Origin of the sequence: Stenotrophomonas sp. GD04024 (assembly GCF_029837545.1) — a bacterium.
GTDB lineage: Bacteria > Pseudomonadota > Gammaproteobacteria > Xanthomonadales > Xanthomonadaceae > Stenotrophomonas > Stenotrophomonas forensis.
Window position 1 is genome coordinate 1 of the sequence record NZ_JAOEDV010000009.1, and the last position, 55,223, is coordinate 55,223.

Annotated in this window: 55 protein-coding genes, 1 tRNA gene and 1 pseudogene (1 of these 57 running past the window's edge); 28 read left to right on the forward strand and 29 right to left on the reverse strand. The window is 67.9% G+C overall.

Annotation, left to right across the window (positions count from 1 at the left end; translation table 11 throughout):
* From N7590_RS04550 to coaBC, 3 genes are all read right to left on the reverse strand, one after another.
* On the reverse strand, positions 1-2,335 hold a 2,335-nt coding region (locus N7590_RS04550), incomplete at its 3' end, for a phosphomannomutase/phosphoglucomutase (protein ID WP_279935199.1).
* Positions 2,336-2,347: 12 nt separating this feature from the next.
* A complete protein-coding gene (gene dut, locus N7590_RS04555; RefSeq protein WP_021204751.1) occupies positions 2,348-2,821 on the reverse strand; it encodes a dUTP diphosphatase in 474 nt (157 codons plus the stop codon).
* Complete coding sequence (gene coaBC, locus N7590_RS04560; RefSeq protein ID WP_164242823.1) at positions 2,818-4,107, reverse strand: bifunctional phosphopantothenoylcysteine decarboxylase/phosphopantothenate--cysteine ligase CoaBC; 1,290 nt, start codon at positions 4,105-4,107, stop codon at positions 2,818-2,820. The genes dut and coaBC overlap by 4 nt, the downstream gene beginning before the upstream one ends.
* Positions 4,108-4,307: 200 nt before the next feature.
* Between coaBC and N7590_RS04565 the strand changes: the two genes are divergently transcribed.
* The 4 genes from N7590_RS04565 (at position 4,308) to N7590_RS04580 (ending at position 8,439) form a co-directional block, all read left to right on the forward strand.
* A complete protein-coding gene (locus N7590_RS04565; RefSeq protein ID WP_053448560.1) occupies positions 4,308-4,934 on the forward strand; it encodes a response regulator transcription factor in 627 nt (208 codons plus the stop codon).
* Between the two features lie 70 nt (positions 4,935-5,004).
* Positions 5,005-5,709: a DNA repair protein RadC gene (gene radC / locus N7590_RS04570; RefSeq protein WP_080375962.1), complete on the forward strand. Its 705-nt coding sequence runs from the start codon at positions 5,005-5,007 to the stop codon at positions 5,707-5,709.
* Between the two features lie 114 nt (positions 5,710-5,823).
* Positions 5,824-7,512 (forward strand): arginine--tRNA ligase, encoded by a 1,689-nt coding sequence (gene argS, locus N7590_RS04575; RefSeq protein ID WP_053509554.1) that lies wholly within the window; start codon positions 5,824-5,826, stop codon positions 7,510-7,512.
* 21 nt (positions 7,513-7,533) lie between these two features.
* Positions 7,534-8,439 carry an SPOR domain-containing protein gene (locus tag N7590_RS04580; protein WP_053509552.1) on the forward strand — a complete coding sequence of 302 codons (906 nt, stop codon included), beginning with the start codon at positions 7,534-7,536 and terminating at the stop codon, positions 8,437-8,439.
* A gap of 125 nt (positions 8,440-8,564) precedes the next feature.
* On the opposite strand, the gene N7590_RS04585 is transcribed toward N7590_RS04580, so the two are convergent.
* A complete protein-coding gene (locus tag N7590_RS04585; protein WP_008265780.1) occupies positions 8,565-9,317 on the reverse strand; it encodes an SDR family NAD(P)-dependent oxidoreductase in 753 nt (250 codons plus the stop codon).
* Between the two features lie 114 nt (positions 9,318-9,431).
* On the opposite strand from N7590_RS04585, the gene N7590_RS04590 reads away from it, so the two are divergent.
* Entirely contained in the window at positions 9,432-9,899 is a 468-nt protein-coding gene (locus N7590_RS04590) for a DUF1456 family protein (protein ID WP_008265228.1), read from the forward strand.
* Here N7590_RS04590 and N7590_RS04595 read toward each other — a convergent pair.
* On the reverse strand, positions 9,868-10,755 hold the full coding sequence (locus N7590_RS04595) for a LysR family transcriptional regulator (protein ID WP_164242822.1): 888 nt from the start codon (positions 10,753-10,755) through the stop codon (positions 9,868-9,870). The two genes, N7590_RS04590 and N7590_RS04595, sit on opposite strands and share 32 nt — an antisense overlap.
* Before the next feature lie 144 nt (positions 10,756-10,899).
* Between N7590_RS04595 and N7590_RS04600 the strand changes: the two genes are divergently transcribed.
* Positions 10,900-12,048: an MFS transporter gene (locus tag N7590_RS04600; protein WP_337999991.1), complete on the forward strand. Its 1,149-nt coding sequence runs from the start codon at positions 10,900-10,902 to the stop codon at positions 12,046-12,048.
* Here N7590_RS04600 and N7590_RS04605 read toward each other — a convergent pair.
* Complete coding sequence (locus N7590_RS04605; RefSeq protein ID WP_053509549.1) at positions 12,045-12,743, reverse strand: TorF family putative porin; 699 nt, start codon at positions 12,741-12,743, stop codon at positions 12,045-12,047. The two genes, N7590_RS04600 and N7590_RS04605, sit on opposite strands and share 4 nt — an antisense overlap.
* 179 nt (positions 12,744-12,922) lie before the next feature.
* On the opposite strand from N7590_RS04605, the gene N7590_RS04610 reads away from it, so the two are divergent.
* Positions 12,923-13,312 (forward strand): DUF6165 family protein, encoded by a 390-nt coding sequence (locus tag N7590_RS04610; protein WP_053509547.1) that lies wholly within the window; start codon positions 12,923-12,925, stop codon positions 13,310-13,312.
* 6 nt (positions 13,313-13,318) lie between these two features.
* Here the strand turns inward: N7590_RS04610 and N7590_RS04615 are convergent, their stop codons facing one another.
* Both N7590_RS04615 and N7590_RS04620 read right to left on the reverse strand, forming a co-directional pair.
* Positions 13,319-13,996: a response regulator transcription factor gene (locus N7590_RS04615; RefSeq protein ID WP_053509545.1), complete on the reverse strand. Its 678-nt coding sequence runs from the start codon at positions 13,994-13,996 to the stop codon at positions 13,319-13,321.
* 201 nt (positions 13,997-14,197) lie between these two features.
* Positions 14,198-14,770 carry an Ax21 family protein gene (locus N7590_RS04620; RefSeq protein WP_004153841.1) on the reverse strand — a complete coding sequence of 191 codons (573 nt, stop codon included), beginning with the start codon at positions 14,768-14,770 and terminating at the stop codon, positions 14,198-14,200.
* Between the two features lie 210 nt (positions 14,771-14,980).
* On the opposite strand from N7590_RS04620, the gene N7590_RS04625 reads away from it, so the two are divergent.
* Together N7590_RS04625 and N7590_RS04630 are read left to right on the forward strand one after the other, a co-directional pair.
* Positions 14,981-17,383, forward strand: coding sequence for a prolyl oligopeptidase family serine peptidase (locus tag N7590_RS04625; RefSeq protein WP_164242831.1), 2,403 nt, complete (start codon positions 14,981-14,983; stop codon positions 17,381-17,383).
* A gap of 91 nt (positions 17,384-17,474) precedes the next feature.
* A complete protein-coding gene (locus N7590_RS04630; RefSeq protein WP_049457348.1) occupies positions 17,475-17,834 on the forward strand; it encodes a DUF1428 domain-containing protein in 360 nt (119 codons plus the stop codon).
* 15 nt (positions 17,835-17,849) lie between these two features.
* On the opposite strand, the gene N7590_RS04635 is transcribed toward N7590_RS04630, so the two are convergent.
* Together N7590_RS04635 and N7590_RS04640 are read right to left on the reverse strand one after the other, a co-directional pair.
* On the reverse strand, positions 17,850-18,530 hold the full coding sequence (locus tag N7590_RS04635; protein ID WP_164242830.1) for a hypothetical protein: 681 nt from the start codon (positions 18,528-18,530) through the stop codon (positions 17,850-17,852).
* A gap of 107 nt (positions 18,531-18,637) precedes the next feature.
* Positions 18,638-19,498 carry a histone gene (locus N7590_RS04640; RefSeq protein WP_164242829.1) on the reverse strand — a complete coding sequence of 287 codons (861 nt, stop codon included), beginning with the start codon at positions 19,496-19,498 and terminating at the stop codon, positions 18,638-18,640.
* Positions 19,499-19,988: 490 nt separating this feature from the next.
* Between N7590_RS04640 and N7590_RS04645 the strand changes: the two genes are divergently transcribed.
* The 9 genes from N7590_RS04645 to N7590_RS04685 all read left to right on the forward strand — a co-directional run bounded on the left by N7590_RS04645 (position 19,989) and on the right by N7590_RS04685 (position 27,892).
* Complete coding sequence (locus tag N7590_RS04645) at positions 19,989-21,422, forward strand: Do family serine endopeptidase (RefSeq protein ID WP_004153836.1); 1,434 nt, start codon at positions 19,989-19,991, stop codon at positions 21,420-21,422.
* A gap of 101 nt (positions 21,423-21,523) precedes the next feature.
* A complete protein-coding gene (locus N7590_RS04650) occupies positions 21,524-21,889 on the forward strand; it encodes a hypothetical protein (RefSeq protein WP_004153835.1) in 366 nt (121 codons plus the stop codon).
* 8 nt (positions 21,890-21,897) lie between these two features.
* Positions 21,898-22,368 carry a phage holin family protein gene (locus tag N7590_RS04655; RefSeq protein ID WP_004153834.1) on the forward strand — a complete coding sequence of 157 codons (471 nt, stop codon included), beginning with the start codon at positions 21,898-21,900 and terminating at the stop codon, positions 22,366-22,368.
* Positions 22,365-22,820: a hypothetical protein gene (locus tag N7590_RS04660; protein ID WP_008267243.1), complete on the forward strand. Its 456-nt coding sequence runs from the start codon at positions 22,365-22,367 to the stop codon at positions 22,818-22,820. The genes N7590_RS04655 and N7590_RS04660 overlap by 4 nt, the downstream gene beginning before the upstream one ends.
* Positions 22,821-22,887: 67 nt before the next feature.
* Positions 22,888-23,997 carry an AI-2E family transporter gene (locus tag N7590_RS04665; RefSeq protein WP_164242828.1) on the forward strand — a complete coding sequence of 370 codons (1,110 nt, stop codon included), beginning with the start codon at positions 22,888-22,890 and terminating at the stop codon, positions 23,995-23,997.
* Between the two features lie 31 nt (positions 23,998-24,028).
* Positions 24,029-24,748, forward strand: coding sequence for an HAD-IA family hydrolase (locus tag N7590_RS04670; protein WP_004153832.1), 720 nt, complete (start codon positions 24,029-24,031; stop codon positions 24,746-24,748).
* A gap of 3 nt (positions 24,749-24,751) precedes the next feature.
* Complete coding sequence (locus N7590_RS04675; protein ID WP_164242827.1) at positions 24,752-26,119, forward strand: M17 family metallopeptidase; 1,368 nt, start codon at positions 24,752-24,754, stop codon at positions 26,117-26,119.
* A 136-nt stretch (positions 26,120-26,255) separates the two neighbouring features.
* Entirely contained in the window at positions 26,256-27,359 is a 1,104-nt protein-coding gene (locus N7590_RS04680) for a catalase family peroxidase (RefSeq protein ID WP_053509530.1), read from the forward strand.
* Positions 27,356-27,892 carry a cytochrome b gene (locus N7590_RS04685; protein WP_164242826.1) on the forward strand — a complete coding sequence of 179 codons (537 nt, stop codon included), beginning with the start codon at positions 27,356-27,358 and terminating at the stop codon, positions 27,890-27,892. The genes N7590_RS04680 and N7590_RS04685 overlap by 4 nt, the downstream gene beginning before the upstream one ends.
* 537 nt (positions 27,893-28,429) lie before the next feature.
* Here the strand turns inward: N7590_RS04685 and N7590_RS04690 are convergent.
* The 4 genes from N7590_RS04690 to N7590_RS04705 are packed head-to-tail and all read right to left on the reverse strand — an operon-like array spanning position 28,430 to position 31,919.
* Positions 28,430-29,032 (reverse strand): response regulator, encoded by a 603-nt coding sequence (locus N7590_RS04690; protein ID WP_008268231.1) that lies wholly within the window; start codon positions 29,030-29,032, stop codon positions 28,430-28,432.
* On the reverse strand, positions 29,029-30,243 hold the full coding sequence (locus N7590_RS04695) for a sensor histidine kinase (protein WP_053448542.1): 1,215 nt from the start codon (positions 30,241-30,243) through the stop codon (positions 29,029-29,031). The genes N7590_RS04690 and N7590_RS04695 overlap by 4 nt, the downstream gene beginning before the upstream one ends.
* Positions 30,244-30,249: 6 nt before the next feature.
* Positions 30,250-31,026 carry an ABC transporter permease gene (locus N7590_RS04700; protein ID WP_053448541.1) on the reverse strand — a complete coding sequence of 259 codons (777 nt, stop codon included), beginning with the start codon at positions 31,024-31,026 and terminating at the stop codon, positions 30,250-30,252.
* Entirely contained in the window at positions 31,023-31,919 is an 897-nt protein-coding gene (locus N7590_RS04705) for an ABC transporter ATP-binding protein (RefSeq protein WP_164240748.1), read from the reverse strand. Before N7590_RS04705 ends, N7590_RS04700 begins: the two co-directional genes overlap by 4 nt.
* A 202-nt stretch (positions 31,920-32,121) precedes the next feature.
* On the opposite strand from N7590_RS04705, the gene N7590_RS04710 reads away from it, so the two are divergent.
* The 4 genes from N7590_RS04710 (at position 32,122) to N7590_RS04725 (ending at position 36,669) form a co-directional block, all read left to right on the forward strand.
* A complete protein-coding gene (locus N7590_RS04710) occupies positions 32,122-33,369 on the forward strand; it encodes an efflux RND transporter periplasmic adaptor subunit (protein ID WP_164240747.1) in 1,248 nt (415 codons plus the stop codon).
* Between the two features lie 102 nt (positions 33,370-33,471).
* Positions 33,472-34,161: an ABC transporter ATP-binding protein gene (locus N7590_RS04715; protein WP_004153799.1), complete on the forward strand. Its 690-nt coding sequence runs from the start codon at positions 33,472-33,474 to the stop codon at positions 34,159-34,161.
* Between the two features lie 14 nt (positions 34,162-34,175).
* Entirely contained in the window at positions 34,176-35,333 is a 1,158-nt protein-coding gene (locus N7590_RS04720; RefSeq protein ID WP_004153798.1) for an ABC transporter permease, read from the forward strand.
* A 13-nt stretch (positions 35,334-35,346) separates the two neighbouring features.
* Entirely contained in the window at positions 35,347-36,669 is a 1,323-nt protein-coding gene (locus N7590_RS04725) for an ABC transporter permease (RefSeq protein ID WP_164240746.1), read from the forward strand.
* A gap of 75 nt (positions 36,670-36,744) precedes the next feature.
* On the opposite strand, the gene N7590_RS04730 is transcribed toward N7590_RS04725, so the two are convergent.
* The gene (locus tag N7590_RS04730; RefSeq protein ID WP_239544131.1) at positions 36,745-37,128 is read right to left on the reverse strand and encodes a YrhB domain-containing protein; all 384 of its coding nucleotides are present in this window, start codon (positions 37,126-37,128) and stop codon (positions 36,745-36,747) included.
* 274 nt (positions 37,129-37,402) lie between these two features.
* Here N7590_RS04730 and N7590_RS04735 point away from each other — a divergent pair, with 274 nt between their 5' ends.
* The gene (locus tag N7590_RS04735) at positions 37,403-40,228 is read left to right on the forward strand and encodes a TonB-dependent receptor (RefSeq protein ID WP_164240745.1); all 2,826 of its coding nucleotides are present in this window, start codon (positions 37,403-37,405) and stop codon (positions 40,226-40,228) included.
* A 121-nt stretch (positions 40,229-40,349) separates the two neighbouring features.
* Here the strand turns inward: N7590_RS04735 and rarD are convergent, their stop codons facing one another.
* Both rarD and yedA read right to left on the reverse strand, forming a co-directional pair.
* Positions 40,350-41,249, reverse strand: coding sequence for an EamA family transporter RarD (gene rarD / locus N7590_RS04740; RefSeq protein ID WP_164240744.1), 900 nt, complete (start codon positions 41,247-41,249; stop codon positions 40,350-40,352).
* Positions 41,246-42,151, reverse strand: a complete 906-nt coding sequence (gene yedA, locus N7590_RS04745) for a drug/metabolite exporter YedA (protein WP_040006616.1) — start codon at positions 42,149-42,151, stop codon at positions 41,246-41,248. Before yedA ends, rarD begins: the two co-directional genes overlap by 4 nt.
* 223 nt (positions 42,152-42,374) lie before the next feature.
* Between yedA and N7590_RS04750 the strand changes: the two genes are divergently transcribed.
* Positions 42,375-43,709 (forward strand): MFS transporter, encoded by a 1,335-nt coding sequence (locus N7590_RS04750; RefSeq protein WP_164240742.1) that lies wholly within the window; start codon positions 42,375-42,377, stop codon positions 43,707-43,709.
* A gap of 67 nt (positions 43,710-43,776) precedes the next feature.
* Positions 43,777-44,067, forward strand: a pseudogene (locus N7590_RS04755) (hypothetical protein); the annotation flags it as partial.
* A 7-nt stretch (positions 44,068-44,074) separates the two neighbouring features.
* Here the strand turns inward: N7590_RS04755 and N7590_RS04760 are convergent.
* The 4 genes from N7590_RS04760 to N7590_RS04775 all read right to left on the reverse strand — a co-directional run bounded on the left by N7590_RS04760 (position 44,075) and on the right by N7590_RS04775 (position 48,698).
* Entirely contained in the window at positions 44,075-45,727 is a 1,653-nt protein-coding gene (locus N7590_RS04760) for a M28 family metallopeptidase (protein WP_164240752.1), read from the reverse strand.
* A 105-nt stretch (positions 45,728-45,832) separates the two neighbouring features.
* Positions 45,833-46,765: an MBL fold metallo-hydrolase gene (locus N7590_RS04765; protein WP_164240740.1), complete on the reverse strand. Its 933-nt coding sequence runs from the start codon at positions 46,763-46,765 to the stop codon at positions 45,833-45,835.
* A gap of 156 nt (positions 46,766-46,921) precedes the next feature.
* Positions 46,922-47,224 (reverse strand): hypothetical protein, encoded by a 303-nt coding sequence (locus N7590_RS04770; RefSeq protein WP_008268518.1) that lies wholly within the window; start codon positions 47,222-47,224, stop codon positions 46,922-46,924.
* A 169-nt stretch (positions 47,225-47,393) separates the two neighbouring features.
* Positions 47,394-48,698 (reverse strand): tryptophan--tRNA ligase, encoded by a 1,305-nt coding sequence (locus N7590_RS04775; RefSeq protein ID WP_164240738.1) that lies wholly within the window; start codon positions 48,696-48,698, stop codon positions 47,394-47,396.
* A 108-nt stretch (positions 48,699-48,806) separates the two neighbouring features.
* On the opposite strand from N7590_RS04775, the gene N7590_RS04780 reads away from it, so the two are divergent.
* Positions 48,807-49,601: a hypothetical protein gene (locus tag N7590_RS04780; protein ID WP_164240736.1), complete on the forward strand. Its 795-nt coding sequence runs from the start codon at positions 48,807-48,809 to the stop codon at positions 49,599-49,601.
* 87 nt (positions 49,602-49,688) lie between these two features.
* On the opposite strand, the gene N7590_RS04785 is transcribed toward N7590_RS04780, so the two are convergent.
* From N7590_RS04785 to rocF, 3 genes are all read right to left on the reverse strand, one after another.
* A complete protein-coding gene (locus N7590_RS04785) occupies positions 49,689-49,910 on the reverse strand; it encodes a CsbD family protein (RefSeq protein ID WP_004153772.1) in 222 nt (73 codons plus the stop codon).
* Positions 49,911-50,117: 207 nt separating this feature from the next.
* Complete coding sequence (locus tag N7590_RS04790; protein WP_008266021.1) at positions 50,118-50,255, reverse strand: entericidin A/B family lipoprotein; 138 nt, start codon at positions 50,253-50,255, stop codon at positions 50,118-50,120.
* A 162-nt stretch (positions 50,256-50,417) separates the two neighbouring features.
* Positions 50,418-51,338, reverse strand: coding sequence for an arginase (gene rocF / locus N7590_RS04795; protein WP_004153767.1), 921 nt, complete (start codon positions 51,336-51,338; stop codon positions 50,418-50,420).
* A gap of 244 nt (positions 51,339-51,582) precedes the next feature.
* Between rocF and N7590_RS04800 the strand changes: the two genes are divergently transcribed.
* On the forward strand, positions 51,583-51,816 hold the full coding sequence (locus N7590_RS04800) for a hypothetical protein (RefSeq protein ID WP_239544128.1): 234 nt from the start codon (positions 51,583-51,585) through the stop codon (positions 51,814-51,816).
* 24 nt (positions 51,817-51,840) lie between these two features.
* On the opposite strand, the gene N7590_RS04805 is transcribed toward N7590_RS04800, so the two are convergent.
* The gene (locus N7590_RS04805; RefSeq protein WP_164240734.1) at positions 51,841-52,611 is read right to left on the reverse strand and encodes a DUF3011 domain-containing protein; all 771 of its coding nucleotides are present in this window, start codon (positions 52,609-52,611) and stop codon (positions 51,841-51,843) included.
* A gap of 582 nt (positions 52,612-53,193) precedes the next feature.
* On the opposite strand from N7590_RS04805, the gene N7590_RS04810 reads away from it, so the two are divergent.
* The gene (locus N7590_RS04810) at positions 53,194-53,595 is read left to right on the forward strand and encodes a hypothetical protein (RefSeq protein WP_049456591.1); all 402 of its coding nucleotides are present in this window, start codon (positions 53,194-53,196) and stop codon (positions 53,593-53,595) included.
* A 169-nt stretch (positions 53,596-53,764) separates the two neighbouring features.
* Here N7590_RS04810 and N7590_RS04815 read toward each other — a convergent pair whose 3' ends face one another.
* From N7590_RS04815 to N7590_RS04830, 4 genes are all read right to left on the reverse strand, one after another.
* Complete coding sequence (locus N7590_RS04815) at positions 53,765-54,067, reverse strand: addiction module antidote protein (protein WP_053448529.1); 303 nt, start codon at positions 54,065-54,067, stop codon at positions 53,765-53,767.
* 58 nt (positions 54,068-54,125) lie between these two features.
* A complete protein-coding gene (locus N7590_RS04820; RefSeq protein WP_004136948.1) occupies positions 54,126-54,413 on the reverse strand; it encodes a type II toxin-antitoxin system RelE/ParE family toxin in 288 nt (95 codons plus the stop codon).
* Positions 54,414-54,596: 183 nt separating this feature from the next.
* Positions 54,597-54,672 (reverse strand) — tRNA-Thr (locus N7590_RS04825).
* Positions 54,673-54,713: 41 nt separating this feature from the next.
* A protein-coding gene (locus N7590_RS04830) for an SPOR domain-containing protein (protein ID WP_279935205.1) crosses the window boundary here: on the reverse strand, positions 54,714-55,223 show its 3' portion. It continues 345 nt past the right edge of the window; the window shows 510 of its 855 coding nt (coding positions 346-855); its start codon lies beyond the right edge, outside the window; its stop codon occupies positions 54,714-54,716.

Genomic DNA, 55,223 nt, shown 5'->3' on the forward strand with positions numbered 1-55,223 from the left:
GGGTATCGCCCAGCACCGGTTGCAGCTGGCTGCGGAACAGCGCCTGGATGCGTTCCAGTGCGGCCTCGTCGTTGCCCTCGAAACGCAGCACCAGCACCGGCGTGGTGTTGGAGGCACGCACCAGACCCCAGCCATCGGGGAAGTCCACGCGCAGGCCGTCGATGGTCGACAGTCGGCCGCCCACATAGGGGTTGTCCGGCGATTGCGCCGCTGCCACCAGCATCGCCACCAGCGCGTGCGGCGTGCCCTCGGCCACCGGCACCTTCAGTTCCGGCGTGGCCACCATCTGCGGCAGCTCACCCAGCACCTCGTCCGGCGATTCCTCGCGCTGGGCCAGGATTTCCAGCAGGCGCGCGGCGGCGTACAGACCATCGTCGAACCCGAACCAGCGCTCCTTGAAGAAGAAATGCCCGCTCATCTCGCCGGCCAGTTCGGCATCGGTCTCGCGCATCTTCGCCTTCATCAGCGAATGCCCGGTCTTCCACATCAGCGGGCTGCCGCCGTTGCGCAGCACGTGGTCGGACAGCTTGCCGGTGCACTTCACGTCGTAGATCACCATCGCGCCCGGGTTGCGCATCAGCACGTCGGCCGCGAAAAGCATCAGCAGGTGATCGGCATAGATGATCCTGCCTTCGCCGGTGACCACGCCCAGCCGGTCGCCATCGCCATCGAACGCCACGCCGAGATCGGCGCCGAAGCGCTTGACCGTCTGCACCAGGTCTTCCAGGTTGGCCGGTTCGCTGGGGTCGGGATGATGGTTGGGGAAGCTGCCGTCGACATCGCAGTACAGCGGAATCACTTCGGCGCCGATCGCTTCCAGCAGCTGCGGTGCGAGCGCGCCGGCGACGCCGTTGCCGGCGTCGGCCACCACCTTCAACGGGCGGTCCAGCTGCACGTCATCGGCGATGCGCTGGATGTAGTCGGCGCTGACATCGCGCTGCTGGTAATCGCCAGGTTCGGCGGCCTGCACCAGGCGGCCCTCGATGATGCGCTGGTAGAGATCGGTGATGGCATCGCCGGACAGCGTCTCGCCGCCGATGACCACCTTGAACCCGTTGTACTCGGGCGGGTTGTGGCTGCCGGTGACCGCCACGCAGGTGCCGGTACGCAGATGGAAGGCGGCGTAGTACACCAGCGGGGTCGGTGCCAGGCCGATGTCGATCACCGCGCAGCCGGCACGACGCAGGCCTTCGGCCAGGCCGGCGGCCAGCTCCGGCCCGGACAGGCGGCCGTCGCGACCGATCACCACCTCGCGCAGACCCTGCTCCAGTGCCGCGGTGCCGATGGCCTGGCCGATCAGCGCCGCGGTCTTCGGCGTCAGCTCGCTGCCGACCACGCCACGGATGTCGTAGGCGCGGAAGATACCGGCCGCCAGTTCCTCGGCCGGTACCGGTGGCGGGGGTGGGGGCGCGCCTTCCTCGCTGGCGGCGGCGGTGGCCACCGGCGGCGGTGCCATCTGCAGGCTCTCGCTCAGCGTCGGACCATGATCGGCGTCCGCCGCCGCGGCGCGGCGCGGCAGCGGCAGTGCCTTCGGCAGGCGGCCACGACCGACCACCAGCAGCGCCGCGATGAAGGCCAGCAGCAGCGCAACGATGGCACTGGCCAGCGCCCCCAGTCCCAGCGGACCCGGTTCGACATTGGGCACCGCAGCCACCAGCCGCAGCGGAGTGCCGGCCACCGGCCGCGCCAGCGCCTCGGCGCTCTCAGCCAGATGAGCATTGCCCTGGGTCACCAGATCGTGCGAGCCCTGGCGCAGGCCGAGGAAGCCGGTGGACGGCGCACTCACCTGGTCCAGCGGCGAGGTCAGGCGCAGCAACGGTTGGCGCACATAGAGCACGGCCGGGCCCAGGTTGCCCAGCTCGACCGGTGCCGCCAGGCCAAGGCGGTTGCCACCGCCGTCGCGGACCACGCGCAGGCGCGGCTTGCCGTCGGCCAGTGCGGCTTCCAGCAGTGCCAATCGGGCATAGCCGAAGGTGGCCGGGTCGGCGTAGGCGTTGGCCAGATCCGCGGCCAGCACGTCCACCTGCTCCACGCCGGTCCAGCTCTCGCGCACGGCCAGTGCTGCCGCGGCGGCATCGCCGGCCTGCAGGGCCTGCTGCACGCGTTCATTCTTCAACTGCCGCTGCAGCTGCTTCAGCTGGCCAGCGGCGGCATCCTGCAGCCCTTGCACGGCCTGGTCACGCGCGTGTTCCAGCGCCTGGCCGTTGGCCTCCTGCCGCCATTGCTGCACCGCGCTCCATCCGAACCAGCCGGCCAGCAGGACCAGCAGCACCCCCAGTAGTGGCGCGCTGCGTCCCAACGACCGTCCCCGCTGTCCTTCCCCGATGCCGCTCATCGATGTCCCCTGTCAACGCACCCCGGTATGGCCGAATCCACCCGTTCCCCGCACGCTGTCGGTGAAAGTATCCACCACCTGCAGGCTGACGCGGGCAATCGGCACCACCACCAGCTGAGCGATGCGATCGCCCGGCTCGATGGTGAAGGCCTCGCGGCCACGGTTCCAGACGCTGATCAGCAGCGGCCCCTGGTAGTCGGCGTCGATCAGGCCGGTACCGTTGCCGAGCACGATGCCGTGGCGGTGGCCCAGCCCCGAACGCGGCAGGATCACCGCGCACAGGTTCGGATCGGCGATGTGGATGGCCAGGCCGCTGGGGACCAGCGCGGTATCGCCGGGCTGCAGGGTCAGCGCGGTATCCAGCGCCGCGCGCAGGTCCATGCCGGCGCTGGCTTCGGTGGCATAGGCCGGCAGCGGCCAGCTGTCGCCGAAGCGCGGATCGAGCAGCTTGACCTGCAGCGGTTGGGAAGTGAAAGCCTGGGTCATGCCTGGAGTCTCCGCGCGATCAGCGCCAGCAGTTGTTCGGCCAGCTCGCGCTTGGAGGTGGCCGGGAATACCTGTTCACCGTCCTGCCAGAAGGCAGTGGCGGCATTGTTGTCGCTCTCGAAGCCGCCGCCGCTGATGCCGACCTGGTTGGCGATCACCAGGTCCAGGCGCTTGTCGACCAGCTTGCCGCGCGCGTATTTCTCCACGTCGTGGGTCTCGGCGGCGAAGCCGACCACCAGCTTCAGCGCCTGCGTCTGCGCGGCGACCTCGGCCAGGATGTCCGGCGTGCGCACCAGCTCGATCACCAGCGACTGGCTGTCGGCAGTCTTCTTCAGCTTCTGCGCGGCCACCTGGCGCGGCGTGTAATCGGACACCGCGGCGGCACCGATATAGATGTCGGCCGGCAGCGATCTCAGCACGGCGTCGCGCATCTGCGCAGCCGAACGCACGTCGACGCGCTGCACGCCGGGCGGCGTCGGCAGCTGCACCGGGCCGCTGACCAGCACCACCTGCGCACCCATCGCCGCCGCTGCGGCGGCCAGGGCGAAGCCCATCTTGCCGCTGCTGCGGTTGCCCACGTAGCGCACCGGATCGATGTCCTCATAGGTGGGGCCGGCACTGATCAGCAGGCGCAGGCCCTGCAGCGCACGGGTTTCCGGCGGCGCCACAGGAGTCGCTGCACCGCCGTTGGCGGCCAGCGCGGCGACGATGTCGCCCGGCTCGGCCAGCCGGCCGGGGCCGGATTCGCCTTCGGCCAGTGGACCGTCGACCGGGCCGATCACCTGCGCACCGCGCTGGCGCAGCAGGGCGATGTTGGCCTGGGTCGCCGGATGCAGCCACATGCGGTGATTCATGGCCGGGCAGATCGTCAGCGGCGCGGTGCTGGCCAGGCACAGGGTGCTGACCAGGTCATCGGCGTGGCCCTGGGCCAGCCGTGCCAGCAGATCGGCGGTACCGGGCGCGACCACGATGCGGTCGGCCCAGCGGGCCAGTTCGATGTGGCCCATGGCCTGTTCGGCGGCGCTGTCCCACAGCGTGGTGCGGGTCGGCTGCCCGGACAGCGCCTGGAAGCTGAGCGGCGTGACGAACTGCTGGGCACCGGCGGTCATTGCCACCTGCACCTGGGCCCCCGCGTCGCGCAGGCGCCGCACCAGTTCCAGGGCCTTGTAGGCTGCGATCCCGCCTCCCACGCACAACAGCAGTTTCTGACCTTCCAGCGCGCGGGCCGGCGCGGGGGAAGCGTTGGGGGAGTCAGCCACCTGGAATTCCTGTGCAAACGAGGGCATTAGCTTACCCGATGGCCGGTAATGTCCCGGTGCATGGCGCACATAGCGCACAGCTATGAGCAGATGGAGTCCTCCCGCATCGACCCGGGGTTCACCGGCAACGCTTTCGGACCTTTCCTATACCTCTGTGGCCCTGCCCTTTTGCAGAATCAGGCGTTGGCCGCTGCGCGCAGGGGTCTGTTCGATCTCCGAGGAGCCGCGTGCATCCGCGCATCATCATCGCCGACGACCATCCCGTGGTCCTGCACGGCATCCGCATCGTGCTGCAGGCCCACCTGATGCAGGTCGTCGGCAGTGCCTGCGACGGCGCCGGGCTGCTGCAGCTGCTGGCCCGCCACGACTGCGACGTGGTGCTGACCGACCTGTCGATGCCGGGGGACGGCCCGGATGGTCCGGAACTGATCGATGCGCTGCGCGCTCGCCATCCCGGCCTGCCGGTGGTGGTGCTGACCGGCGCACGCCATCCCGGGCTGCTCGACGGCCTGCTGCGCGAAGGCATCAGCGGCCTGGTCGACAAATGCGCCGATTTCACCGAACTGCCGCAGGCGCTGAACGCGGCACTGGCCGGGCAGGTGTTCGTCTCCCAGCAGCTGCGCCACCACCTGCAGGCCCGTGACCTGCTGTTCCCACGCGAGCCGGCGCCGCTGTCGGCACGCGAGCAGGAAGTGCTGGATCTGCTCGCGGCCGGCCTCAACGTGAACGCCGTCGCCGAGCGCTGCGGGCGCAGCCCGAAGACGATCAGCCGGCAGAAGGCCGAAGCCAAGCGCAAGCTGGGCCTGCAGAACAACCAGGAGCTGTTCGATTACCTGAAGACCCGGCGCGAGTGAGGCATCGACCGACCCGGGGCCGCGGCGTGTCCTGATGGGAGCCGGCGGCTGGGCCCGCGATGATGCGCGCATGCCCATCCACGACTGGCCCGAACAGGAACGTCCCCGCGAGAAGCTGATCGCCCGCGGGCCTGCGGCACTTTCCGATGCCGAACTGCTGGCACTGTTCCTCGGCTCCGGATTCGGTGGCCGCGATGCCGTGCAGACCGCGCGTGACCTGCTGCAGGCGCAGGGTCCGTTGCGGACGCTGCTCGCCCGCCCCGCCCGCGAGTTGGCCCGCCTGCCCGGGCTTGGCCCGGCGCGCAGCTGCACGCTGGCAGCCGGGCTGGAGCTGGCCCACCGCTACCTTGCCGCCGAGCTGGAGCACGGCGAGGCGGTCGGCAACAACCCCGCCGCGGTCGGCCGCTACCTGCAGCACCGCCTGCGCGGCCAGGCCCGCGAGATCTTCATGGCCCTGTTCCTGGACAATCGCCACCGCCTGATCGCCTGCGAGGAACTGTTCCACGGCACCATCAACGCCGCCCCGGTCTACCCGCGTGAAGTGGTGCGGCGTGCCCTGCTGCACAACGCGGCGGCGGTGATCCTGAGCCACAACCATCCCTCGGGCGATCCTGAGCCCTCCGGGGCCGACACCCGCATCACCGATGAACTGCAGCAGGCGCTGGCGCTGGTGGACGTGCGCCTGCTGGACCACTTCGTGGTGGGCGAGGGCCGCCCCGTTTCGTTTGCTGAACGAGGCCTGCTGTCCCCGCCCCAGCCCCGCCTGTTCGGCTGAGCGCACGCCCGCCCGGCGCCACCGGCCGGCCCCGTAGGCATGTCCTGGTCAGCGTGGTCACTGGTATCTGCGCTAAAATGGGCGATTCCGCCGCTCATTCTCACAGCAGGCCTCGTGAAAAATCTCCTCCGCGCCCTGATCAGCCAAGGCATCGAAGCCTTGCGCGCCAATGGCACCCTGCCCGCCGACTCCCTGCCGCCGGACTTCGTGGTCGAGCGCCCGAAGACCCGCGACCACGGCGACTTCGCCACCAACGCCGCCATGCTGCTGGCCAAGGCCGCGCGCAGCAATCCGCGCGCACTGGCACAGGCGCTGGTCGAGGCGCTGCCGCGCAGCGAGGACGTGAGCAAGGTCGAGATCGCCGGCCCTGGCTTCATCAACTTCCACCTGGCCCCGGCCGCGTACCAGCGCGAAGCCGCGTCGGTGATCAAGGAAGGCCATGACTACGGCCGCAACCTGTCCGGCAATGGCCGCACGGTAGGCGTGGAATACGTGTCGGCCAACCCGACCGGCCCGCTGCACGTCGGCCACGGCCGCGCCGCGGCGATCGGCGACTGCGTGGCCCGCGTGCTCGATGCCAATGGCTGGAACGCCAAGCGCGAGTTCTACTACAACGATGCCGGCGTGCAGATCGAGAACCTGGCGCTGTCCACCCAGGCCCGGATCAAGGGCATCGCACCAGACCAGGACGGCTGGCCGGAAGGCGGCTATCGCGGTGAATACATCGCCGACGTGGCCCGCGCCTACATGGCCGGCGCCAGCGTCGATCTGGAAGGCAGCACCGTGGTCGGCGCCAAGGACCCGGATGACATGCAGGCGATCCGCCGCTTTGCCGTGGCCTACCTGCGCAACGAGCAGAACCTGGACCTGGCCGCGTTCGGCGTCGACTTCGACATCTACTTCCTGGAAAGCTCGCTGTATGCCGACGGCAAGGTAGCCGAAGCGGTGGCCAAGCTGCAGGCCTCCGGCCACACCTATGAGGAAGGCGGCGCGCTGTGGCTGCGCAGCACCGACTTCGGTGACGACAAGGACCGCGTGATGCGCAAGTCCGACGGCACCTTCACCTACTTCGTGCCGGACGTGGCCTACCACCTGTCCAAGTGGCAGCGCGGCTACGAGCGTGCGATCACCGAACTGGGCGCCGACCACCACGGCTCGCTGGCGCGCGTGCGCGCCGGCCTGCAGGCGATGGAAGTGGGCATCCCGCAGGGCTGGCCGGAGTACGTGCTGCACCAGATGGTCACCGTGATGCGCGGCGGCGAGGAAGTGAAGCTGTCCAAGCGTGCCGGCAGCTACTTCACCCTGCGCGACCTGATCGAAGAAGCCGGCCGCGACGCGACCCGCTGGTTCCTGATTGCGCGCAAGCCCGATTCGCAGCTGACCTTCGACATCGACCTGGCCCGCCAGCAGAGCAACGACAACCCGGTGTTCTACGTGCAGTACGCGCATGCCCGCGTCTGCAGCCTGCTGCGCCAGGCGCAGGAGAAGGGCCTGGTGTACGAGCAGGGCAACGGCCTGGCCAATCTCGGCCGCCTGGCCGACGACGCCTCGCTGCTGCTGATGAACGAGATCTCGCGGTATCCGGAAGTGGTGGAAGCGGCCGGCGTGGCGCTGGAACCGCATCTGGTGGCGCAGTACCTGCGTGAATTGGCGCATGCGTTCCACACGTGGTATCACGGGACGCCGGTACTGGTGGATGACGCCGCTGATCGCAATGCCAAGCTGACCCTGGCCTGCGCGGCGCGCCAGGTGCTGGCCAACGGCCTCGACCTCCTGGGCGTCAGCGCCCCGGAAAAAATGTAAGCATCAGGAGACGCAGTACTCATGGCAGCACGACGCGGCAAAAGCCAGGCACGACGCAACAGCGGCAGCCAGGGCACACCCGGATGGGTGTGGCTGGTCGCCGGTGTGGCCATTGCTGCGGTGGTGTTCCTGGCGGCGCCGAACCTGTTCAAGGGCGAAGGCGATGGTTTCCTTCGCGCCGGCCCACAGCCGAACCCGAACGCGCAGCCGGCCCCGGTCGCCGATGCCGACAGCGATGTCGGTACCCAGCCGGCCGCGCAGCCGGCCACGCCGAAGCCGGCCGAAGCGGAAAAGCCGGCCGCCACCCAGTACGACTTCTACACCCTGCTGCCGGGCAAGGAAGTTGAAATGTCCGACGCCGAACTGGCCGCCAGCGCGCGCGCCGAAGACCAGCGCCGGGCCAAGGCCGAGGCGCAGCGCGCGCAGGCCGCACTGGAAGGCAAGCCGGTACCGCCGGCTGCGGCCACTGCAGCTGCACCGGCAACGACCGCCAGCGTCGCCAGCACCGCGCAGGTGACCGCCACCAACCGTCCGCTGCCGGCTCCGCTGAGCGAGCGTCCGGCCGCCGCAACGCCGCCGGCCAGCACGCCGCCGGCATCGACCAGCACCGCCGCTGCCACGCCGGCCGCGCGCGCGGAAACCGCACCGGCAGCAGCCAGCACCCCGGCCGCTGCCGCACCGGCCGCCGTGGACAACGCCCGCTACATCCTGCAGGCCGGCGCGTTCGGTGCTTCCGGCGATGCCGAAGCGACCAAGGCCAAGCTGGCGATGATGGGCCTGGCCGCACGCGTGGAGTCGGCGCAGATCAACGGCAAGACCGTGTACCGCGTGCGCATGGGGCCGTATGGCAGCGCCGGCGAGCTGTCCGAGGCCAAGCAGAAGCTGGATGGCACCGGTCTGCAGGCGATGGCGATCAAGGCACAATGAACCTTCGGGCCTGAACGGAAAAAGCCGGGCATTGCCCGGCTTTTTTGTTCCTGCAGTGTCGAGCCGTGCTCTTCTGTCGTTCAACAACAGAAGAGCAGTCGAGCAAGCTCGACTCTACAAGGGCTTCAGCCTTCGCGGGCGACCTGGAAACCGGCGAACGACTGGCTGACCGGCATCAGTTCCAGGCGATTGATGTTCAGGTGCGGCGGCAGCGTGGCCACCCAGAAGATCTGTTCGGCGATGTCCTCGGCGGTCATCGGGTTCGCGCCGCTGTACAGCTTGTCCGACGCGTTCTGGTCGCCATGGGTACGCACCACGGTGAACTCGGTTTCGGCCATGCCCGGTTCGATCGTGGTCACCCGCACGCCGGTGCCGTGCAGGTCCGAGCGCAGGCCCAGCGAGAACTGGCTGACGAAGGCCTTGGTACCGCCGTAGGCATTGCCACCGGGATACGGATAGACGCCGGCCACCGACGAGATGTTGATGATCGCGCCCTTGCGCTCCACCAGCTGCGGCAGCAGGCGATGGGTCAGGGTCACCAGTGCGGTGATGTTGGTGTCGATCATCGTGGTCCAGTCCGACAGCTTGGCGCCCTGCGCCGGCGCGGTGCCCTGCGCCAGGCCGGCGTTGTTGACCAGCAGATCGATCTCGCCGAACGCGGGCGGCAACGCCAGCAGGGCCGCTTCCATCGCCACCGGATCGCGGATGTCGAAGGCGGCGGCATGCACCACGTCCTTGCCATAGCGCTCGACCAGCGGCTGCAGGCGCTCGCTGCGACGGCCGGTGGCGATCACCTTCCAGCCAGCCTGCGCGAAGCGGTGGACGGCGGCGGCGCCGAAGCCGGAGGTGGCGCCGGTAATCAGGACGGTGCGGGTCATGCAGGCAACTCCGTGGGGAACCAGGCCCCCATTCTGGCACCGTCGGCCGGGGCTTGCGTTGCCGGATCGGCCAGATCCGGCCCCACCTGTCGGGGTGACCGGTACAATTGCGCCATGATCAACAACGATGTCCTGCGCAGCGTGCGCTACTCCCTGGACCTGGGCGACCACCACGTGGTGACCCTGTGCCAGATGGCCGATCCGGCGTTCGCCGTGGATACCGAGCAGGTCAAGGCCTGGTTGCGCCGCGAGGACGAAGCCGGCTTCGAAGCAATGAGCGACAGCGCGCTGGCGCACTTCCTCGATGGCCTGATCGTGCACCTGCGCGGCCGCGACGAGAGCCAGCCGCAGCGTGCGGTGGAAACCCGCATCGACAACAACCTGGTGCTGAAGAAGCTGCGGGTGGCCTTCCAGCTGCGTGACGTGGACCTGATGGAGATCTTCGCCAGCGCCGGTTTCAAGGCATCCAAGTCGGAAGTCGGCGCACTGTTCCGCCAGCCCGGCCATGCCAACTACCGGCGCTGCCTGGACCAGATGCTGCGCAATTTCCTCAAGGGCCTGAGCCTGCGCCTGCGCGGCTGAGCACGGCCTCGACGAACGCGCGCGCCGCCGGCGTCGGCACCCGCTGCCAGACCAGATGCACGCGGCGGGTCGGGGTCGGTTGCAGCGGAATCTGCACCACGCCCTCGAAACCGTCGGCGATCAACGCCGGCACGATGCCGACCGCCAACCCGTGGCGGACGAAACGCTCGACCAGTTCCATCAGGTTGACCTCGAAGCGCACCGTGTGCGGCAGTCCCGCAGCAGCGAACGCATCATCGGTCTGCCGGCGCGCGCCGGTACCGCGCGGGAAGTCGACCAGTGCCTCATCCTGCAGTTCGGCCAGGGGCAGCCGCTTGCGCCTGGCCAACCGGTGCGACGGCGCCAGCACCGCCACCAGATCCTCCTCCTGCAGCATGCGGTGGCAGACGCCGTCCAGGGCCGCCGACGGCGCCAACCCGACCAGTGCCACGTCCAGCGCGCGTGACTGTACCTGCGCGATCAGCACTTCACTTTTCTCTACCCGCAGCTGGAACTCCACCTGCGGGTGCGCCTGCTGGAAGGCGGCCAGCATCGCCACCACGTCGATGTCGGTGAGCGACGAAATCTGACCGATCGCCAGCAGCCCGCGGACTTCACCACTGACGGCGGCGACGTCGGCGCGCAGGTGGCGCAGGCTGGCCAGCACCTGGCGCGCGTGCACCAGCAGCGCCTCACCCGCGGCGGTCGGGCGCACCTGACGCGGCAGGCGCTCGAACAGCGGCGTGCCCAGTTCCTGCTCCAGGTAGGCAATCTGGTGGCTGAGCGCGGACTGCACCACGTGGCAGCGCTCGGCGGCACGGGTGAAGTTGCCCTCCTCGGCCAGGGCCACGGCGAATTCGAGCTGCTTGAGATTCACGCAACCATCTCAATTCCAGATGACAGGGATGATTATGATTCATTTCCATCATGACTGCAGCAGGCGGACACTGTGCACCCCCGCTTTCTGGAACATCGCGTGAGCCCCACTCTCCCCCCACTGCATCGCTGGCAGGTGCTGCTGATGTCGGTCGCCACCGGTGTCGCGGTGGCCAGCAACTACTACGCGCAGCCACTGCTGCACACCATCGCCGATGCCTTCGGCGTGCCGTTCGGCCAGGTCGGCATGGTGGTCACCGCTGCGCAGCTGAGTTATGCCGCCGGGCTGATCCTGCTGGTGCCGCTGGGAGACCTGTTCGAACGCCGCCGCCTGATCGTGGTGATGAGCCTGCTGTCGGCGGGCGGCCTGGTGATCAGCGCCTGCGCACCGTCGCTGACCTGGCTGCTGGTGGGCACCGCGATCACCGGCCTGTTCTCGGTGGTGGCGCAGGTGCTGGTGCCGTTCGCCGCCACGCTGGCCGCGCCGGAGCATCGGGGCAGGGTGGTCGGCACGCTGATGAGTGGCCTGCTGCTGGGCATCCTGCTGGCACGCACCGTGGCCGGCCTGCTTTCCAGCCTGGGCGACTGGCGCCTGGTGTATGCGATCGCCGCCGGCACGCTGGTGCTGACCGCGCTGGCGCTGCAGCGCGGGCTGCCGCGTTTCCATCACAGCGCCGGCCTGGGCTACTTCGCGCTGCTGCGCTCGATCGGCGTGCTGTTCGTACAGGAGCCAGTGCTGCGCCAGCGCACCCTGCTCGGTGCCTGCAGCTTCGCCATGTTCGCGATCTTCTGGACCCCGCTCGCCTTCCTGCTGGCACAACCGCCGTATGAATACAGCGATGCCACCATCGGCCTGTTCGGACTGGTCGGTGCCGCCGGCACGCTGGCCGCTGGCCTGGCCGGGCGCATGTCCGACCGCGGGCAGACCGGCCGCGCCACCGCCATCGCACTGGTGCTGTTGCTGCTGTCATGGCTGCCGCTGGGGCTGTCTGCACATTCGCTGCTGGCGCTGCTGGTCGGCGTGGTGGTGCTGGACCTGGCCGCGCAGCTGCTGCACGTCAGCAACCAGAACCTGATCTATGCATTGCAGCCTGCCGCACGCAACCGGCTCAATGCCGGCTACATGACCGGCTACTTCATCGGCGGTTCGCTGGGCTCGCTGCTGTCGGCGCAGGTCTACCAGCGCTTCGGCTGGACCGGTGTCTGTGTGGCTGGTGCCGCGGTGGCGGTGCTGGCCCTGCTGCTGTGGCTGCCCGGCGCGCTGCGCGCGCGCCAGGCTGCGGCGTCGAACTAGAAGCTGCCCTGCAGCGCCAGCTCCCAGCGTCCACCGGCATTGCCCGGGAACAGGCGCTTGGCCGCACTGTCGGTGTCGTGCACGGTGGCGCGCAGTTCCCATGCCGGCGCCAGCGTGGCAACCGCACTGAGCTGGCCATGCAGGTAATCCGGCCCCTGCGCGGTGGCCAGCCAGTACTGGCCCACCGCCGCTTCCAGGCGGACCCGCTCGTGCAGCGGCACCCGTACGCCCAGCTGGGCATAGGTGCCGCGATGGCCGCCGGCCAGCGCGTCGTTGGAGTGTGCGAGCTGCAGCCAGGCGCGCTGCTTCCAGGTTAGCGTGGTGTTGAGTTCGGTCCAGTCCAGCGCGCGACCGGTGCCCGGGTACACATAGCGGGTCAGGTTGGCATCCAGCGCCCAATCCGGCGCGAGCGTGCCGGACCAGCCCGCCACCAGGTCGAACTCGCTGCGCGCGCCGTTGTCCGGCCTGAACGAAACGTTCGAGCCCCACACGCTGGCGTACCAGCCCGATGCGATGGCTGCTTTCGCACCGGCCTGCACCGCCGGGTCACCGTCGCTCTGCGAGCTGCCACGCCACACGTAGTCGCTGGTCAACGCCGCGCTGCCACTGACCTGTACCTGGGCCTGCGCACTGCCGATTGCGAGCAGCCCTGCCAGGGCGGCCACAATGGCCGCCATCGTCCCCTTGCTGTTCACTGCACTGTTTTCCTCGTCGAAGGCGGTCCTGCCGCCGGGACGGCAGTGTCGAGGGCCGGGCCGTAACGGATCGAGGGCGTTGCCCGGCCCGCAGCGCAAATTCGGCGTAAATCCCGTGGAGGGGCGGCGCATCGACATGGGCGCGTTATCATGCTGGCCTGTTTCCAGGAACCAACCACGTGGACGCCATCCTGACCCCGGTATCGATCGGCGAGCTGATCGACAAGATCACCATTCTCGAGATCAAGGCCGAGCGCATCGGCGATGCCGCCAAGCTGGCCAATGTGCGCACCGAGCTGGACGGCCTTCTGCCGCTGCTGCAGCAGCTGCTGCAGGCACAGCCGGCGCTGGCCGCGCTGAAGCAGCAGCTGAAGGTGATCAACGAGCGCATGTGGGACATCCAGGACCAGCTGCGCGACAAGGAAGCGGCCCAGGTGTTCGACGATGCGTTCATCCAGCTGGCGCGCGGAGTCTATGGCACCAACGGCGAACGCGTGCAGGTGAAGAACGAAATCAACCGCGTGGCCGGCTCGGCGCTGGTGGAAGAGAAGCAGTACCAGGGCGAATAAGCCCCTTCATCCGCAATCGAGCAGGTGGCGGAAGCGGAACAGGTCGCCGTCGCCGCGGATGCCGAGCTTGCGGTAGGCCGAGGTCTTCTGCGAGCTGATCGTGCTGGCCGAACGCCCCGATCGCAGGGCCATTTCACTGGTGCTGACCCCTTTCAGCACCAGGCCAAGCACTTCGCGCTCGCGTCGGCTCAACGGCGCCAGCACCGGCGCCGGGGTGCTGCGCGCGCGTGATGCGTTCAGTTCCGCACGCAGCTCCGGTGGCACGAAGCATCCTCCGCGGGCCACCACGTCGATCGCGTGCAGCAACACATCCGGCGCGGTCGACTTGGACAGGAAGCCACGCGCGCCGGCACGCATGCTGGTGGTCACCGTGCTGGCGTTGCAGTGTGCCGACAACACCAGCACCGGCAGCGCCGGCCAGCGTTGCGACAAGCGGCGCAGCAGGGCCAATCCATCGCCCAGATCGCCCATCGGCAGCGCGTCGATCAGCAGCAGGTCCACACAGGTCGGGCTGCGCTCCAGCAGCTGCAGCAGATGCGCCTCGCTGGACAGGCTCACCCGGACCTGCACGCCACTCTGCTGTCGCAACAGCACTTCCACGCCCAATCGCAATACCGGATGCGGGTCCAGCAATGCCAGGCGTTGGGGCCGGTCGGGAAGCAGGGGTGGAAGTGCGGGCGGCATGGGGGGGGGCATGTCCAGCAACATGGGACAGCCACGGTAGAACGGAGACCGCAGCGGCGGAATCCAATTCCTTGCAATGCCAGGCCTGCCTGACCCATCAGTCAGATGGCATTCGGTTTTGCGCCTTCGCAAACGCAACAGGCCCGGCAGAAGCCGGGCCTGTCGGAGCTTTTCCAGCGCGCGATCGCGCCGGGGCAGGTATTACCAGCTGAAGCGCGGGCCGACGGTGTATTCCTTGTCGCCGTGACGGTTCATCTTCAGCTCGCCGTTCAGGCCCCAGTTCTGGTTCAGCTTGACCTGACCACCCAGGCGGCCGTACCACTGGCCATCCGGATTGACGCCGTGCTTCTTGGCGTAATCTTCGTAGCCGACCAGGCCGTAGACTTCGGCGTGGGCGCCGAAGGCAGTGCGGACACCGGCTTCAGCGCTGTAGCCGTTGAAGTCCAGACCGTGCTTCTGGTCGAGCTTCTGGTAGGCAACGCGGGCAACGAAGTCGGTCGACGGAGCGATTTCAACGTTGTAGCCGGCACCGATCTTCCACTGGTCCAGCTTGACGTTGGTGTGGTCGAATTCCTGGCGGCTGTACTCACCGAAGGCATGGAAGTTCGGCAGGAAGCCGTAGGAACCCTTCACGCCCCAACCGTCGGACTTGAACGCATCGTTGTCGGTCTTGGCGTAGTTGGCTTCGGCGTAGTTGTAGGACAGGTTCTCAGCGGCCGAAGCGGTGAACGGCAGGGCAGCGGCCAGGGCCAGAGCAATCAGCGAATTCTTCATGGGGGTACACCTTTACTTTCTTATGGTGTGCAGCAGCGCCAGGGCGCCATCGCATCGGGAATGTAAATTCTCCGTTATTCGCCACAACGCTCCCTGAAAACAGCGGTCTTCGCATTGCTGAATTTTTTGCCTTGATTCAGGCTCTCTCTGGCATACGCGCGCGCCGCGCGTGCATTTGTGATCCATCGACGATTGCAACAGGAGGTTGCCTTGCACCTGCCCGACCCGCTTCAGAAGATGATCCGCGCGACCGTCCTGGCCAGCGCTGCGCTGTTTTCTTCCACGCCTGCACATGCACTGCAGGCCAGCGACTACCAACGCGCCGAACGCGTGCACGACAGTCATCTGCGCGGTGCACTGCGCAATGCGTCGGTGCTGCCGAACTGGCTGCCCGACGGGCGCTTCTGGTACGAGCGCGAAGACGCACAGGGCCGGCGCCAGGCCGTGCTGGTCGATCCGGCAACGGCCCGTCGCCAGATCCTGTTCGAGCCCACCGCGCTGGACACGGCGGTGGCCCCCTTCGCTGCCAGCGGGCCACGCCTGCGCCTGGCCAGCGTGCAGGTGGTCGACGCTGGCCTGCGCCTGCGTTTCAACGGTGAGGTGCCGATCGATTGCCAGTGGCCACGCTGGCAATGCGCGCGCGCGCAGGATCCGTTGCCGCCGGCCGACGCACTGCCTTCACCCGTTGGCGATGCGTGGCTGCAGGTGCGCGGCCACGATCTATGGCTGCACTCGCCAGGAACCGTGGCACGCGCGCTGACAGCCGGCGGTGAACCCGGCCATGGTTATGGCGTGCTGCCGGACTTCGCCCTGCGTGGCATTCCGCGCCGGCAGGGCCGGATGCCGATGCGACCGTTCGCGGTCGCCTGGTCACCGGATGGCCGCTACGTGGCCGGCATCCGCTATGACGAGCGTGCCCTGCTGGACTATCCCTATCTGGAAAGCACGCCCGCCGACAGCGCGCGCCCACGCGTGCATGCGGTGAAACTGGGCGTGCTGGGTGATGCCCAGCAGGTGCGCGACAGCCTGTACGTGGTGGATACCCGCAGCGGTCAACAGCACGACATCGCGCTGCCCGAGGCCTGGAACACGCTCAGCGAAGCCGGCGTGCTGGGCTGGGAGGGCGGCCGGTTGTACGCGGTGATCGCGCACTTCGGGACGCCACGGCGCCTGCGCCTGGTGGAGATCGAAGCCGGCAGCGGTGCAGTGCGCACCGTACTGGAGGAAGCCAGCGACACCCGCCTGCAGCTCAACGTGTACTCGTACAACCGACCGGCCGTGGCGATCCTGCCCGGGCAGGACACCGCCGTGTGGTTCTCGCAGCGCGACGGCCGGGGCCATCTGTACCGGGTGCGCCTGTCCGACGGCAAGGTGCTGCGCCAGCTGACCCGTGGCCCCTGGGTGGTACGCGACCTGCTGGGCGTGGACGGCGCAGGCGGTTGGGCCTACTTCAGTGCCGGCGGCGTGGACGGTGGCGACCCTTACGTGCGCGGCCTGTACCGGGTATCGCTGCAGGGCGGGCCGATCCAGCGCCTGGCCGCCGATGGCAACGACCACCTGGCCGATGCCGGAACCGGCGCGCTGTTCGGCGGACGCGCGCCGCAGGCGCTGTCGCCTGGCGCTGGCTATCTGGTGGATACCGTTTCCCGTCTCGACCAGCCACCACGCACCGTGCTGCGGGCCAGCGATGACGGCCGTGAAGTGATGGTGCTGGAAACAGCCGATGACAGCGCGATCGTTGCGGCAGGCTGGCGACCACCACGGCGCGAACGGCTGCTCGCCGCCGACGGGCGCACGCCGGTCTTCGCCACCGTCTACCTGCCCCGTGACTATCGCGATGATGGCAGCTTCCCGGTGATCGACGCGATGTACGGCGGCGCCTTCATCAGCAATGCGCCGGTGACCTACGCCGAAGCGGTGTCCGCATTGAATCCGGTGTCACGCGCCAGCCTGGCCGAGCTTGGCTTCGTGGTGGTCAGCATCGATGCGCGCGGTACCGGCGGCCGCGACAAGGCATTCCATGACGCCAGCTTCCTGCGCGCCGCCGATGTGCAGCTGGATGACCATGTGGCGGCGCTGCGCCAGCTGGGCGAACGCTACCCGGGCATCGACCTGCAGCGGGTCGGCATCTATGGGCATTCGTTCGGTGGCTACAGCGCGGCGCGCGCCCTGCTGCGCTACCCGGCGTTCTACAAGGTGGGCGTGGCCTCGGCCGGCAGCCACAATTTCCAGGGCATGTATGGTGGCGCCCTGCACGGCATGGACCGGCTGTTCGGCGGCGTGCTGCCGGCTACGGCCATGGCCGATGGCGTGCCGGCGCCGTTTGCCGGACTCGACAATGCCGCGCTGGCCGGCAACCTGCGCGGGCATCTGCTGCTGGTCTATGGCGAACTGGACGAGAACGCGCCACCTGCGCTGACCCTGCAGCTGGCCGCCGCCCTGAACAAGGCCCAGCGCGAGTATGACCTGCTGTACCTGGCCCGCCAGGACCATGAGTTGTTCCGCAACGACGCTACCTACACGCACCGCATGTGGGACTACTTCGTGCGCCACCTGGCCGGCCGGCAACCGCCGGATACAGCACTGGCGCCACTGCCCGGTGGCCCGGGCTGAACAGCCATCGCCAGGGTGTCGATCCACGCCGCCCTGGTTCGTCGGGTACTTGAAGGCCGTGCATGCGGCACGGTCCATCCGGAGGCAGGCAATGAGCTACATCGATGGTTTCGTCCTGGCGGTGCCCACCGCCAACAAGGAGAAGTTCCTCGCCCACGCGCGCGCGGGTGATCCCGTTTTCATCGAATACGGCGCGCTGCGCGTGGTCGAGTGCTGGGGTGACGACGTACCACGCGGCAAGACCACCGACTTCTTCGGCGCGGTGAAAGCCACGCCGGATGAGACAGTGGTGTTTTCCTGGATCGAATGGCCGGACAAGGCGACCCGCGACGCCGGCATGCAGAAGATGATGGAAGATCCGCGGCTGGATCCGGCGAAGAATCCGATGCCGTTCGACGGCGCGCGGATGATCTACGGCGGCTTCGTGCCGATCTACGAACTGACGCCCTGATGCGTGCGGGCGCGCTCAGCGCGCGTCCGTGTCATCGCTGGCAGCGGCATGGCCGGCGCCCAGTGCGGCGCCGGCACCCATGCCCATGCCGGCCCCCATTCCACCGCCACCGCCACCGCCGCCTCCACCGGAACGACCGCCCTTGGCATCGCCGTCATTGCGGCCCTTGCCGCTGGCGCCGGGCCGGGTCGGCCCCTGCGGCGGAATCTGCAGGCCGGCCGGGATCGGCGCCAGGTCCAGCGCTTCGCGCACGAAGTCACGCAGCGAGACCACCAGGTCGTGGGTGTGCACCGGCCGACCCTGTGCCAGTTCGTTGGCGGCGCGCGCGGCCAGCCGCACCTGTTCGTCGGTGCCCAGCAGCAGGATGTCCGACAGTGCCGCCTCGACCGCATCGCGGATGCGGCGGGCGCGGTCCGAACGCGGTTCGGCGATGCCTTCGGCATCTTCGCGCTGGCGCAGGTCGCGGCGATGGCTGGGGTCCACCCCCAGTTCGCCGGTGAACGAACCGCCCAGGGTCTTGTAGGCGGCCATCAGCGTGCGCAGCCGCTCATTGATCTGCCGGTTCTCGCGCTCGCGACGCTGCTGCAGGGTCTGCATCACCAGCAGGCGGATGCCCACGCCGAGCAGGGTGATCAGGACCAGGCCGGCCAGGGTGGACAGCACGCCCTGCCAGGAACTGAAGTCGATACCGCGCATGCTCGGCACTCCGGCGGGAAGAGCCTGCATCTTGCCCCAGGCCATGTCCCAGAAACGCGAAAGGCCCCACCACCCGGAGGGTGGCAGGGCCTTCGATCACGGCGCGATTACTTGCGCTTGGCGACCTTGCGCACGGCCTTCTTGGCCGGAGCCTTCTTGGCGGCGACCTTCTTCAGCGGTGCAGCCTTCTTGGCGACCGTCTTGCGGGTGGCGGCAACCTTCTTGCCAACCGCCTTCTTGGCGACGGCGGTCTTCTTGCCGACGACCTTCTTGGCCGCAGCGGTCTTCTTGCCGACGGCCTTCTTGGCCGCAGCGGTCTTCTTGGTGGCGACCTTCTTGGTGGCGGCAACCTTCTTGCCGACAACCTTCTTCGCAGCCACGGCCTTCTTGCCGGCGACCTTCTTGGCGGCGACGGTCTTCTTGGCCACAGCCTTCTTGGCGGTGGCGGCCTTCTTGCCGACCACCTTCTTGGCGGCCGCGGCCTTCTTGGCAACGGTCTTCTTGGCCACGGCAGCCTTCTTGGTGGCGGCCTTCTTCACGGTGGCGACCTTCTTGCCGGCAGCCTTGGTGGCGGCCTTGGTGGTCTTCTTGGCGGCAGCGGCCTTCTTGGTCACAGCCTTGCCCGCAGCAGCCTTCTTCTTGGCCACTTCCTTCTTCAGGGCAGCGGCTTCGGCCTTGGCGTTCTTCTTGGCCGCTTCCAGCTTCTGCTTGGCCTTGGCAACGGTCTTGCCGACCGACTTGGCAGCCTTCTCGGCCTTCTTGGCAACGGTCTTCTCGACCTTGGCCACGGCCTTCTTGGCCTTGGCAACGCGGGTACCGGCAGCCTTGGTGGCGCGCTTGACGGTCTTCTTGACCGACTTCACGGCGTCTTCGGCGGCGTGGGCGATGGTCTCGCCAACATTGGTGGCGGTTTCTTTGACGTTCTCGACGGCGTCGGTCACGACCGACACACCATTACCGTTGCTCATGTTGCCCTCCTGCGGGCCTTTAGTATCAAAACGGGGCGATGCTATACCGACATTGACGATCGTGGAACGGGGCATGCGCCACCAATCGCATCTGCTGCGACGGCAATGGTGTAGCCAGGCACGGTCGCCAGCACGACTGCTTTGCAGCAAACCCCTTTTTTTAAGGACTGCGCCACACACGCCACACGCAGGATGGGCAGCACCGCAGTGGCCGGCACCGATGCGCTGATCCGCGCAGGTTGTGGCGCATTGCGGCACCCGGTTGCGCGGAACTGCGCAGGTATCCGTCTGTGTCCACATCGCGGTCGGCCACCTTCGGCAGTGCACGCATCGCGGCCATGACGGTCGCTTTGGCCGCGTCGCCGCCCCATGGACACGCCGGCCGGGCACGCGGTTTTCATGGCGCATTTATCCAGATCGCGACACACTCATTGAGCTTGTTTTACCGTAGGGCCGAACCGCCCCCACCCACGCCTGCGAACCGACGCCCATGCGACCGCTCCCCACCCTGCTCACGCTCGCAATCGCCGCTGCCTTTGGTGGCTTCGTTGCCACCGGCCTCAATGCACACCTGGACAACCGCGCCGATGCCGCACCGCTGCCGACGGTGTTGCCGACCACCGCAGCATTGCCGGCCTCGGTCGCCGGACAGGCGGTGCCCTCGCTGGCGCCGATGCTGGAGAAGGCGATGCCGGCGGTGGTCAGCGTCAACACCAAGCAGGTGGTGCGCGTGCGCAACCCCTTCTTCAACGACCCGTTCTTCCGCCGCCTGTTCCCCGACATCCCGCAGGAACGCATCAATGAATCGCTGGGCTCGGGCGTGATCATCGACGCCAAGGAAGGCCTGGTGCTGACCAACCACCATGTCATCGACAATGCCGATGACGTGCAGGTGACGCTGGCCGACGGGCGCACGGTCAAGGCCGAATTCCTCGGTTCGGACCGCGATACCGACATCGCGCTGATCCGCATCCCGGCGCAGAACCTGACCGACATCAAGCTCGGCAACAGCGACCAGCTGCGGGTGGGCGACTTCGTGGTGGCCATCGGCAATCCGTTCGGCTTCAGCCAGACGGTCACCTCCGGCATCGTCTCGGCCGTGGGCCGCAGCGGCATCCGCGGCCTGGGCTACCAGAACTTCATCCAGACCGATGCGTCGATCAATCCGGGCAATTCCGGTGGCGCGCTGGTCGACCTGCAGGGCCAGCTGGTCGGCATCAATACCGCCAGCTTCAATCCGCAGGGCAGCATGGCCGGCAACATCGGCCTGGGCCTGGCGATTCCCTCCAACCTGGCGCGCAGCGTGGTCGACCAGCTGGTCAAGCATGGCGTGGTGGTGCGCGGCACGCTGGGCGTGGAGAGCCAGAACCTGACCGCGCAGATCGCGCAGGGCCTGGGCCTGGGCGAAAGCCGCGGCGCGCTGATCACCCGCGTGCTGGCCGGTTCGGCCGCCGCGACCGCAGGCCTGAAGCCAGGCGACGTGGTGGTGTCGGCCAATGGCCAGCGCGTGGACAGCGCCGAGGCGCTGCACAACGTGGAAGGCCTGGCCGCGGTCGGCAGCCCGCTGACGCTGGACGTGCGCCGCGAAGGCAAGCCGTTGCAGATCAAGGCGACGCTGAAGGAGCAGGCACGTGCAGTGACCGGCGACAGCCTGGACCCGCGCCTGGGCGGCGCCACCTTCGTCGACCTGCCCGAATCGCTGCGCCAGTCGGGCGTTGGCGGCGTGCTGGTCAGCGAGGTCAAGCGCGGCAGTCGCGCGGCCAGCAACGGCCTGCAGCAGGGCGACATCATCACCGACGCCACGGTGGGTGAATTCGCCGACCTGGCCAGCTGGCGCGCCAACTTCCAGCAGCGCCCGCCGACACTGGTGCTGCGCGTGCTGCGCAACAACGGCCAGCAGCAGGGCCAGCTCGTGATGCGCTGATCGCCCCGCCGTAACACCCCCTATACCCCGGCAATGCTATTGCTGTCAGTCCAGGTCGGCACCGCCGACACCCGTTCCCCCATCGCAACAGGAGTGATTCGATGAGCCCCACCAATACCGAGAACCTGAAGGAACACCTGGGTGAAGCCGGTTCCCACCTGAAGCAGGCCGCCACGGCCGCCGGCGGTGCGATCAAGGGCGCAACCGGTGCTGCGACCGATGAACTGCGCATCGGCAAGGCCAACGTCAAGGCCGAACTGTCCGACAGCGCGCTGTCCGGCCTGGCCGCCGCCGAGTTCGGTGGTGCCGCCGCCAAGGAACAGGTCGATGCACTGATGGACAAGGGCAAGGATCTGATCGACAGCGCCGCTGAGCTGATCCGCGAACGTCCGCTGGCCTCGTTCGGCGTCGCCTTCGCCGCCGGCTGGATCATCGCCAAGCTGGCCCGCGGCAGCAGCGACAAGTAAGCCGCAGCGTGAGCGAAGACAACGCGCAAGCGCCTGATCCGGCGGCCACCCCGCCGCTGGATGAGAGCATCCGCCAGGTCGGTGCGGCCGGCCGTGCCGCCGCCGATTCGGCCAAGCACTCGCTGCGCTCGCTGCGCCGGTTGGCTTCGGCCGACTTCGCACTGGCGCGGAGTGCGTTCGGCCGCGCGCTGGCCTGGGCCGGCGTGGCGATCGTGTTCGGTGCGTCGGCCTGGCTGCTGATGGCGGCCACCCTCATCGCCCTGCTGCAGAGCTGGGGCCTGAGCTGGCTGCAGGCCCTGCTGATCACCTCGCTGCTGAGCCTGGCCGTGACCGGCTATGCGATCTGGCGGGTGTCCTACTTCTTCCACCACACCGGCATGCACGCCACCCGACGCCAGCTGTCACGCCTGGGCCTGTTCGACGAGCCCAGCGAAGATGACCCGGATGCCGATGTGCAGCTGCCGGAGGGCAAGCCATGAAGTTCGGTGCGCTGCAGCGGCGGGTGAAACGCTGCGAACAGGTGGTGACGGTGCGACTTGTCGAGACCCAGGACCACTGGTCCACGCTCAGCCAGGTCTGGCGCCAGGGCTGGTCGCCGCTGCGCATCGTGGTGGTCGGCCTGGCCGGCGGCTTCATCGCCGGCAAGCTGGAAGTGCCGGGGAAGGTCAACGGTGCGCGGTGGCTGCAGATGGTGGGCTCGGTCTCGAACCTGTTCGCCAGCGCGCAGGCGGCGTTCGCTACGGCCATGGCGGCGCAGGCCGCAGCCACCGCCGACGATGCCGCAGAAGAAGCCGACGATGCCAGCGAGCAGGCACAGGCGGCCGCATCGGCATCCGCTGCACGCCCGGCACCGGCAGCACAGCCGGCGGCGGAACCGGAACTGCGCGAGCCGCGTCCGGCCGAAGCAGCCACTGAGCTGTCAGAACGTTGATGGATGGAATCCGCCGCGCCGATCGCGGCCGGCGGATAATGCGCTTCCCTTCCCGGTTGATGCGTCGATGAGCGAGCCCCTCCTGTCCCCGCCAGCGGCCGGCCCCGAACTACCCGAGGCGCCGCTGCCGCCACCGTCGCGCCCGCGCGGCCCGATGTCGCTGGTGGTGCTGGCCACGCTGGCGGTGGGCTACACCCTGTGGGCCGCACAGGACATCATCCTGCCGGTGCTGCTGGCGATGTTCTTCGCGCTGGTCGGCAACCCGATCCTGCGCCTGTTGCAGAAGCTGTGGATTCCACGTGCGCTGGGCGCACTGCTGGTGCTCGGCGCCGGTCTCGGCGTGACCGGTGCGCTGGCGGTGCAGCTGATCGGCCCGGCGATGGAGTGGGCACAGGAAGCCCCGCAGCAGCTGCGCAAGGTCGCGCGCCAGGTACAGGACCTGACCAAGCCGGTGCAGCAGGCCAACCAGGCCGCAGAGAACTTCGCGCGCGTCGCCGGCGGTGACAGCAACCGCAAGGTGCAGGTGATCCGCACCCAGCTCGACGACCCGTACCGCATGCTGACCCGTGCACCACGGCTGGCCGCCTCGGTGCTGGCGGTGGTGCTGCTGACCCTGTTCTTCATGATCTACGGGCAGAACCTGCAGCGCGCGGCGATCGCGCTGTTCCCGAACCGCCAGCAACAGCGCTTCACCAGCGACATCCTGCGTTCGATCGAGCGCGAGGTCTCGCGCTACGTGCTGACCATCAGCGTGATCAATACCCTGGTCGGGCTGGTGTTCGCCGGTGTCCTGATGCTGTTCGGCATCAGCCTGCAGGATGCACTGCTGTGGGGCACGGTGGCGGCGCTGCTGAATTTCGCGCCCTACGTGGGCCCGCTGATCGGCGTGGCCCTGATGCTGCTGATGGGCTTCGTGGAATTCAGCGACCCGCTGCAGGCGCTGCTGCCGGCGGCCGCCTACCTGGCCCTGCATACCGTGGAGGGCCAGGTGGTGACCCCGATCGTGCTGGGGCGGCGCATGAAGCTGTCGCCACTGGTGCTGATCCTGGCACTGATGGTGTTCGGCTGGGCCTGGGGCATGATCGGGCTGCTGCTGGCAGTGCCGCTGCTGGTGTGCATCAAGCTGGTGCTGGCACGGCTGGACGGCATGCAGGGCTGGGCGCGCCTGCTGGAATGAAAGCCCGCGCGCGCAGGCGTAGAATGGCGGGGTGAATTTCCCCGTCCAAGCCATCACCCTCGACCTTGACGACACGCTGTGGCCGTTCGCTCCGATCGGTGCCCGCATCGACCTGGTCCTGCACGAGTGGATGCGTGAACACAGCCCCGCCACCGCCGCGATGTATCCGGTGGCGGCCATGCGCGAACTGCGCGAGCGCCTGTACCACGCCCATCCGCACCTCCATCACGACCTGAGCGCACTGCGCCGGCTGACCCTGCATGAAGCCCTGCACGGCAGCGGCGCCAGCCTCGACCTGCTGGAGCCGGCGTATGAAGTGTTCTACGCCGCGCGCAACCAGGTGGAGTGCTACCCCGATGCGATCGAGGCACTGGCGCGGATTGCCGCGCGGGTGCCGGTGGCGGCGCTGAGCAATGGCAACGCCGATCTGGAACGGATCGGCCTGGCCCATCATTTCGCCTTCCAGTTGGGCGCGCGCGAGCACGGCGCGGCCAAGCCCGAGGCAAGCATCTTCCACGCCGCCTGCACCCGCCTGGGTGTGGCGCCGGCACAGGTGCTGCATGTCGGCGACCATGCCGAGATGGATGTGGCCGGAGCGATCGCCGCAGGCCTGCGCGGATGCTGGATCAACCGTGAAGCCGCCACCTGGACCCATCCGCAGCTGCAGCCGGACCTGCAGTTCGACACCCTCACCGGCCTGGCCGACTGGTTGGATGCCAACCTCGACGCTGCCGCACCCCGGAGTATCTGACGCATGAGCGAGATCACTGGTTTCACCACCGACGCCACCGCGGCGCTGCCGCTGTACGTGCTGGACCGCGAGCAGTTCGCGGCCTGGAAGGACGGCCAGCCGGCCGCCACCCAGGCCTGGCTGGCATCGCAGGGCTTTACTGCCGGCGCCTTCAGCACTGCGCTGCTGCCCGGCGCCGACGGCCTGGCCGGTGCGGTGATCGGCGTCGGTGATCGCGCCGACGCCTACAGCTACTCGCACGCTCCGCACGCCCTGCCGGAAGGCAGCGTGTGGCAGCTGGCCAGCGAACTGCCGGCCGCCGAACAGGCGCTGATGCAGCTGGGCTGGGGCCTGGGCAGCTACCGCTTCGACCGCTACCGCAAGCGCCACCGTGCGCCGGCGCAGCTGGTGGCCGCCCCCACCGGCGAAGCGGCCGACCTGATCACCGCCAGCCTGCGCGTGCGTGACTGGGTCAACACCCCGACCGAGGACATGGGTCCGCAGCAGCTGGAAGACGCCGCACGTGCGCTGGCCGACGCGCATGGCGCCGAGGTCGAGGCGATCACCGGCGATGCGCTGCTGAAGCAGAACTTCCCGGCCATCCATGCCGTGGGCCGCGCCTCGCACCGCGCGCCGCGCCTGGTCGTGCTGCGCTGGGGCAAGGACACCGACCCGGCACTGGTGCTGGTCGGCAAGGGCGTGTGCTTCGACACCGGCGGCCTGGACATCAAGCCGGCCGACGGCATGCGCAACATGAAGAAGGACATGGGCGGCGCCGCGCACGCGCTGGCCCTGGCCGGCCTGGTGATGGCCTGCGGGCTGCCGGTGCGGCTGACCCTGCTGGTGCCGGCGGTGGAAAACGCGATCGGCCCGGATGCCTTCCGCCCGGGCGAAGTCATCGCCACACGCAAGGGCCTGAGCGTGGAGATCGACAACACCGACGCCGAAGGCCGCGTGATCCTGTGCGACGCGCTGACCTTCGCCAGCGAGCAGAAACCCGACCTGGTGCTGGACTTCGCCACCCTCACCGGTGCCGCACGCATCGCGTTGGGCCCGGACCTGCCGGCACTGTTCAGCAACGATGACAGCGTGGCCCAGCAGTGGCTGCAGGCCGGCGATGCGACCCGCGACCCGGTCTGGCGCATGCCGCTGTGGCGCCCCTACCTGCGTTATCTGACCAGTGGCATCGCGGACCTGGCCAATGCCGGTTCGCGCATGGCCGGCTCGGTCACTGCCGCGCTGTACCTGGAACGTTTCCTGGAAGACGGCCAGCGCTGGGCGCATCTGGACGTCTATGCCTGGAACGACGGCGAGCGACCGGGCCGGCCGGCCGGTGGCGAAGCGCTGGCGCTGCGCTCGGCCTGGGCGATGCTGAAGGCGCGCTACGCCTGATCCGGCAGGTGCCCACCGCGGGTGGGCACTTCTTCCCCGGCAAACTTGACGAAAATTTGAATACCGGGCCTGGAAGGGTTCTGCGAGGATGTGCGGGTCGACCACCCACACGCTCCGTGAAGGCAGGAACCCGACCATGTCGCTCTTCCGCTATACCCGCGCCGGCCAGGCGCCGGGCGCACCGCGCAGGCATTCGCCGCTGCTCTGGATCGCACTGATCGCGCTCATCCTGGGTGCCGTCGCACTGACCTTCGCCTGGCTGGCCGGCTGGATCGGCAACCGCCTGACCGCGCAGCGCTTCACCGACACCATCGAAGCCACCGGCCCGGCGCATCCGGGCTTCCGTCGTGCGCACAGCAAGGGCATCTGCGTGAGCGGCTGGTTCGAACCGAGCGCGCAGGCGCCGACGCTGTCCAGCGCACGGGTGTTCTCGCAACCGCGCGTGCCGGTGATGGGGCGGCTGTCGATCGGCGGCGGCGATCCCTACGGCGCCGACAACACCGCGCGCGTGCGCAGCCTGGCGGTGCAGATGGTCAGCGATGACGGCCAGGAGTGGCGGATGGCGATGAACAGCTTCCCGTTCTTCGCCGTTCCCGATGCCGAGGCGTTCTTCGAGCAGACCCGCGCCTCCATTCCCGACCCGGCCACCGGCAAGCCCGACCCGCAGAAGATGGCGGCCGTGCTGGCGAAGTACCCCAGTGCACAGGCCTTCCAGCAATGGGCCAAGACCGCGCCGTGGACCAGCAGCTGGGCCGACACCACCTTCAACAGTGTCAACAGCTTCTGGTTCACCAACGCGCAGGGCCAGAAGCGCGCGGTGCGCTGGCGCTGGCAGCCGCAGGCGCCGGTGGTGGAAATGGACGCCGAAACGCGCAAGCAGGCCAGCGTCGATTTCCTCAGCCAGGAACTGCAGCAGCGCCTGGCCAGTGGTCCGGTGCGCTGGAACCTGGTCGTCAGCACCGCCGAGCCCGGCGACGCCATCGATGATCCGTCGGTCGCGTGGCCCGAGTCGCGTGAACAGGTGGTGGCCGGCGTGCTCAGCCTGGAGCGCATGCAGTCGCAGGAAGAAGGCGCCTGCGGACAGATCAACTTCGATCCGCTGATCCTGCCCAGCGGCGTGCGCGGCAGCGACGATCCGATCCTGGCCGCACGCTCGGCGGTGTATTCGCAGTCGTTCAACCGCCGCGAACGCGAGCGCGCCAGCGGCAACGTGGAGCAACCGAAGGAGGCCGCACGATGAGCACCGGCAATGGCCACTTCAACCTGCTGGCGCGGGTACTGCACTGGTCCATGGCGCTGATGATCATCGCCATGCTGTTCATCGGCGTGACCATGGTCGCCTCGCTGCATCTGCGTCCGGTGCTGATCGACCTGCACCGTCCACTGGGCATCGCGATCCTGCTGCTGGTGCTGCTGCGCCTGTATAACCGGCTGCGCCATCGCCCGCCGCCGCTGCCGGCCGATCTGCCGGTGTGGCAGGCGATGGCGGCCAAGGCGTCGCATTGGATGCTGTACGCGCTGATGCTGGCGATGCCGCTGATCGGCTGGGCGATGCTGTCGGCCGGCGGTTACCCGATCGTGCTGTGGGGTGGCCTGCACCTGCCGCCGATCGTGCCGCACACCCCGGCCTTGTATGCCGCGCTGCGCAACGCGCACAGCCTGCTGGCCTATGTATTGTTCGCCACCGTGCTGATGCACGTGGGGGCGGCGCTGTTCCACCTGTGGGTGCGGCGTGACGGGGTGTTCCAGGCGATGGCGCGCGGGAAGGATTGATCGGGTTCGCCGGGAGTTCCCGGCGGATCGTTTCCGCGACCGCGGAGGGGTGTCACTTTCTTTGCTCGTGCAAAGAAAGTAACCAAAGAAACACGCCGCCAGGTCGCGAGCCGGTGCTACGCACCGGTGCCCTGCGCTTCTCGGGGAAACAGGGGGCGCCGCCGAACTCGCTGCGCTCAAACACCGGCGCCTCTTCGCCCCTGATTCCCCTGCGATGCTCGGCTCGCTATAAGGCGGACCCAACGTCAAAGGCCACAGCTGCACCCAGTAGATCCACGCCATGCGTGATTGCCGTTGCCGTTGATCTTGACCTTCCAGTCCGCCTTCAAGCGAGCCGAGCACCGCAGGTCCAGCGAGGGCGAAGAGGTGCGGGTGTCTGAGCGCAGCGAGTTCCCGCACCGTCCCTCGATGGACCGAGGAGCACAGGGCACCGGCGTGCGAAGCACGCCGGCTCGCGGCCGGCGGCGTGTTTCTTTGGTTACTTTCTTTGCACGAGCAAAGAAAGTGACACCCCACCGCGGTCGCGGAAATGATCCCCTACAACCACCCCTTCTGCCGCGCCAACCGGTACGCCTCGATGCGATTGGCCACGCCCAGCTTGCCGATGCACTCGGACAGGTAATTGCGCACCGTACCGTGCGACAACCCCAGCTGCTCGGCGATCTCGCTGGCCGTGCGGCCCTCGCCCGCCAGCCGCAGCACCCGGCGCTCGCGGTCGGTCAGCGGGTCGGCCTGCGACCATGCATCCAGCGCCAGCTGCGGGTCGATCGCGCGGATGCCCTGGTTCACCTTGCGCAGTGCGTCGGCCAGGTTCTCGGCCGGTGCGTCCTTCAACAGGTACCCCAGCACGCCGGCTTCCAACGCGCGACGCAGGAAGCCGGCACGGGCGAAGGTGGTCACGATCACCACCTTGATCGGCAGCTCATGGCGGGCGATGCGCTGCGCCAGTTCCAGCCCGGACAGGCCAGGCATCTCGATGTCGGTCACCAGGATGTCCGGCTTCAGCTGCTGCAGCATCCGCCATGCGGCTTCGCCGTCGGCGGCGCTGCCCAGTACCTCGATATCAGGCTCCAGGCCCAGCAGCGCCGACAACGCACCCCGTACCATCGCCTGGTCTTCGGCCAGCAGGATGCGGATCATGCCGCACCGCCCGGTGCCAATGACGCCGGCGGCAACGGCGTACTGGCGGCCACCAGCGGCACGCGCACGGTCAGCACCGTGCCTTCTCCGCGCGGAGACTGAAGCGTCAACTGGCCACCCAGCGCCGCCGCCCGTTCGCGCATGCCACACAGTCCATTGCCCTCGGCCTGCACGCCACCGCGCCCGTCATCGCGTATCTGCATCGCCAACTGTCGTTCCTCAAGCATGAAATCCACCTGCACCCGGGTCGCCTGCGCATGGCGCACGATATTGGTGGCTGCTTCGCGCAGCACCAGAGCCAGTCCACGTTCCACGTCCACCGGCATCGGTGGCGGCGTCGTGTACTGCAGGTGCACCTGCTGGCATTCCAGCAGCAGGCGTGCCGAGGCCAGCTCACCGGCCAGGTCACTGGCGCGGATGCCGGTCACCGCACTGCGGACCTGTGCCAGCGCCTCGCGGGCGATCGCCTCGGCCTCGCCGATCTCCTGCCGCGCGCGCGCGTCGCCACGGTCGTGCAGCTTGCGCGCCAGCTCCAGCTTCAACGTGATCAGCGACAGGGTGTGGCCGAGCAGGTCATGCAGGTCACGGCCGATGCGTTCGCGCTCGGCGGTGGTCGCCAGCCGCCGGACTTCGTCCTGCGACAGCTGCAGGGCAACGTCGCGCTGCTGGCTCAGGGCCTCCACGTTCACCACCAGCCCGACAATGAACGACACCGCTGGCATCCACACCATGGCCTGCCACGGATAGCCGAAGTACAACGCGGTGCCACAGAACAGCAGGTTCAGCCCGGTCAGCTGCAGCAGGTACGCCCACCAGCTGCTGCGCCCGCTCATGCGGATCATCACGCAGCCGAACACGAAGTAGCTCAAGCCCGAGGGGTACCAGGGCAGCAGTACCAGCGCCAGCACGATCATGCCCAGCGCATAGCGCCACCCATGGTGCCGTGGCGCCAGCATCACCCTGGCGTAGAGCAGCAGGAACAGCGGATAGCTGACCAGGGTCAGCAGCAGCCAGCGCAGCGTGAAGCCATTGCCCAGCACCGGGGTGAGGAAGATCCATACCGACCACAGCAGGTGGATCGCGCCGCTCCAGGGCGACTTGCCACGTCGCAGCAGTTCGGCCACGGCCGAATCCGGCGCAGGGCGCAGCAGGGACGCAAGCCAGCTCGACGACACGGGAGGATCCAGGCGGGGACGAACGTTGCCGATCATGCCAGTTCAGCCGATCCGGCGCAGGCGGCGGCGTGCCAGCAGCAACGCCACCACGGTCACCGCCAGCAGCACCAGCAGATGGCCGCCGATGCTGCCCGCCGACGGCAGCCCGACCACCGGCAGCGCCAGCTGCGCCAGATGCCAGGTCGGCCACAGCGGTGCCATCGTCGAGAACAGCGCAGGCAGTGCCGACAGCGGCAGCCACAGCCCCGACAGCAGGGCCAGCGGCAGGTAGACCAGGTTGACCATCGCCGGCGCCGCACTGGCGCTGACATGGCTGCCGATCAGCAGGCCGATCGCCCCCAGCGGCAGTGCGGCCAGGCCGGCCACCGCCAGCAGCTGCAGCATCTGCGCGGGTTGCAGGTGCACGCCGCCCAGCACGCGCGCCACGCCGATCAGCAACGCGGCCACCAGCAGCGCGAACATCACCGCCATCGCCAGCCGTGCCAGCAGCGGTGCCGCCGCCGGCATCGGCAGCGCGCGCTTGAGGGTCAGCAGGCCGCCTTCGCGGTCCAGCGCGAGCTGCACGCCGAAGCCGAACAGGGCCGGCGCCATCGCGCCGAACACGCAGTAGGTGGCCAGCAGGTACAGCGGCGCATGGCCCCGCCCCAGCAGCACGCCGAACAGCAGGTAGAACAGCACCGGGAACAGCAGCGACGGCACCGCGAACGCGGGCGTGCGCCAGGCGCGGCGCAGCTCGGCCTGCAGTTCAGCGGCGTAGGGGCGCAGGGCGCGGCGCCAACCCGGGCGCGCGGCTGCAGGCGTACGGATCACGGTGTTCATGCGGCCTCCCGGGTCATGTCGAGGAACGCGTCGGCCAGCGCCGCGCCCTGTACTTCCAGCTCGCACAGCTGTGCGTCGGCGGCCAGCAGGCGCGCCACCACCGGCTCGGCCGGGCTGGCCAGCAGCTGCAGGTGCTCGCCCTCGCGCTGCACCTGCTGCACGCCGGGCCACTGCCGCAGCACATCGACGGCCAGCGCACTGCGGCAGCGGATGCGGCGCGGCCGGTCGGCCAGGCGCAGTTCGGCCAGCGGCGCGTCGGCCAGCACCCGGCCCTGCTCCAGCACCACCACCTGCTGCGCCAGCGCTTCGGCCTCCTCCAGGTAATGGGTGGTCAGCAGCACGCCGCAGCCCTCGGCCACGTGCTGCCGGATCGCCTGCCACATCCCCTGCCGCGCCTGGATGTCCAGGCCGGTGGTCGGCTCGTCCAGGAACAGGACGCGCGGGCGGCCGCAGATCGCGATGGCGAACTGCACGGCGCGTTGCTGGCCACCGGACAGCTGGCCGTAGCGGCGCCGCGCCAGCGCCTGCAGGCCGGCGCGCTGCAGCACCTCCGGCAAGGGCATTGGGTCGGGATAGCAGGCGCTGGCCTGCGCCACCAGCTCGTCCACCTGCAGCATCGGTGGCAGGCTGGTGCTCTGCAGCATCACGCCCAGGCCCAGGCGGCTGGCGCGCTGCTGCGGGTCGCCGCCGAGCAGCTCGACCTCGCCGGCATCGGCCCGGCGCAGGCCCAACAACACGCTGATCGCGGTACTCTTGCCGGCACCGTTGCGGCCCAGCAATGCCAGCACCTGGCCAACGCGGACCTGCAGGTCGATGCCATGCAGGGCGGTATGGTCGCGATAGCGCACCTGCACCTGCTGCAGGCGGGCCAGCGACGGGGCGATCGGATCCATGGGCGGTACCGGTAGCGGGGACGTTGCCATCCTGTGCCGCCGTGGTCACGTTTCGCAGTTGCCGCCGTCAGTGTCATCGGATGACAGCTGTCACTGCCATCATCGCCGTACCTGCCTTCATGCTGTGCCGCACGCTCCCTTGCCGGAACCGCCGCCGTCCGCTCTTCCGGCCACACCCGCCCGAACGCCTGTGATGGAACGAATGAACGCTTCTGCCGAGCTGTTGAAGGAACTCCGTATCGACCGCAAATCGCCGCCAACTGCCTCCGGCGGCAGTGGCGGTGGCCGCCGCTGGCTGTGGATCGCGATCATCGTGGGCGTGTTGCTGATCGCCGCCGCCGTCGCCTTCCTGTTCGCCCGCTCGCCGGCCGTGGAAGTCGAAACCGCGCCTGCCGTGGCCATCCAGCAGGGCAGCGCCAGCAGTTCGGTGCTCGACGCCAGCGGCTACGTGGTGGCCCGGCGCATGGCCACGGTCTCGGCCAAGATCACCGGCAAGGTGCGCGAGGTGATGATCGAGGAAGGCATGCGCGTGGAGCAGGGCCAGATCATGGCCACGCTGGACCCGATCGATGCCGACGCGCAGCGCAGCCTGTATGCCTCGCAGCTGCAGGCCGCGCGCAGCCAGGTGGCCGGCCTGGAGGCGCAGCAGAAGCAGGCCGCGGCCGAAGCCAGCCGCCTGCAGGCGCTGGTCGGCCAGCAGCTGGTCTCGCGCTCGCAGTACGACCAGGCCGTGGCCCAGCGTGACAGCCTGCGCGCCCAGCTCGACACCGCCCAGCGCAACGTCAAGGTCGCCCACGACCAGTTGGCCATCGCCGACCTCGGCGTGGACAACAACGTGGTACGCGCGCCGTTCTCCGGCGTGGTCACCGCCAAGGCGGCGCAACCGGGCGAAATCGTCTCGCCGCTGTCGGCCGGCGGTGGCTTCACCCGTACCGGCATCGGCACCATCGTCGACATGGATTCGCTGGAGATCGAGGTCGAGGTCGGCGAGGCCTTCATCGGCCGCGTGCAGCCGAAGATGCCGGTGGAAGCCACGCTCAACGCCTACCCGGAATGGAAGATTCCGGGCGAGGTGATCGCCATCATTCCAACCGCTGACCGTGGCAAGGCCACGGTGAAGGTGCGCGTCGCGCTGAAGGTGAAGGACCCGCGCATCGTGCCGGAGATGGGCGTGCGGGTCAGCTTCCTGGAGCAGGCGCAACCGCAGGCCGCCAGCAAACCGCAGGGCGTGCGCGTGCCGGCCGGCGCGGTGGTGCAGCGTGAAAGCAGCACGGTCGCCTTCGTGCTGGGTGATGACAGCCGCGTGCAGCAGCGCACGGTCGAGGCCGGCCAGGCGATGGGCAAGGACCGCCAGATCCTCAAGGGCGTCAGCGCGGGTGAGTCGGTGGTGGTCAATCCACCGGAGACCCTGCGCGAGGGCGCCAAGGTGCAACAGAAACAAGCGCAGTAACGGCGTGGCGCCCCCGCGCGCCGCCGGCAGCACCGCTCGACGCACGCCCGCGGCCACCGCGGGCGCAGTGCCCCGTTTCCCGCCTTCCGTGGAGAACCACCCATCTCGACCCTGGTTTCACTGCGCAACATCACCAAGACCTACCAGCGTGGCCCCGAGAAAGTGCAGGTGCTGCACGGCATCGACCTGGACATCGCGCGCGGCGACTTCGTCGCGCTGATGGGCCCATCCGGTTCGGGCAAGACCACCCTGCTCAACCTGATCGGCGGCCTGGACAACCCCAGCGGCGGCGAGATCAGCATCGAAGGCGAGCGCATCGACCAGATGAGCGGCGGCCAGCTGTCGACCTGGCGCAGCCACCACGTCGGCTTCGTGTTCCAGTTCTACAACCTGATGCCGATGCTGACCGCGCAGAAGAACGTCGAGCTGCCGCTGCTGCTGACCCACCTCAGCGCCGCGCAGCGCAAGCGCAATGCGGAGATCGCGCTGACCCTGGTCGGCCTGGCCGACCGCCGCAGCCACCGCCCGAATGAACTGTCCGGCGGCCAGCAGCAGCGCGTGGCGATTGCCCGCGCGATCGTCTCCGACCCCACCTTCCTGATCTGCGACGAACCCACCGGCGACCTCGACCGCCAGTCCGCCGAAGAGATCCTGGGCCTGCTGCAGCAGCTCAACCGCGAGCACGGCAAGACCATCATCATGGTCACCCATGACCCGAAGGCAGCCGAGTACGCCACCCACACGGTGCACCTGGACAAGGGCGAGCTGGCCGACGCCCCGCTGGCCCACTGACGGAGGCCATCGCGATGAAATACTTTTCATTGGTGTGGGCGCAGCTGTTCCGCAGCCGCACACGTACCTTGCTGACCCTGCTCTCGGTGGTGGCTGCGTTCCTGTTGTTCGGCATGCTCGATTCGGTGCGCGTGGCCTTCAATTCCGGCGGCAGCGTGGAAGGGGCCAACCGGCTGGTGGTGGCCTCGCGGCTGTCGATCACCCAGTCGCTGCCGATCCGCCTTGAAACCCAGATCCGCCAGGTGGCCGGCGTGCGTGATGTGGCCTACGGCATGTGGTTCGGCGGCATCTACCAAGACCCGAAGAACTTCTTCCCGAACTTCTCGGTGTCGCCCAACTACTTCGACGTGTACCGCGAGCTGCAGATCGACCCGGCGCAGCTGGAAGACTGGAAGCAGACCCGCACCGGCGCCATCGTCGGCGAAACCCTGGCCAAGCAGTTCGGCTGGAAGATCGGTGACACCATCCCGCTGCAGGCCACGATCTTCCCGCGCGGCGGCAGCAACGACTGGCCGCTGGAACTGAAGGGCATCTACCGCTCCAAGGACCGTGCATTGGCCGCCAACGAAGAACGCCAGTTGATGATGAACTGGAAGTACTTCGATGAATCCAACGACTACATCAAGAACCAGGTGAGCTGGTACACGGTGACGCTGGACAATCCCGACCACTCCTCGCGCGTGGCGCAGGCCATCGATGCGATCTCGGCCAACTCCGACCACGAGACCAAGACCCAGACCGAGTCGGCGTTCCAGCAGGCCTTCGTCAAGCAGTTCGCCGACATCGGCATGATCGTCACCTCGATCATGGGCGCGGTGTTCTTCACCCTGCTGCTGCTGACCGGCAACACCATGGCGCAGGCGGTGCGCGAGCGCGTGCCCGAACTGGCCACGCTGAAGACGCTGGGCTTCAGGGACAGCACCGTGCTGACCCTGGTGATGGTGGAGTCGGTGCTGCTGATCGGCCTCGGCGGCCTGATCGGCATGGGCCTGGCCGCACTGGTGCTGCCCGCGATCAGCCCGAAGAGCATGGGCATGCTGCCACCGCACGTGCCGACGCCGACCTGGCTGATGGGGCTGGGCCTGATCGTGGTGATCGGCATCATCGTCGGCTTGTTGCCGGCGCTGCGTGCCAAGCGCCTGAAGATCGTCGACGCACTGGCCGGCCGCTGAGGAGGACACCGACATGTTCAAGAGCAAACTCAAGAAGTGGCTGGGCAACGCGCTGACCGTGCTGCTGCTGGTGATCGGCCTGGTGCTGTGGATCAGCCTGCCGTGGATCGGCGTACTGGCCGTGGCGGTACTGGTGGCGCTGTGGCTGCTGCTGACCCGCGGCGGACGGCTGGCGCTGGCCGCCACCCGCATCGGTGTGGCCAGCCTGCCGCAGCGCTGGGGCGCCTCCTCGGTGATCGTGGTAGGCATCGCCGGCGTGGTCGGCGTGCTGGTGGCGATGCTGGCGATGGGCGAAGGCTTCCAGGCCACGCTCAACAACACCGGCGATGACACCACTGCCATCGTGCTGCGCGGCGGTTCGCAGGCCGAGACCAACTCGGTGATCACCCGCGAGCAGGTGCCCACGCTGTCTACCCTGCCTGGCATCAGCCGTGATGCGCAGGGCCGGCCAATGCTGTCGCCGGAGCTGTCGCAGGTGGTCAACCTGGTGTCGAAGGCCGATGGCACCGACGTCAACGCGCAGTTCCGAGGCGTCGGCCCGCAGGCGTGGGCCGTGCATGACAAGGTCAAGATCATCGAAGGGCGCCCGTTCGCCGCCGGCCTGCGCGAGATCGTGGTCGGCCAGGGCGCGCGCGGCCAGTTCCGCGATATGGATGTCGGCAGGACGCTGACGCTGGGCAACCAGACCTGGACCGTGGTCGGCGTGTTCGCCACCGGCGATGCGCATGATTCGGAACTGTGGACCGATGCCGATACGCTGGCCACCACCTATCAGCGCAGTGCCTGGCAGTCGATCAGCGTGCGTACCGATGGCAAGGCCGGCTTCGAGCAGTTCAAGGCCGCCGTCGCCGCCGACCCGCGGCTGAAGCTGGACGTGGAAACCACCCGCGTCTACTACAGCAAGCAGGGCGGTGGGCTGACCAAGCTGATCGACATCCTCGGCAAGGTGATCGGCACGATCATGGCGGTGGGTGCGGTGTTCGGTGCACTCAACACCATGTATGCCGCCGTGGCCACGCGTGCGCGCGAGATCGCCACCATGCGTGCGATCGGTTTCCGTGGCCTGCCGGTGGTGACCGCGGTGATGCTGGAGACGATGCTGCTGGCCCTGCTCGGCGGGCTGCTGGGTTGCGCGGTGGCGTGGCTGCTGTTCAACGGCTACAGCGTGTCCACCATCGGCAGCAATTTCAGCGCGGTGGTGTTCAAGTTCCATGTGTCGCCGGAACTGCTGTGGACGGGCCTGAAATGGGCATTGGGCATCGGCCTGGTCGGCGGCCTGTTCCCGGCGCTGCGCGCGGCGCGATTGCCGATCACCACGGCACTGCGCGAAACCTGAGCATCATGCAGCGATACAACGCGCATCACGCAGGGGGACGGAGCGAAGGCTCCGTCCCTTTTTTGCTTGCCGAACTCAGAAATCTGCCGCTGCGGCATCAGACGGCAGGGCGCGCGAGGCCAGGTGCTGGCGAAGGGCGTCCTCCGGCGGATACGCCGTGCCCAGCGCGTGCTGCTCGCCCGTATGCCGGTCGACGAAGATCGGGCCATTGCCGGCCAACGCATCCGAGATTTCGCCGGATTGCAGGTAGCGCAGCGACTGGAAGCAGAACAGCCAGCCTTCGACCACTTCATGCTCATGCGTGATGGCAACCGGCTCTTCGTCGCTGGCAAGTACAGCCTCGACGCGACGGCGAGCTTCTTCGAGCTGGATCATTCCTTCATCTCCCACTTTCGACGACGGCGCGAAGAGCATTTCATGCAGGTAGATGCATCGCAACGGATGCGCGCCTGCGTACAAGCGCGCGCTGCGGCGTGTTGTCGCAACCCCTCAAGCGTGCCGGGTTCGTGCCGCTATCGATGCCTCTGCCCATTGCAAACGCAGCGCACGTGACGTTGCGCACAGTGCATCTGTGGATTGTTGGTTGCGATTCATTTTCGCACGCATGCAGCAGCGCAGAGGCAAACAGTTACGGATGGAAACACTCTAGAATCCGGCCCCCCACGTTGGTTTGCAGCACCCCACGCGCCCACAGAACGGGCGCTTGTTTTTCCTGAAACACGAGATGTCACGGATGTCCCTGAAAACCACTCCGCTGCGCAACGCGATCGTGATCGCGCTGGCCGCCAGCTGCACCACCCCCGCCTTTGCGCAGAGCGCCGGCGATACCACCACCAACCTCGACCGCATCGAAATCACCGGCTCGCGCATCCGCCAGGCCAGTGTCGAAACCGCACAGCCGGTGATCGCGCTCAGCCGCGCCGAGATCGACAAGAAGGGCTACGTCAACGTCGCCGACATCCTGCAGGACATTCCTGCAGCAGGCGCGCCCAGCATGAGCCGCGCCTCGTCGCTGACCTCCTCGCGCGACTTCGGCGGCATGTACGTCAGCCTGCGCAACCTGGGCCCGGAACGCAGCCTGGTGCTGATCGACGGCCGCCGCATGGGCGTCAGCGCCGGCGGTTATTCCGACCTGGCCTCGATCCCGTCGGCGATTGTCGAGCGCGTTGAAGTGCTGACCGACGGTGCCTCCGCACTGTACGGCTCCGATGCCATCGCCGGTGTGGTCAACATCATTACCCGCAGGAACTTCGATGGCGGCCAGGCCAGTGCCTACGTCGGCCAGTACGGCGAAGGCGACGGCCAGAAGCGCTCCTACAGCGCCACCTTCGGCAAGACCTTCGACCGCGGCTGGTTCAGCGTCGGCGCCGAGCGCACCAAGGAAGACGAGGTGCTGGGCAAGGATCGCGAGTTCAGCCGTTACCCGAACGGCCCGCGCCACCCCAATGATGGCCTGAACGGCAACACCCCGTGGGGCTACGTCACCGTGGGTGGCAAGAACCTGACCGTGGGCCCGGGCGGCGACCCCAGCAAGGCGGGCAACTTCCACGCGCCGGACCCGGCCGACGGTGCCAACACCAAGTCGAACATGAGCCTGCAGACCGGCCTGGAGCGCACCTCGGTGTTCGCCAACGGCGGCTTCTCGATCACCGACGACCTGCGCATCGTCGCCGACGCGCTGTACAGCAAGCGCGAGTCGATCAAGCACCTGGCCGGTTACCCGTACTCGGTGAGCGCCGCGCAGGGCCGCAGCGGCAGCCGCGCCGCGCTGTCCAAGGACAGCGCATTCAACCTGTGGGGCCAGGATGTGCTGTTCGCACACCGCACCGAGGAACTGCCGCGCGGCACCGAGAACAACCTGGAAACCAAGCGCGCCAGCATCGGCCTGGAAGGCAGCTTCGAAACCGGTTCGCGGTACTGGGACTGGAACGTCAGCTACATGTACAACCGCAATGAAGGCGAGCGCATCGGTACCGGCAGCATGTACCAACCGCACGTCAACCTGGCCGTCGGCCCGTCCTTCATGGATGGCGACGTGGCCCGCTGCGGTACGCCGGGCGCGGTGATCGCCGGCTGCGTGCCGTGGAACCCGGCAGCGCCGATGGGCTACACCGGCCCGGGCTCGCTGAGCAACCAGGACGTGCAGGACTACCTGTTCACCCGCTTCGTCGACAAGATGCAGAGCACCACCAAGGTCGCCAGCGGCAACATCTCCGGCTCGCTGTTCACCCTGCCGGCCGGCGACATCCTGGCCGCGCTGGGCGTCGAACACCGCAGCGAAGAAGCCAGCTACACCCCGGATGCGAAGGTGCAGAAGGGCGAGATCGCCGGCACCAGTGGCCAGCCGACCCGTGGCAACTACTCGCTCAACGAGGTCTACCTGGAGCTGCAGGTGCCGCTGCTGGCCGACCTGCCGTTCGCGCGTGAACTGTCGCTGGACGTGGCTGGTCGCTACTCGGATTACAACAACTTCGGTTCGACCACCAACAGCAAGTTCGGGCTGAAGTGGAAGCCGATCGACAGCCTGCTGGTGCGCGCCACCTACGGCACCGGCTTCCGTGCGCCGACCGTGGACGACCTGTACGGTGGCACCGTCAGCAGCCGTGACGCGTTCACCGATCCGTGCGATACCTCCTTCGGTACCGCCGCCACCAGCGCCGCCGTCGCCGCCCGCTGCCAGGCGCTGAAGGTGCCGGCCAACTTCCGCCAGCTCAACAGCGATGGCAGCGTGGCCACCAAGCCCGGCCAGCAGGCCACCACCGATTTCAGCTCCGGTTCCAACCCGGAACTGAAGCCGGAAACCGCCAAGACCTGGACCGTGGGCCTGGTGTACAGCCCGGACTTCGTGCCAGGCCTGGACGTCAGCCTGGACTGGTGGAAGATCCGCATCAACAACGCCATCGTCGGCGAGTCGGCCACCAACCTGCTGGAACAGTGCTACGTGCAGGGTTCGGACGCCGCCTGCGGCCGCTTCACCCGTGGCAGCAACGGCCAGGTCAACAGCCTGGACCGCTCGCTGGTCAACGCCGGTTTCCGCGAGACCGCCGGCTATGACATCAACCTGCGCTACCGCCTGCCGGACACCACGTTTGGCAAGTTCGCCATCAACTGGAACACCACCTACACCGACTACCTGGAGCAGCGCAACGACAACGCCGTCACCACTCCGGTGGAACAGCGTACCGGTTGGGGCGGCGACTTCCGCGTGCGCTCCACCTTCAACCTGGATTGGCAGTACGGCGACTTCGGCATCGGCTGGACCGCGCGCTACTACTCCAGCATGAAGGAGAAGTGCTCGTACATGGACGAGTGCAACCTGCCGGACTTCAACTCGCCGTACACCAGCACCTCGCCGACCAACAAGGTGGGCTCCAACACCTTCCACGACCTGCAGGTGCGTTACAGCCTGCCGTGGGATGGCACCGTGTCGCTGGGCGTGAACAACGTGTTCAACCACCAGGGTCCGACCATGTACAGCCAGCCGAACAGCAGCTTCACCTACTACGGTGGCTTCGACATCGGCCGCTTCATGTACATGAAGTACCAGCAGCGCTTCTAAGCCTGCAACCGCGTTCCCGCCACCGCCATCTCTCTCTCCTGGCGGTGGATGGAAGCAGAACGGCGCCCTTCGGGGCGCCGTTCTTTTTTGCTGCATCGTGTTCGCCGGGTCTGGCCCGGCGCTATCGCTTCGCAGTGCGCATCGTGCGGATGTTGTCGCCGACAAACAGCACCAGGCCGGCCCAGATCGCGGCAAAGCCGATCGCCTTGCCGGTATCGAATCCTTCGTGGAAGAAGAACACGCCCAGCAGCAGCTGCAGGCTCGGCGCGATGTACTGCAGGATGCCGACCAGCGACAGCGGGATGCGCTTCACGCCGTAGGCAAAGCCGATCAGCGGTACCGCAGTGACCGCGCCGCCGAAGATCAGCAGCAGGTCGTTGCGCCAGCCCCAGCCATGGAAGAAGGCACCGCCGTGGCCGTTCTCGGCCCAGATCGCGAACGCCAGCGCCGGCAGGAACAGGTACAGGCTCTCCACGCCCAGGCCAGCCACCGGATCAACCGAGACCAGCTTGCGCAGCAGCCCGTACAGGCCGAACGAACAGGCCAGGCCCAGCGCGATCCACGGCGGCGTGCCGGCATCGATGGTCAGCCATGCCACGCCCACTGCCGCCATCGCCACCGCCACCCACTGCAGGCGGCGCAGGCGTTCCTTCAGTACCAGCACGCCCAGCAGCACGTTCACCAGCGGATTGATGAAGTAGCCCAGGCTGGTCTCGATCACATGCCCGGCATTGACTGCCCAGATGTACAGGCCCCAGTTGAAGGCAATGGTCAGGCTGGACACCAGCAGGATCGGCAGCGCGCGCGGCTGCGCCGCAATCTTCTTCCACCAGCCCAGGCGCGAGCTGATCAGCAGCCAGCCCAGCACCATCACCGTGCTCCAGATGATGCGGTGGGCGATGATCTGGAACGAGGGCACCTCGTTGAGCAGGTGCCAGTACACCGGCACCAGCCCCCAGATCACGAAGGTGGACGCGGTGACCAGCAGGCCCCGGCGTTGTTCTTTCTCGTCCATGCTCATTGCTTTCGCGTCCTTGCCATCGTCAACACCACCACGCCCAGAAGAATCACCGCCATGGCCAGCAGGTCGCGCCAGCCGAACCGTTCACCGTTGAGCAGCGCGCCCAGCAGCACCGCGATCACCGGGTTGACGTAGGCATAGCTGCCGGCCAGCGCCGGGCGCACGTTCTGCAGCAGCCATACGTAGGCGGTGAACGCAACGATGGAACCGAACACGCACAGGTAAGCCATCGCCAGCAGGCCGCTGGTGTCGGGCAAGGTGGTCGGGCGCTCGCCCACCGCCAGGCCGATCAGCACCAGCAGCACGCCGCCGCAGATCATCTGCCCGGCCGCGGTCATGAACGGGCCCGGCAAGTCCAGGCCGCGCGCCCACACCGAACCGAACGCCCAGCCGACCGGTGCGATCAGCAGCAGCACCAACCCGGTCGGCGATGCGGTCAGGCTGCTGCCGGCGTTGAGCCAGACCACGCCCAGGAAGCCGATGGCGATACCCAGCCACTCGCCGCGGCTGGCGTGCTGGCCGCGCAGCGCCGAGAACAGCGCCATCCACAGCGGCACCGAGGCCACGGCCGTGGCGGCCAGGCCGGAGGACACCTCGCGCTCGGCCAGCACCACCATGCCGTTGCCCAGCACCAGCATGGTCACGCCCATGATGACCAGGTTGCGCCACTGCCGCAGGGTCGGGTTGGGCAGCTTCCAGAACAGGCGCAGCGCCAGGTACATCACCCCGCCGGCAATGATGAAGCGGCTGCCGGAGACCATGGTCAGCGGCAGCGCGCCGCCGTGCAGGGCCTTGGCGATGCCCAGGTAGGTCGAGCCCCAGACCACGTAGACCAGCAGCAGTGCCAGCGCGACAAGGCCACCCCGGGGGGCAGCCGCAGACGGAGAGGGGGGAGCCGACATGACGCACCAGGGAGCCGGGGGAAGGCGGATTCTAGGACGTTTTGAGTATGGTCCGGGACCCCGGACGATGGCACGCTGTCATCCATCCATGCACCCTGCTCTGGTCTGCTACCCCGTGTTGACGGTCGATGCAGTACCAAGAGGGCTGCCCGGCCGCGCAGCCCCAAGGCCGGGCGCCGTTTTCCCTGCGCACGGACGCGCCGCATCGAGGATTCCCACCCAGATGAGCACCACGTCCCAACCTGCTGTTCCCGCGAACGACCGCGCCGCCCTGCGGCGGTCGATCTCCAACACCCTCAAAGGCTCTGCCGGCAACCTGGTGGAGTGGTACGACGTCTACGTGTACTCGGTGTTCGCCGTGTACTTCGAATCGCAGTTCTTCTCGCCGGACGACAAGAACTCCACCATGTACGTGTGGGCGATCTTCGCCGCCACGTTCCTGATGCGCCCGATCGGCGCCTGGTTCTTCGGCCGCTTCGCCGACCGCCACGGCCGCCGCCTGGCGTTGACCGTGTCGGTCACCCTGATGGCCGTCTGTTCCTTCCTCATCGCCATCACGCCCACCGCGGCCAGCATCGGCATCTGGGCGGCGGTCATCCTGCTGTTCGCGCGCCTGCTGCAGGGCTTCGCTACCGGCGGCGAGTACGGTGCCAGTGCCACCTACATGTCCGAGGCCGCCATTCCCGGCCGCCGCGGCTTCCTGTCCTCGTTCCACTACGTCACCCTGGTCGGTGGCCATGTGCTGGCCCAGCTGACCCTGCTGCTGATGCTGACCTTCTGGGGCAAGCCGGAAATCTCCGAGTGGGGCTGGCGCATCGCCTTCGGCATCGGCGGTATTGCCGCGGTGGTGGTGTTCTGGCTGCGCCGGGGCATGGACGAGTCACTGGCGGAGTCGTCCATCGAGGCCGCGCGCGAAGGCAAGGCACAGAAGTCCGGCTCGATGTACGAACTGTTCGTGCACCAGTGGCGGCCGCTGCTGCTGTGCTTCCTGATCACCGCCGGTGGCACCGTGGCCTTCTACACCTACTCGGTGAACGGCCCGAAGATGATCCAGAGCGCATTCGCCGGCAACGACCCGATGACCGGCACCCTGATCAACCTGGGTGTGCTGACGTTCCTGATGGTGCTGCAGCCGGTCGGTGGCTGGCTGTCGGACATCATCGGCCGCAAGACCCTGCTGGTGTTCTTCGGCGTGGGCGGCGTGCTGTACAGCTGGTACCTGATCACCCAGCTGCCGCACCAGCATGACGCCACCCTGGCCTTCCTGACCCTGGCCATGGCCTTCGTCATCCTCACCGGCTACACCTCGATCAACGCGGTGGTGAAGGCCGAACTGTTCCCCACCCACGTGCGTGCACTGGGCGTGGGCCTGGGCTATGCACTGGCCAACTCGCTGTTCGGCGGTACCGCCCCGCTGCTGTACCAGGGCGCGCTGAAGACCGGCCACGTCGACTGGTTCGCCATCTATGTCACCGCGACGATCGCGGTATCGTTGGTGGTCTATGTGTTCTTCCTCACCAACAAGGGCCCGAACTGGCTCGACGGCACCCGCAAGTAAGGGTGCTGTAGTGATCGCGGCCACCGGTGCAATGCCGGTGGCCGCTGCGTCTGCCGCCTCGCCACTGATGTGGATCGCGGCGGCGCTGGCGGCAGCCACGGCAGTGGCCTGGCTGCTGCGCCGTCCCGGCGCGCAGGCAGCGTGGCCGCGCATCGGCTTCGGGATTGCCCTGCTGGTGTTCTGTGCCGCGCTGGCGTTGCAGCTGGCGGTAGACCTGGGCAGCGGCCACAGCTCGCTGCAGCTGCGCCTGCATCGCGGCATCAATGCAGGGTCGCCGGTTGGTTTGCGCACGATGGTGGCGTGTTATCTGGCCGCACTTGCTGCCGCCGGCTGGGGCGCCTACGCGCTGCTGCGCCGGCACTACCTCAGCGGCGGGCGGCTTCGCTCTTGTCGCGCGCGCCGCGGAACTCCGATTCCTTTTCCCAGGTCGGCCAACGGCGGCTGTTGGCCAGCTCCGCACCCAGGTCGTAGACCAGCAGGGTATCGGCGGCGTGGCCGCTCGGGTCCCAGCTCGGGGTCCAGGCATCGCAGGCCTGGTGGTAGCAGTCGGCGAAGTACTTCTCGCGCAGCGCGCGGCCGGCTTCCACGCCACCGTCCAGCTTGTCCAGGCCCGGGCCGATGGTGATCGCCGGCACGCCCAGGCGGGCGAAGGCGAAGTGGTCGGCGCGGTAGAAGAAGCCCGCCTCCAGGTTCGGGTCCGGGCTGTAACTGCGGCCGCGGGCCTTGGCCACGCGCTCCAGGTCGCCTTCCAGCGACACCCGGCCCTTGCCCCACGAGGCGATGTCACGGGTCGGGCCGTCCGGGCTGAACATCTCGATGTTCAGCACCGCGGCGGTCTTGTCCAGCGGCGCCAGCGGATGCGCGGCGTAGTAGCTGGCGCCCAGCAGGCCCTTCTCTTCGGCAGTCAGCGCCACGAAGTACAGCGTGCGCTGCGGCTGCGGGCCGGCGGCGAACACGCGGCCCAGTTCCAGCACCGTGGCCACACCCGTGGCGTTGTCGATCGCACCGCGGCGGATGCGGTCGCCCTTGGCGTCGGGCTGGCCGATGCCGAAGGCATCCCAATGCGCCGAGAAGATCACCGCCTCGTCGCCGTGCTCGCCGCCGGGCAGCTTGGCCACCACGTTGCGGGTCACCACCTGCTCGCGCTTCAGCGCGAAATCAACGCTCAGCTTGGCGTTGTCCAGCGCCACCGGACGGAAGTCGGCGCGCATCGCCTTGCGCTTCTCGGCATCGAAGTCGAGACCGGCGTCGGCGAAGATCGCCTCGGCCAGCCCGCGCTGCATCCAGCCACGCAGCGGCGTGTGCTGGGCCATCGCCTCGGCCTGGCCGCGCTCGATGTCGAACAGCGGCGAGGTGCCCGAGCTCTTCACCGTGGCCCAGCCATACGCGGCCGGTGCGGTCTCGTGCACGATCAGCACGCCTTCGGCGCCACGGCGTGCGGCTTCCTCGAACTTGTAGGTCCAGCGGCCGTAGTAGGTCACCGCCTTGCCATCGAACGCGCCCGGCGCATCGGCCTCGAAATCGGCATCGTTGATCAGCACCACGGCGATCTTGCCGTGCAGGTCCACGTCCTTGTAGTCGTTCCAGTGGCGTTCCGGCGCGTCGATGCCGTAGCCGACGAACACCAGCGGCGCATCCTTGATCTGCACGCGCTTGCGCGGCTGCAGGCTCTGCAGGGTCACGTCCTCGCCGTTCTCCAGTGCACGCGTGCCGCCCTTCAGCAACAGGCTGGCCTTGGCAGCGCCGTCCAGCTGCGCACGCACCAGCGGCACCGGCTGCACCCAGCTGCCGTCCACGCCGCCCGGCTGCAGGCCGTAGCTGCGGAACTGCTCGATCAGGTACTGCACCGTGCGCTCTTCGCCTTCGGTGGCCGGCGCGCGGCCCTCGAATTCATCCGATGCCAGCACGCGCACATGGCGCGACAGTGCCTGCGGATCGATGCCGCCGCCGGGCAGGTCATTGGCCGCCTGGGCCAGGCCACCCACGAACAGGCAGGACGACAGCAGCAACACGCGCATCGGATTCACGGCAATACCACGGCAGGCTTGGAAGTCACCAGAGTGTAACGTGGTCATGACGTCGCGGTGCAGCGTCGGCTCGCCTCATCCACGCGTGGCGTGGATCTACCTGCGGACGCGGTCCAGCCAGCAGGCCAGGCCCTGTGCGTTGAGCTCGATGTCCATCGCCAGCACGGCCGTCACCGCGGCCTGGTCCAGCGCGCAGCCATGCTGCTGCGCGCGCTCCAGGTACAGCGCCTGCAACGCGGCCAGCAGGCAGCGATGGCGATCGGGCCGGCCATCGCACTGGCGGCCGATGGTGGCCATCGCATCGATCTGTTCGAACAGATCGTCGGCCAGCTTCTGCACCTGCTCGACGCGACCATAGTGGGTCAGGTACATCGCCTGCGGCGCGTAGTCGAGCATGCGCCGGATCGAGGCCTTCATCGCCTCCGGATCGAACTGCACCGGCGACGAGGTGGGGAAGATGAAAGCGCCCTGCGCGCTGTCCAGCTCGCGGTAGGAGATGCCGAACGTATCGCCGGTGAACCAGCTGCGGCTGCGCGCGTCCCACACGCAGTAGTGGTGCAGCGCATGGCCCGGCGTGTGCAGCAGCAGCAGCTCGCGGCCGGCCAGATCGATGCGGTGCCCGTCTTCGGCCACCACAACGCGCGTCTCCGGAATCGCCTCGATGCGGCCGTAGCTGCGCGCGATTTCCTCGGCACCGTACACCGCCGTGGCACCGGCAATCAGCCGGGTCGGGTCGATCATGTGCGGCGCACCGCGCGGGTGCAGTACCGCCCTGGCGTTCGGCAGCTGCTGCATCAGCAGGCCGGCGCCCCCGGCGTGGTCAAGATGCACGTGGGTGAGCAGCAGCCAGTCCACCGCTTCCACGCCCAGGCCGGCGTCCGCCAGCGCCTGCAGCATCGCCGGCACCGACAGGCCGGTGCCGCAGTCAACGAACGCGGCGCGGCCGTTTTCAACGATCAGATAGGCCGCGTCGAAATCCGGACGCTGGAAGCCGGTATCGATGGTGTGGATGCTGGGGTCGGCGGTCATCGGCACGCACCTGGCAGGAACGGGAACAGAATCCCATGGTAGGCGCTCACGCGGCCCGGGTTCGATGCGGCTTTGGTCGGGTAGTGCCGGCCGCTGGCCGGCAACCTCGGGGTAGCCTGGTGAATGCAGGTGCCGGCCAGCGGCCGGCACTACCGATCAGCCGCAGCGCAATGCGAACCGCGGCCGCAGCAGCAACGCCATTACCAGCACCGCCAGGAACGCGCCGTAGGCGTACAGCACCGCCAGCACCTGCGGCCAGATCGGGCCGGCGCCGGGCTGTGCCATGCCAATGCGATAGCCCCACAGCATCGACAGGATGCTCAGGGCGAAGGCCAGCAGCAGGGTGATGCCATCGAACAGGCGCCGCCGCGGGGTGCGCGGCTGGCGCGGGAACAGCCAGTACAGGCTGCCCAGCAGCAGGAACCAGGGCAGGAACAGCAGCAGCGACAACCAGGCCATTGCAGACTCCATGTCATCGCGCCGGAGGCGCGCGGACATCATGCCACGCGCGATGTACCACGGTAGTGCCGGCCGCTGGCCGGCATTGCCTATGCAAACGCCGTGGTAGTGCCGGCCGCTGGCCGGCATCCGCCCTTCAACGGCGCCGACCAAGGTCGGCATCTACCGATCAGTCGGCTCGCAGCACGGCCAGGGCAGCCAGCACCGCATCCACCTCGGCTTCCAGCTTGAACAGCTCGCTCTGCAGCTGGTCGCCCTGCTCGGCCTGCTTGATCACCGCGATCAGCTGGCCCGCATCGCGCGGCGAATCGAAGCCTTCGCTCTGGATCAGCAGCGTGCCGTCACCGGCCGTCAGCTTGAAGTAGAAGCGGCCGTCCTTCTCGCGGTACTGCTTGAACAGCGGCGGTGCCGCGCGGGCCACGCCGGCATCTTCGCTGGCGATGTCGCCGGCGATGTCGCCGGCGCTGGACAGGTCGCGCAGGCCCACCGCATGGCGCAGCTCGTCCAGCAGCGGCGCTGCCAGCTGCTCGCGCAGCTGCTGGCCACGGCGCTTGAGCAGCGCTTCAATCTTTTCCGGCTCGGCCATCAGCGCGTTGTAGCGCTCGCGCAGCGGCGAAAGCTCGCCGTCGATGCGCTCGAACAGCTGCTGCTTGGCATCGCCCCAGCTGATGCCGGCGGCGAACGCCTTGGCGAATTCGGCGGTCTGCTCCGGGGTGGCGAACGCCTGGTACATCTGGAACAGCGCCGAGCCCTCGGTGTCCTTCGGCTCGCCCGGTGCGCGCGAGTCGGTCAGGATCGAGAACACCAGCTTCTTCAGTTCCTCGCGCGGCACGAACAGCGGAATGGTGTTGTGGTAGCTCTTGCTCATCTTGCGGCCGTCGAGGCCGGCCAGCGTCGCCACCTGCTCGTCGATCACCACGTCCGGCAGCGGGAAGTACTCCTTGCCGTACACGTGGTTGAAGCGCTGGGCGAAGTCGCGCGCCATTTCGATGTGCTGGATCTGGTCGCGGCCCACCGGCACCTGGTTGGCCTTGAAGATCAGGATGTCGGCAGCCATCAGCACCGGGTACATGAACAGGCCGGCGCTGACGCCCGCGTCCTCGTCCACGCCTTCCTCGCGGTTCTTGTCCACCGCCGCCTTGTAGGCGTGCGCGCGGTTGAGGATGCCCTTGCTGGCGATGGCGGTCAGGAACCACATCAGCTCGGTGGTCTCGCGGATGTCGCTCTGGCGGTAGAACCACACGTGTTCCGGGTCCAGGCCGCAGGCCAGCCAGCTGGCCGCGATCTCCAGGGTCGCGCGCTGGGTGCGCTGCGGGTCCTGCGACTTGATCAGGCTGTGCAGGTCGGCCAGGAAGAAGAAGCTCTCGATTCCCGGGGCGCGGCTGGCGGCGATCGCCGGACGGATGGCGCCAACGTAGTTGCCCAGGTGGGGCGTGCCGGAGGGGGTGATGCCGGTAAGGACTCGGGTCGTCATGACTGCGTGGGGTAACCTTCGATGAACGGGGCCAGTTTACCTTGCACGCCACCAACCCCGTCAGGGCCCGCGGCGCGTTCATTCACGCAACCCCGCTGGAGACGCCCGATGAAACGCCTGCTGCCCCTGCTGCTGATCCTGCCCCTGGCCGGCTTCCGCCCGGCACCGCCCCCGCCGCCGGCCTACCAGGGCGGCCCGGTGCGCATGGCCCTGGTTGACCGCGACCGCGGCACCGAACTGCGCAGCTACCCCGCCGAAGGCCAGCGCTGGGTGGCCGGCGAGCGTGGCCATCGCTACGCCGTGCGCCTGTACAACGACAGCCCGCGCCGGGTGCTGGTGGTGCTGTCGGTAGACGGCATCAACGCCATTTCCGGCGAAGATGCCGATCCCTCGCAGACCGGCTACGTGCTCAACCCCGGCCAGCGCGCCGACATCACCGGCTGGCGCAAGAGCCAGGACGAAGTGGCGCAGTTCGTGTTCAGCAGCCCCAGCGGCAGTTATGCCAACCGCACCGGCCGCCCGGACAACATCGGCGTGGTGGGCGTGGCCGTGTTCGAGGAAGCGCGTCGCTGGCGCCCCGAGCCGATCCTGCGCCGCAGCCTGCCCGCTCCGGCCCCGGCGGCCGAAGCCGCGGCCGATGCCAGCGCCAGCCGCATCGAGGGTTATGCCAGCAAGTCGCAGGCGCCGGCACTGGGCACCGGCCACGGCGCACGCGAACAGTCGTCGGTGCGCGACACCGACTTCGAACGCGCCAGCCGCAGCCCGGCCCAGGTGCTGCAGCTGCGCTACGACAGCGCGCGCAACCTGCGTGCACGCGGCATCCTGGTGGACACGCCGTCGCGCCTGCCGCGTGAACCGCAGGCCTTCCCAAACCGCTACGTGCCGGACCCGCCGGCACGCTGATCGCCCCGTCCAGACAGCACAACGCCCGCAACCTCACGGTGCGGGCGTCGTGTTGTGGGGGGAAACGCGTGGGGGAAACCGTGGTGCTTACTTGTAGTCCGGATAGTCCTTGCTCACCGCATCCTGGAACTCACGGACTTCCTTCTCAGCGCGGTCCTTGGCCCAGCCATAACGTTCCTGCAGGCGGCCCGCCAGGTATTCGGCATTGCCTTCGGCCACATCGAAATCGTCGTTGGTCAGATCGCCCCACTTGGCCTGGGCCTTGCCCTTCAGCTGCGACCACTTGCCGGAAATGATGTCTTTGTTCATTGCTGGGAGTCCTTGGTTGCAACGGCGTTCTTACCGTGGCTCCAGCTTCGCGCAGCGGCTGTTGAATGCCGGTCAACCCGCCATGAAATGCACGCTCACCTGCTTGAATGGTTCACTCCGCTTGCACAGCCCTGCAGCGAAAAAGCGCGCGCAAAAAAAAAGGCCGGGGAAACCCGGCCTTTTTTCTCTTTCCGTTCCGCGCAGGGCTCAACGGCCCTTCGCGGTGTCCTCGACCTTCTCGCCCGCCTTCTGCACGTCCTTGCCGGCACCGGCAATGGTGTTGCAACCGGCCAGCAGGGCCACCGAGAACATCGACAACAGCATCAGGGCAACTACGCGCTTCATGGGCTTCTCCTTGGGTTTGCCGCTACACCGCTCAATTCGCGGATGGGATTCTTTCGCTCGGCGGAAGAAGGCCAATGCCCACTGCCGCCGCGTGAAGTGCAATCTGGCGGCAGACGCGTGGAGCGCGTGTGAACGGATCAAAGATCCGTTCAGGCCAAAGGCTCAATCGCGCATCAGGGTGGACTTGCCGAACAGGCTTTCGACCAGGTCCACGGCCAGTTCGGCGGTGGCATTCTGCTTGTCCAACAAGGGGTTAAGCTCGACGATGTCCAGCGAGCCCATGCGCCCGGTGTCGGCGATCATCTCCATCACCAACTGCGCCTCGCGGTAGTTCACCCCGCCCGGCACGGTGGTGCCCACGCCCGGCGCGATGCTCGGGTCGAGGAAGTCCACATCGAAGCTGACATGCAGGTGGGTGTTCTCGTCGATGCCGGCCAGCGCCGCTTCCACCGCGCGCTTCATGCCGTTCTCGTCGATGTAGCGCATGTCATAGACATCGACCTTGTGGGTCTTGATCAGGCGCTTTTCTTCCGGGTCCACCGAGCGGATGCCGATCTGGTGCATCTGCGCCGGGGTGATCGCCGGCGACGTGCCGCCCAGCCGGGTCAGCGCATCGGGGCCAAGGCCGCACAGGCAGGCCACCGGCATGCCGTGGATGTTGCCCGACGGCGTCACATCGCTGGTGTTGAAATCCGAATGCGCATCCAGCCACAGCACGCGCAGGGTCTTGCCCTGCTCGCGGCACCAGCGCGCCACGGCGGTGATCGAACCGATGCCCAGGCAGTGGTCGCCGCCGAGCATGATGGGCATGCGGCCGGCCTGCAGTTCGGCATAGCTGGCTTCCATCAAGGCGTGGTTCCACGCCACCACCTCATCCAGGTGGCGGTAGCCTTCCACCGGCGCGGTCCACGGGTTGCGCGGGCCGTCCAGGTTGCCCAGGTCGCGCACGTCCACGCCGCGCGCCTCCAGCGCCTCCGGCAGGCCCGCCACGCGCAGCGCTTCCGGCCCCAGCCGTGCACCGCGATGGCCCGCACCCACGTCGGTGGGAACGCCAATCAGGGATACGGAGATGGGATGGGCCATGGGTGCCTCCTGCGGGGGAAAAAGAAGCACAGTCTAGCCAGAGCTGTGTGACACCACTCGCGGCGGTGCAGCAGTGAATTGGCATGGCATGATGGCGCGCGGACCCGCCCCCGCTTCATGGAAGATTGCGATGTCGCCCTTCATCAACACTGCCTGGCCCCGCTTTTTCATGGTGGCGCTGCCCATCGCCATTTTTGCGGTTCTGTTGAGCAACTCCATCGATGCATCGCCGAACGGCTAGCTGATGCAGGCGACGCTCCTTCTGACGCCCTTCTCGTTTCTGCTGTTCCTCGGGTTGGGTTGGCAGCGCCTGCGCAAGGCGCACGCTGAATACCCGATCCTGAAAAGCGAACTGCACCGCATGCTGGCGGCGTTGATCGGCAACGTGAAGGTGGCCGCGCTGTGGTTCGGCCTGACCGTCGTCGGCATGTTCGCCCTGATGCTGGCGTGGGTGCTGCTGCGGAAGAGCGGCGGCTGACAGCGTGGCCCCGAACCCGCGGATTCAACTGCCGCGTCGGCGAACCGGCGTCACGCTCTGCACCTGGCCGTTGTTGCGCATCATGCACAGGAAGCGGCCATCGGGGTAATCGATGATCAGTTCCTGGTAGTCACTGCCTACCGGCATCTGGGTCACCAGCGCACCCTTCGCGCCCTTGCGTGCATTGCAGGCGCCCAGTGCGGTATCGCCCGCCGGCGCGAGGGTAGCCACCGAGGACACATTGCGGAACACCGCGCGGCACCCGCCATTGACCCACACCGAATGCCGCGCCAGGCCCCAATTCTTGCCTTCCTCGCAGCGGGTGCGGCTGAGCTGGCGCACGATTTCCACGTTGCCGCGGGTGTTCAAGTCGCATGACACCTGTTGCTGGCCGGTGGATTCGCAGGTGACTTCGCGCGGCAGCGCGGCATCCCCGGCGGCAGCGTCGCGAGGGCCTGCGCTGTCTGCGGCGGACGCGGGCGTGCCTGTGGTGCTGACCTGGCAGATGCCATTGGCACCGCGTCGGCCGGTGTAGCTGACCTGCGGCGTGCCGTCATCGTTGCTGCTGATTGACAGGGTGACGTCGCTTTTGGCGTCGCGGGCTTCGAAATAGCGGTCGTTGAAGCGCTTCAGCGTCGCCTCGCGGCCCTGCACGTAGACCGGCCCGCCCTCATCGGCGTGCACATCGATGCCGCCCGGGCAACTGGCGTTGAAGAACGGCACGGCCGCCATGGCCGGGGCTGCGAAGGCGGTGGACAACAGTGCGGCGGTGAGCGGCAGAGCGTGGCGGCGCATATGCAGTTCCCAAAGGGTGTGTGCCCGCAGTATGCGGCCGGGTGCCCGGCGCGGGGCGTGAGGAGAATGATGCGCCGCGCGGCGGGTTTTGGCGTTCGCATTTGGTATGGTGGTTATGGCGCCTTGCCCGCGCTGTTAAGCCAGCTTTACTTCGCGGGCGTTTCAAGGCCTCGAAACAGTGCTGATTCCGGTCAAACTCCAGCGAATGACTGCGCTGCGCGATATGTCGTTTTCGGCATTGCAGCGGCTGAAACAAGCCAATCGCGATAATTCATTTTTCCTTTCATATCACCCGATGCCATCGAAACAAACGACTGGCAGGCGGGTATTTCGCGTGCGCATGATGAATCGCCCCCTGCAAAGGTGGCCGGGACTTCCAAGCCCGTGTTGTCAACGATGTGTACGCTTGCCAGCCGGCGCCGTCCTCCCAAGAGCGGCGTCGGCTGGCAATCCGTTAGCCGATCGACGGCGGGCGGTGCGTGGGGGCCTCGTGCCCGCCGATTCGTTGACCCGGTCTTGGAAGCCACGCATCGCCTGCCACCCTTCTCGGGTGGCACCTCTGTTCCCGCCGAGGATGCCCGCATGTCCAAGACCCTCTATCCGTACCTGACCGCCACGCTGGGCGACGCCGCCCTGCATCTGCCGCTCGAACTGGCGCAGCCCCTGGAAGCCGCCTTCGCCGCTGCGAACGATGCGCCCACGCCTATCAATCTCCCCGTGTGCCTGCGGCAGATCCAGGCCGGCGATGCCGCCGACGGACAGCCGTGGCAGGGGCCGGCCAGCACGCCCGGCCAAGCGGTGGACGCCGCGCGCAGGGACCGCGCCGCCGCCGGTCTGGTATCGGTGCTGGAGCTGTACCACGCCGCCGAGCGCGTTCGCGTGGATGGGGAAGAGAAAGACGATATCGGCGATGGCACGCGCGAGGGGCTGATGCTGGCCTGCCGGGGGTTGGCGGAGTATGTGGCGTTGCAGGTGCGTAGCTGAGGCTGCGTTGGCAGTGTCAGCGGCGTTGATCGAAGGATCTGCCCACGTCATGCATTGAGCTGACTCACCGGCTTGGGACGAAGAAACCGCCGAAAGGCGCTTTTTTTATGTTCGTTCCACCGCCTTTGCGACCGGCGGCGCGCCGACGCATCAAGATCGGCGCGTGTGCCTATGCTGCGCTGGCATGCAGGCGTACACCCAGGGCGCGGGTCACTTTGAGGATGGTCGCAAAATCAGGGCTGCGCTCGCCCGACAGTGCGCGATACAGGCTCTCACGCGACAGGCCTGCCGCACGCGCGACCTTGCTCATCCCCTGAGCGCGTGCGATGTCGCCGAGCGCCTTGGCAATGAACGCAGAATCGCCATCGCTTTCTGCGATGCAAGCATCGAGATAGGCCGCCATCTCCTCCGGTGTACGAAGGTGCTCGGCCACGTCAAATGCTTTGAGTTCGACTTTCTTCTTGATGGCCATGATGGGACAGCTCCAGTACTTCGGTAGTGAGTCGTTTCACCTACAGCCCGTTCGACACTTACAGGGCACGCGCAATCTCTTTGGCCTTCTCGATATCGCGTTGCTGTGAACCCTTGTCGCCGCCAGCCAGCAGAATCACCCACTGCCTGCCGCGCTGGGTGTAGTACACGCGGTAACCCGGTCCCACATCGATGCGCAGTTCGGAAACGCCATCGGCCAGATAGCGGTGATCGCCCAGATGGCCTTCGCTGAGCCGACCGATACGGGCCAGGATGCGAGCGCGCCCGGTTACGTCCTTGAGAGCGTCAATCCATGTCGCGAACTGACGGGTACGCTGGATCTTCATGGAGGACTGTAGCCTACCGGCTACACATTCTCAACCCTGCGGAACGCGCTCTGGGAAATGCACAGCCATGGATCACGCGCCGAATGGCAGATCAGCAACGAAAGAAGGAAGAAGACGCGACAGGGAGCAATGCTCGACCAACGACCGTGCCGCGGCTGTGCGGGCACAACGACAGTTGCTTGATGGTGCCGCTTATCCGAATCGAACGGATGACCTACTGTTTACAAGACAGTTGCTCTACCAACTGAGCTAAAGCGGCATGGGTGGTGCACCGGCGGCAGCGCCGCGGTCCGGGGGATTCTAGCGCAACCGCGCGCATTCCAGCGACCGGCTCTGGGCCGCGCCGCTGCGCTGCTGGGCCTGGGCCGGCTGCGTGCCCGCCGCCAGCTGGCCTTCCAGCCACCATTGGCCGGCGTCGCCGCTGGCCACCAGCCGCGGCTGGAAGCCGGCGGCCTGCACCGCCGCCACGCGGCGCTCGGCGCCCTCGCGGTTGCGGTACTGGCCCAGTGCCACGGCGTTGATGTCCTCGCCCTGGCTGATGATGTAGTAGTCGCTCAGGCCGGCAGCGACGATGCGCTTCACCGTTGCCTGCGCTTCTTCCCGGTTGGCGGCGGCCGGCAGCAGCACGCGGTAGCGGGCACTGCCGCTGGCGGCGGGCTGTTCGCGCAGGCGCACCTGGCTGATGGCATTGCCGGCCTTGCCCTGTGCGGCGGTCGCGGCGGCGCGGTCGGCAAATGGGCCCAGTGCGACACAGCGCGGCGGTTCCGGGGCGGCTGGCGGCGTCGCGGGCTTCTCCGCAACCGGTGCGGG

Bases quoted from the DNA above. Each gene is read 5' to 3' on its own strand.
- N7590_RS04590 (WP_008265228.1), top strand. From the start codon at position 9,432: ATGATCAACAACGATGTCCTGCGCAGCGTGCGCTACTCCCTGGACCTG.
- N7590_RS04675 (WP_164242827.1), top strand. From the start codon at position 24,752: ATGAGCGAGATCACTGGTTTCACCACCGACGCCACCGCGGCGCTGCCG.
- N7590_RS04635 (WP_164242830.1), bottom strand. From the start codon at position 18,530: ATGCGCGGTATCGACTTCAGTTCCTGGCAGGGCGTGCTGTCCACCCTG.
- N7590_RS04695 (WP_053448542.1), bottom strand. From the start codon at position 30,243: ATGATCGGCAACGTTCGTCCCCGCCTGGATCCTCCCGTGTCGTCGAGC.
- N7590_RS04820 (WP_004136948.1), bottom strand. From the start codon at position 54,413: ATGAAGATCCAGCGTACCCGTCAGTTCGCGACATGGATTGACGCTCTC.
- N7590_RS04690 (WP_008268231.1), bottom strand. From the start codon at position 29,032: ATGATCCGCATCCTGCTGGCCGAAGACCAGGCGATGGTACGGGGTGCG.
- N7590_RS04815 (WP_053448529.1), bottom strand. From the start codon at position 54,067: ATGGCCATCAAGAAGAAAGTCGAACTCAAAGCATTTGACGTGGCCGAG.
- N7590_RS04760 (WP_164240752.1), bottom strand. From the start codon at position 45,727: ATGCGCGTGTTGCTGCTGTCGTCCTGCCTGTTCGTGGGTGGCCTGGCC.
- N7590_RS04790 (WP_008266021.1), bottom strand. From the start codon at position 50,255: ATGAAGCGCGTAGTTGCCCTGATGCTGTTGTCGATGTTCTCGGTGGCC.
- N7590_RS04585 (WP_008265780.1), bottom strand. From the start codon at position 9,317: ATGACCCGCACCGTCCTGATTACCGGCGCCACCTCCGGCTTCGGCGCC.
- N7590_RS04640 (WP_164242829.1), bottom strand. From the start codon at position 19,498: ATGAGCAACGGTAATGGTGTGTCGGTCGTGACCGACGCCGTCGAGAAC.
- coaBC (WP_164242823.1), bottom strand. From the start codon at position 4,107: ATGCCCTCGTTTGCACAGGAATTCCAGGTGGCTGACTCCCCCAACGCT.
- N7590_RS04680 (WP_053509530.1), top strand. From the start codon at position 26,256: ATGTCGCTCTTCCGCTATACCCGCGCCGGCCAGGCGCCGGGCGCACCG.
- N7590_RS04805 (WP_164240734.1), bottom strand. From the start codon at position 52,611: ATGCGCCGCCACGCTCTGCCGCTCACCGCCGCACTGTTGTCCACCGCC.
- N7590_RS04665 (WP_164242828.1), top strand. From the start codon at position 22,888: ATGAGCGAGCCCCTCCTGTCCCCGCCAGCGGCCGGCCCCGAACTACCC.
- N7590_RS04810 (WP_049456591.1), top strand. From the start codon at position 53,194: ATGTCCAAGACCCTCTATCCGTACCTGACCGCCACGCTGGGCGACGCC.
- N7590_RS04800 (WP_239544128.1), top strand. From the start codon at position 51,583: ATGCAGGCGACGCTCCTTCTGACGCCCTTCTCGTTTCTGCTGTTCCTC.
- N7590_RS04630 (WP_049457348.1), top strand. From the start codon at position 17,475: ATGAGCTACATCGATGGTTTCGTCCTGGCGGTGCCCACCGCCAACAAG.
- N7590_RS04765 (WP_164240740.1), bottom strand. From the start codon at position 46,765: ATGACCGCCGACCCCAGCATCCACACCATCGATACCGGCTTCCAGCGT.
- N7590_RS04615 (WP_053509545.1), bottom strand. From the start codon at position 13,996: ATGCCGCCCGCACTTCCACCCCTGCTTCCCGACCGGCCCCAACGCCTG.
- N7590_RS04650 (WP_004153835.1), top strand. From the start codon at position 21,524: ATGAGCCCCACCAATACCGAGAACCTGAAGGAACACCTGGGTGAAGCC.
- N7590_RS04785 (WP_004153772.1), bottom strand. From the start codon at position 49,910: ATGAACAAAGACATCATTTCCGGCAAGTGGTCGCAGCTGAAGGGCAAG.
- N7590_RS04600 (WP_337999991.1), top strand. From the start codon at position 10,900: ATGTCGGTCGCCACCGGTGTCGCGGTGGCCAGCAACTACTACGCGCAG.
- N7590_RS04780 (WP_164240736.1), top strand. From the start codon at position 48,807: ATGAAACGCCTGCTGCCCCTGCTGCTGATCCTGCCCCTGGCCGGCTTC.
- N7590_RS04580 (WP_053509552.1), top strand. From the start codon at position 7,534: ATGGCAGCACGACGCGGCAAAAGCCAGGCACGACGCAACAGCGGCAGC.
- rocF (WP_004153767.1), bottom strand. From the start codon at position 51,338: ATGGCCCATCCCATCTCCGTATCCCTGATTGGCGTTCCCACCGACGTG.
- N7590_RS04660 (WP_008267243.1), top strand. From the start codon at position 22,365: ATGAAGTTCGGTGCGCTGCAGCGGCGGGTGAAACGCTGCGAACAGGTG.
- yedA (WP_040006616.1), bottom strand. From the start codon at position 42,151: ATGTCGGCTCCCCCCTCTCCGTCTGCGGCTGCCCCCCGGGGTGGCCTT.
- N7590_RS04685 (WP_164242826.1), top strand. From the start codon at position 27,356: ATGAGCACCGGCAATGGCCACTTCAACCTGCTGGCGCGGGTACTGCAC.
- N7590_RS04770 (WP_008268518.1), bottom strand. From the start codon at position 47,224: ATGGCCTGGTTGTCGCTGCTGCTGTTCCTGCCCTGGTTCCTGCTGCTG.
- N7590_RS04775 (WP_164240738.1), bottom strand. From the start codon at position 48,698: ATGACGACCCGAGTCCTTACCGGCATCACCCCCTCCGGCACGCCCCAC.
- N7590_RS04645 (WP_004153836.1), top strand. From the start codon at position 19,989: ATGCGACCGCTCCCCACCCTGCTCACGCTCGCAATCGCCGCTGCCTTT.
- N7590_RS04735 (WP_164240745.1), top strand. From the start codon at position 37,403: ATGTCCCTGAAAACCACTCCGCTGCGCAACGCGATCGTGATCGCGCTG.
- N7590_RS04725 (WP_164240746.1), top strand. From the start codon at position 35,347: ATGTTCAAGAGCAAACTCAAGAAGTGGCTGGGCAACGCGCTGACCGTG.
- dut (WP_021204751.1), bottom strand. From the start codon at position 2,821: ATGACCCAGGCTTTCACTTCCCAACCGCTGCAGGTCAAGCTGCTCGAT.
- N7590_RS04620 (WP_004153841.1), bottom strand. From the start codon at position 14,770: ATGAAGAATTCGCTGATTGCTCTGGCCCTGGCCGCTGCCCTGCCGTTC.
- N7590_RS04710 (WP_164240747.1), top strand. From the start codon at position 32,122: ATGAACGCTTCTGCCGAGCTGTTGAAGGAACTCCGTATCGACCGCAAA.
- N7590_RS04705 (WP_164240748.1), bottom strand. From the start codon at position 31,919: ATGGATCCGATCGCCCCGTCGCTGGCCCGCCTGCAGCAGGTGCAGGTG.
- N7590_RS04750 (WP_164240742.1), top strand. From the start codon at position 42,375: ATGAGCACCACGTCCCAACCTGCTGTTCCCGCGAACGACCGCGCCGCC.
- radC (WP_080375962.1), top strand. From the start codon at position 5,005: ATGCCCATCCACGACTGGCCCGAACAGGAACGTCCCCGCGAGAAGCTG.
- rarD (WP_164240744.1), bottom strand. From the start codon at position 41,249: ATGAGCATGGACGAGAAAGAACAACGCCGGGGCCTGCTGGTCACCGCG.
- N7590_RS04720 (WP_004153798.1), top strand. From the start codon at position 34,176: ATGAAATACTTTTCATTGGTGTGGGCGCAGCTGTTCCGCAGCCGCACA.
- N7590_RS04700 (WP_053448541.1), bottom strand. From the start codon at position 31,026: ATGAACACCGTGATCCGTACGCCTGCAGCCGCGCGCCCGGGTTGGCGC.